At 56.3% G+C, this 57,671-nt stretch carries 52 protein-coding genes and 2 pseudogenes (1 of these 54 running past the window's edge); 29 read left to right on the forward strand and 25 right to left on the reverse strand.

Annotated features, from left to right (window positions below):
• Nucleotides 1-132: pseudogene (locus tag FHC48_RS09915) on the reverse strand (ISL3 family transposase); the annotation flags it as partial.
• 95 nt (nt 133-227) lie between these two features.
• Between FHC48_RS09915 and FHC48_RS09920 the strand changes: the two are divergent.
• Nucleotides 228-545, forward strand: coding sequence for a YebG family protein (locus tag FHC48_RS09920; protein WP_059365166.1), 318 nt, complete (start codon nt 228-230; stop codon nt 543-545).
• Nucleotides 546-831: 286 nt separating this feature from the next.
• Here the strand turns inward: FHC48_RS09920 and FHC48_RS09925 are convergent, their stop codons facing one another.
• Genes FHC48_RS09925 through FHC48_RS09935 form a run of 3 tightly spaced genes read right to left on the reverse strand, consistent with a single transcriptional unit; the run spans nt 832 to nt 5,174 of the window.
• Nucleotides 832-3,186, reverse strand: a complete 2,355-nt coding sequence (locus tag FHC48_RS09925; protein ID WP_059365165.1) for an AAA family ATPase — start codon at nt 3,184-3,186, stop codon at nt 832-834.
• Entirely contained in the window at nt 3,170-3,874 is a 705-nt protein-coding gene (locus tag FHC48_RS09930) for an ABC-three component system middle component 1 (RefSeq protein ID WP_059365164.1), read from the reverse strand. Before FHC48_RS09930 ends, FHC48_RS09925 begins: the two co-directional genes overlap by 17 nt.
• A complete protein-coding gene (locus tag FHC48_RS09935; RefSeq protein WP_059365163.1) occupies nt 3,867-5,174 on the reverse strand; it encodes an ABC-three component system protein in 1,308 nt (435 codons plus the stop codon). The genes FHC48_RS09930 and FHC48_RS09935 overlap by 8 nt, the downstream gene beginning before the upstream one ends.
• Nucleotides 5,175-5,648: 474 nt before the next feature.
• On the opposite strand from FHC48_RS09935, the gene FHC48_RS09940 reads away from it, so the two are divergent.
• A complete protein-coding gene (locus FHC48_RS09940; RefSeq protein WP_025911441.1) occupies nt 5,649-6,059 on the forward strand; it encodes an SgcJ/EcaC family oxidoreductase in 411 nt (136 codons plus the stop codon).
• Between the two features lie 43 nt (nt 6,060-6,102).
• On the opposite strand, the gene FHC48_RS09945 is transcribed toward FHC48_RS09940, so the two are convergent.
• Nucleotides 6,103-6,558: a hypothetical protein gene (locus tag FHC48_RS09945; RefSeq protein WP_059365162.1), complete on the reverse strand. Its 456-nt coding sequence runs from the start codon at nt 6,556-6,558 to the stop codon at nt 6,103-6,105.
• Nucleotides 6,559-6,985: 427 nt separating this feature from the next.
• Here FHC48_RS09945 and FHC48_RS09950 point away from each other — a divergent pair, with 427 nt between their 5' ends.
• From FHC48_RS09950 to clcB, 7 genes are all read left to right on the forward strand, one after another.
• Nucleotides 6,986-7,609 (forward strand): glutathione S-transferase family protein, encoded by a 624-nt coding sequence (locus FHC48_RS09950; protein ID WP_059365161.1) that lies wholly within the window; start codon nt 6,986-6,988, stop codon nt 7,607-7,609.
• A 159-nt stretch (nt 7,610-7,768) separates the two neighbouring features.
• Nucleotides 7,769-8,506, forward strand: coding sequence for a YoaK family protein (locus FHC48_RS09955; protein WP_059365160.1), 738 nt, complete (start codon nt 7,769-7,771; stop codon nt 8,504-8,506).
• A 276-nt stretch (nt 8,507-8,782) separates the two neighbouring features.
• Nucleotides 8,783-9,493, forward strand: coding sequence for an osmoprotectant ABC transporter permease OsmY (gene osmY, locus FHC48_RS09960; RefSeq protein ID WP_025911451.1), 711 nt, complete (start codon nt 8,783-8,785; stop codon nt 9,491-9,493).
• Nucleotides 9,494-9,511: 18 nt separating this feature from the next.
• Nucleotides 9,512-10,411 (forward strand): osmoprotectant ABC transporter substrate-binding protein OsmX, encoded by a 900-nt coding sequence (osmX, locus tag FHC48_RS09965; RefSeq protein ID WP_059365158.1) that lies wholly within the window; start codon nt 9,512-9,514, stop codon nt 10,409-10,411.
• 8 nt (nt 10,412-10,419) lie between these two features.
• Entirely contained in the window at nt 10,420-11,067 is a 648-nt protein-coding gene (gene osmW / locus FHC48_RS09970) for an osmoprotectant ABC transporter permease OsmW (protein WP_014169860.1), read from the forward strand.
• The gene (osmV, locus tag FHC48_RS09975) at nt 11,067-12,215 is read left to right on the forward strand and encodes an osmoprotectant ABC transporter ATP-binding protein OsmV (RefSeq protein WP_059365157.1); all 1,149 of its coding nucleotides are present in this window, start codon (nt 11,067-11,069) and stop codon (nt 12,213-12,215) included. Before osmW ends, osmV begins: the two co-directional genes overlap by 1 nt.
• 102 nt (nt 12,216-12,317) lie before the next feature.
• On the forward strand, nt 12,318-13,628 hold the full coding sequence (clcB, locus tag FHC48_RS09980; protein ID WP_059365156.1) for a voltage-gated ClC-type chloride channel ClcB: 1,311 nt from the start codon (nt 12,318-12,320) through the stop codon (nt 13,626-13,628).
• Here clcB and bioD read toward each other — a convergent pair.
• The 3 genes from bioD to FHC48_RS09995 form a co-directional block, all read right to left on the reverse strand.
• On the reverse strand, nt 13,563-14,258 hold the full coding sequence (gene bioD / locus FHC48_RS09985) for a dethiobiotin synthase (protein WP_008502446.1): 696 nt from the start codon (nt 14,256-14,258) through the stop codon (nt 13,563-13,565). The genes clcB and bioD overlap by 66 nt on opposite strands.
• 130 nt (nt 14,259-14,388) lie before the next feature.
• The gene (mlc, locus tag FHC48_RS09990; protein ID WP_059365155.1) at nt 14,389-15,609 is read right to left on the reverse strand and encodes a sugar metabolism global transcriptional regulator Mlc; all 1,221 of its coding nucleotides are present in this window, start codon (nt 15,607-15,609) and stop codon (nt 14,389-14,391) included.
• A 94-nt stretch (nt 15,610-15,703) separates the two neighbouring features.
• Nucleotides 15,704-16,636, reverse strand: a complete 933-nt coding sequence (locus FHC48_RS09995; protein ID WP_023292581.1) for a LysR family transcriptional regulator — start codon at nt 16,634-16,636, stop codon at nt 15,704-15,706.
• Between the two features lie 121 nt (nt 16,637-16,757).
• On the opposite strand from FHC48_RS09995, the gene FHC48_RS10000 reads away from it, so the two are divergent.
• Complete coding sequence (locus tag FHC48_RS10000; RefSeq protein WP_059365154.1) at nt 16,758-18,011, forward strand: MFS transporter; 1,254 nt, start codon at nt 16,758-16,760, stop codon at nt 18,009-18,011.
• 64 nt (nt 18,012-18,075) lie between these two features.
• Here the strand turns inward: FHC48_RS10000 and FHC48_RS10005 are convergent, their stop codons facing one another.
• Both FHC48_RS10005 and FHC48_RS10010 read right to left on the reverse strand, forming a co-directional pair.
• Nucleotides 18,076-19,467 (reverse strand): APC family permease, encoded by a 1,392-nt coding sequence (locus FHC48_RS10005; protein ID WP_023292582.1) that lies wholly within the window; start codon nt 19,465-19,467, stop codon nt 18,076-18,078.
• A gap of 356 nt (nt 19,468-19,823) precedes the next feature.
• Nucleotides 19,824-21,242: a glutamine synthetase family protein gene (locus tag FHC48_RS10010; protein WP_119312097.1), complete on the reverse strand. Its 1,419-nt coding sequence runs from the start codon at nt 21,240-21,242 to the stop codon at nt 19,824-19,826.
• A 214-nt stretch (nt 21,243-21,456) separates the two neighbouring features.
• Here FHC48_RS10010 and puuD point away from each other — a divergent pair, with 214 nt between their 5' ends.
• From puuD to FHC48_RS10055, 9 genes are all read left to right on the forward strand, one after another.
• Nucleotides 21,457-22,221 carry a gamma-glutamyl-gamma-aminobutyrate hydrolase gene (gene puuD, locus FHC48_RS10015; protein WP_059365129.1) on the forward strand — a complete coding sequence of 255 codons (765 nt, stop codon included), beginning with the start codon at nt 21,457-21,459 and terminating at the stop codon, nt 22,219-22,221.
• 25 nt (nt 22,222-22,246) lie between these two features.
• Nucleotides 22,247-22,804, forward strand: coding sequence for an HTH-type transcriptional regulator PuuR (gene puuR / locus FHC48_RS10020; RefSeq protein ID WP_008502454.1), 558 nt, complete (start codon nt 22,247-22,249; stop codon nt 22,802-22,804).
• Between the two features lie 157 nt (nt 22,805-22,961).
• Nucleotides 22,962-24,455 (forward strand): aldehyde dehydrogenase PuuC, encoded by a 1,494-nt coding sequence (gene puuC, locus FHC48_RS10025; protein ID WP_220420527.1) that lies wholly within the window; start codon nt 22,962-22,964, stop codon nt 24,453-24,455.
• On the forward strand, nt 24,452-25,732 hold the full coding sequence (locus tag FHC48_RS10030; RefSeq protein WP_025911468.1) for an FAD-binding oxidoreductase: 1,281 nt from the start codon (nt 24,452-24,454) through the stop codon (nt 25,730-25,732). The genes puuC and FHC48_RS10030 overlap by 4 nt, the downstream gene beginning before the upstream one ends.
• Nucleotides 25,733-25,757: 25 nt before the next feature.
• Nucleotides 25,758-27,029, forward strand: a complete 1,272-nt coding sequence (gene puuE / locus FHC48_RS10035) for a 4-aminobutyrate transaminase (protein ID WP_039266226.1) — start codon at nt 25,758-25,760, stop codon at nt 27,027-27,029.
• 150 nt (nt 27,030-27,179) lie between these two features.
• Nucleotides 27,180-28,667 carry a carboxypeptidase M32 gene (locus tag FHC48_RS10040; protein WP_023344008.1) on the forward strand — a complete coding sequence of 496 codons (1,488 nt, stop codon included), beginning with the start codon at nt 27,180-27,182 and terminating at the stop codon, nt 28,665-28,667.
• 156 nt (nt 28,668-28,823) lie between these two features.
• Nucleotides 28,824-29,363: a thioredoxin fold domain-containing protein gene (locus FHC48_RS10045; protein ID WP_008502459.1), complete on the forward strand. Its 540-nt coding sequence runs from the start codon at nt 28,824-28,826 to the stop codon at nt 29,361-29,363.
• 174 nt (nt 29,364-29,537) lie between these two features.
• Nucleotides 29,538-29,912: an acid resistance repetitive basic protein Asr gene (gene asr / locus FHC48_RS10050; protein WP_021241183.1), complete on the forward strand. Its 375-nt coding sequence runs from the start codon at nt 29,538-29,540 to the stop codon at nt 29,910-29,912.
• A 280-nt stretch (nt 29,913-30,192) separates the two neighbouring features.
• Nucleotides 30,193-31,014, forward strand: coding sequence for a serine protease (locus FHC48_RS10055; RefSeq protein ID WP_008502460.1), 822 nt, complete (start codon nt 30,193-30,195; stop codon nt 31,012-31,014).
• Nucleotide 31,015: 1 nt separating this feature from the next.
• Here FHC48_RS10055 and FHC48_RS10060 read toward each other — a convergent pair.
• The 3 genes and pseudogenes from FHC48_RS10060 to mdtJ all read right to left on the reverse strand — a co-directional run bounded on the left by FHC48_RS10060 (nt 31,016) and on the right by mdtJ (nt 33,940).
• Nucleotides 31,016-33,177, reverse strand: a pseudogene (locus FHC48_RS10060) (EAL domain-containing protein).
• 84 nt (nt 33,178-33,261) lie between these two features.
• The gene (gene mdtI / locus FHC48_RS10065; RefSeq protein ID WP_008502462.1) at nt 33,262-33,591 is read right to left on the reverse strand and encodes a multidrug/spermidine efflux SMR transporter subunit MdtI; all 330 of its coding nucleotides are present in this window, start codon (nt 33,589-33,591) and stop codon (nt 33,262-33,264) included.
• A complete protein-coding gene (gene mdtJ, locus FHC48_RS10070; RefSeq protein WP_059365130.1) occupies nt 33,578-33,940 on the reverse strand; it encodes a multidrug/spermidine efflux SMR transporter subunit MdtJ in 363 nt (120 codons plus the stop codon). Before mdtJ ends, mdtI begins: the two co-directional genes overlap by 14 nt.
• A 421-nt stretch (nt 33,941-34,361) precedes the next feature.
• On the opposite strand from mdtJ, the gene FHC48_RS10075 reads away from it, so the two are divergent.
• Nucleotides 34,362-35,396, forward strand: coding sequence for an AI-2E family transporter (locus tag FHC48_RS10075; protein ID WP_044596713.1), 1,035 nt, complete (start codon nt 34,362-34,364; stop codon nt 35,394-35,396).
• A 3-nt stretch (nt 35,397-35,399) separates the two neighbouring features.
• On the opposite strand, the gene FHC48_RS10080 is transcribed toward FHC48_RS10075, so the two are convergent.
• Together FHC48_RS10080 and FHC48_RS10085 are read right to left on the reverse strand one after the other, a co-directional pair.
• A complete protein-coding gene (locus FHC48_RS10080) occupies nt 35,400-36,347 on the reverse strand; it encodes a zinc-dependent alcohol dehydrogenase family protein (protein WP_059365128.1) in 948 nt (315 codons plus the stop codon).
• 25 nt (nt 36,348-36,372) lie between these two features.
• Nucleotides 36,373-37,398 carry an LLM class flavin-dependent oxidoreductase gene (locus FHC48_RS10085; protein ID WP_032651088.1) on the reverse strand — a complete coding sequence of 342 codons (1,026 nt, stop codon included), beginning with the start codon at nt 37,396-37,398 and terminating at the stop codon, nt 36,373-36,375.
• Between the two features lie 178 nt (nt 37,399-37,576).
• Between FHC48_RS10085 and yajD the strand changes: the two genes are divergently transcribed.
• A complete protein-coding gene (gene yajD / locus FHC48_RS10090) occupies nt 37,577-37,924 on the forward strand; it encodes an HNH nuclease YajD (RefSeq protein WP_023617218.1) in 348 nt (115 codons plus the stop codon).
• Between the two features lie 37 nt (nt 37,925-37,961).
• On the opposite strand, the gene FHC48_RS10095 is transcribed toward yajD, so the two are convergent.
• On the reverse strand, nt 37,962-38,747 hold the full coding sequence (locus tag FHC48_RS10095; RefSeq protein WP_023292593.1) for a MipA/OmpV family protein: 786 nt from the start codon (nt 38,745-38,747) through the stop codon (nt 37,962-37,964).
• 124 nt (nt 38,748-38,871) lie between these two features.
• Here FHC48_RS10095 and FHC48_RS10100 point away from each other — a divergent pair, with 124 nt between their 5' ends.
• The 4 genes from FHC48_RS10100 (at nt 38,872) to FHC48_RS10115 (ending at nt 45,061) form a co-directional block, all read left to right on the forward strand.
• Nucleotides 38,872-39,567: a response regulator gene (locus FHC48_RS10100; protein ID WP_008500520.1), complete on the forward strand. Its 696-nt coding sequence runs from the start codon at nt 38,872-38,874 to the stop codon at nt 39,565-39,567.
• Nucleotides 39,564-40,760 (forward strand): cell wall metabolism sensor histidine kinase WalK, encoded by a 1,197-nt coding sequence (locus FHC48_RS10105; RefSeq protein WP_032651652.1) that lies wholly within the window; start codon nt 39,564-39,566, stop codon nt 40,758-40,760. Before FHC48_RS10100 ends, FHC48_RS10105 begins: the two co-directional genes overlap by 4 nt.
• Nucleotides 40,761-40,838: 78 nt before the next feature.
• A complete protein-coding gene (locus FHC48_RS10110; RefSeq protein ID WP_119312095.1) occupies nt 40,839-41,987 on the forward strand; it encodes an efflux RND transporter periplasmic adaptor subunit in 1,149 nt (382 codons plus the stop codon).
• Nucleotides 41,984-45,061 carry an efflux RND transporter permease subunit gene (locus FHC48_RS10115; protein WP_220420528.1) on the forward strand — a complete coding sequence of 1,026 codons (3,078 nt, stop codon included), beginning with the start codon at nt 41,984-41,986 and terminating at the stop codon, nt 45,059-45,061. The genes FHC48_RS10110 and FHC48_RS10115 overlap by 4 nt, the downstream gene beginning before the upstream one ends.
• Nucleotides 45,062-45,079: 18 nt before the next feature.
• Here the strand turns inward: FHC48_RS10115 and FHC48_RS10120 are convergent, their stop codons facing one another.
• Entirely contained in the window at nt 45,080-45,847 is a 768-nt protein-coding gene (locus FHC48_RS10120; protein ID WP_045336029.1) for an arylamine N-acetyltransferase, read from the reverse strand.
• 96 nt (nt 45,848-45,943) lie between these two features.
• Here FHC48_RS10120 and FHC48_RS10125 point away from each other — a divergent pair, with 96 nt between their 5' ends.
• Nucleotides 45,944-47,389, forward strand: a complete 1,446-nt coding sequence (locus FHC48_RS10125) for a PLP-dependent aminotransferase family protein (RefSeq protein ID WP_119312094.1) — start codon at nt 45,944-45,946, stop codon at nt 47,387-47,389.
• On the opposite strand, the gene FHC48_RS10130 is transcribed toward FHC48_RS10125, so the two are convergent.
• Nucleotides 47,361-48,245, reverse strand: coding sequence for a LysR family transcriptional regulator (locus FHC48_RS10130; protein WP_059362606.1), 885 nt, complete (start codon nt 48,243-48,245; stop codon nt 47,361-47,363). The genes FHC48_RS10125 and FHC48_RS10130 overlap by 29 nt on opposite strands.
• A 134-nt stretch (nt 48,246-48,379) precedes the next feature.
• On the opposite strand from FHC48_RS10130, the gene FHC48_RS10135 reads away from it, so the two are divergent.
• Nucleotides 48,380-49,360: a nitronate monooxygenase family protein gene (locus FHC48_RS10135; protein ID WP_046091844.1), complete on the forward strand. Its 981-nt coding sequence runs from the start codon at nt 48,380-48,382 to the stop codon at nt 49,358-49,360.
• A gap of 66 nt (nt 49,361-49,426) precedes the next feature.
• Here FHC48_RS10135 and FHC48_RS10140 read toward each other — a convergent pair whose 3' ends face one another.
• Both FHC48_RS10140 and FHC48_RS10145 read right to left on the reverse strand, forming a co-directional pair.
• Entirely contained in the window at nt 49,427-49,873 is a 447-nt protein-coding gene (locus tag FHC48_RS10140; protein WP_059362609.1) for a hypothetical protein, read from the reverse strand.
• A 75-nt stretch (nt 49,874-49,948) separates the two neighbouring features.
• Nucleotides 49,949-51,004, reverse strand: a complete 1,056-nt coding sequence (locus FHC48_RS10145; protein ID WP_046091846.1) for an SDR family oxidoreductase — start codon at nt 51,002-51,004, stop codon at nt 49,949-49,951.
• Nucleotides 51,005-51,101: 97 nt separating this feature from the next.
• Here FHC48_RS10145 and FHC48_RS10150 point away from each other — a divergent pair, with 97 nt between their 5' ends.
• Nucleotides 51,102-51,998: a LysR family transcriptional regulator gene (locus FHC48_RS10150; protein ID WP_059362612.1), complete on the forward strand. Its 897-nt coding sequence runs from the start codon at nt 51,102-51,104 to the stop codon at nt 51,996-51,998.
• Between the two features lie 7 nt (nt 51,999-52,005).
• Here FHC48_RS10150 and umuC read toward each other — a convergent pair whose 3' ends face one another.
• From umuC to FHC48_RS10165, 3 genes are all read right to left on the reverse strand, one after another.
• Nucleotides 52,006-53,268, reverse strand: coding sequence for a translesion error-prone DNA polymerase V subunit UmuC (gene umuC, locus FHC48_RS10155; protein WP_008500531.1), 1,263 nt, complete (start codon nt 53,266-53,268; stop codon nt 52,006-52,008).
• Nucleotides 53,252-53,686: a translesion error-prone DNA polymerase V autoproteolytic subunit gene (gene umuD / locus FHC48_RS10160; RefSeq protein WP_008500532.1), complete on the reverse strand. Its 435-nt coding sequence runs from the start codon at nt 53,684-53,686 to the stop codon at nt 53,252-53,254. Before umuD ends, umuC begins: the two co-directional genes overlap by 17 nt.
• Nucleotides 53,687-53,845: 159 nt before the next feature.
• Nucleotides 53,846-54,712, reverse strand: a complete 867-nt coding sequence (locus tag FHC48_RS10165; RefSeq protein ID WP_025911510.1) for an aldo/keto reductase family oxidoreductase — start codon at nt 54,710-54,712, stop codon at nt 53,846-53,848.
• Between the two features lie 143 nt (nt 54,713-54,855).
• On the opposite strand from FHC48_RS10165, the gene FHC48_RS10170 reads away from it, so the two are divergent.
• A complete protein-coding gene (locus FHC48_RS10170; protein WP_008500534.1) occupies nt 54,856-56,517 on the forward strand; it encodes a methyl-accepting chemotaxis citrate transducer in 1,662 nt (553 codons plus the stop codon).
• Between the two features lie 27 nt (nt 56,518-56,544).
• Here the strand turns inward: FHC48_RS10170 and smrA are convergent, their stop codons facing one another.
• Entirely contained in the window at nt 56,545-57,108 is a 564-nt protein-coding gene (smrA, locus tag FHC48_RS10175) for a DNA endonuclease SmrA (protein ID WP_059362446.1), read from the reverse strand.
• Between the two features lie 356 nt (nt 57,109-57,464).
• A protein-coding gene (locus tag FHC48_RS10180; RefSeq protein ID WP_059362448.1) for a LysR family transcriptional regulator crosses the window boundary here: on the reverse strand, nt 57,465-57,671 show its final stretch. It continues 705 nt past the right edge of the window; 207 of the gene's 912 nt are visible here — the last part of the coding sequence; the start codon falls outside the window, past its right edge; its stop codon occupies nt 57,465-57,467.

The raw sequence follows: 57,671 nt of genomic DNA on the forward strand, positions 1-57,671 counted from the left end.
GGCTAGCCGGGTGTTTTCAGCGATCTCAATAGTGACAGTAACAGAACCGGCATTTTCATCGAGAGAAAGGGACTTTACCTGCCACGGATCGGACAGGTTGAGAATATGAGCGTAGAGGGACTTTTCATCCATGGCGGTGACCTCTGGCGATTAAATACACCATTATCATGCCTTCAGCCACCACAACAAGGGAAGACCCATATAAATACAGTATAGCGAGGTGCACGATGGCTGTTGAAACAAAATTTGTTGTCGTAAGAAAAGGTGAAGAGAAAATGACATTTGCCAGTAAGAAAGAGGCTGACGCTCACGACAAGCTGCTCGATATGGCAGATGCGTTCACCGACTGGCTGTTGCAAAGCGGAATGCAGATGGATGAAACGCAGGCTGAAAATCTTGGCCTGTATCTCGCCGAGCAGAAAGAGACCGTGCAGCATATTCTGCGTACCAGCAAGCTTCCCGATCTCACTGCTCCAGCTGTAGCGGATAAAACAGAATCCGACGCGGCTGACACGAAAAAGATCAGGGCTGTGAAAGCGGCCTGAATGTCAGAAAATCATCACCGATCCGGAAGCCGTAGGCAGATAACTGCTTTCGGCTTTTTTTGGTGGTCTGTAGGGATCCACATATGATCGCTATCATTGCACAGTACGATTGGGTATATCACCTTTGATATCAGCTATTTTGTCAATTCATGCCCAAACAAAATTAATTAACTAAAGCTGAGGAACCAACTTTGCCAAAGAGCTAATGTCGCTCAGAACAATCTTTATTAATCCGTAGGGGTGAGAATAATTTATCGCCACCTTCCATGAAGGTGGCATTTTACAGTCATCTATTAACAATAGCTGAACGTGCCTCCTCCATAAAATTGATTCTTCCAGCCGACATACCAAATTTTTTATATTTATAACGGAAATAAGCTGACATGCGGTCTTCATGCGTTGACATAATAATCTGACGCCCTGCGAATTCTGTTCTCAGTAAGTCGACGAAGCCAGCTATGTTAATTTCATCCAATGTTTGTACAGGATCATCTATGAGCAACAGTGAATGTTTAGCATATCGCTGATTTAATGCTAGAGTAAAGGAAAGTACCAGTGCTGAAAGCTGACCCGAACTCATGGAAAAGACGGCATCATGCTCTTGCCCAGGTTTTTCATTGAAAGCGATTGAATTACCATCATTCTCTATGAAGATACCAAGCCCTTGCTGATAGCTTTGCATAAGGCGACCAGAATAGATATGAAATAATATCTCAATTTCTTTAACTATTGACTCTAGATATACTCTCTTCTCACCCTCATAAATCTTTTTAATTTTATTAAGATGCCCTTTTAGTTTTTCGGCCTTTTTAAAAGACAAAACAGCCTTTTTATAAGCATCTTCACACTCTAAAATATATTTGGACGATGCAATTGATTTTTGTTGTATTAAATATACTTTTTTTTGTTCGATCTTCGGAATGGAAACATATTTAACCGCATTAGAATCGTTATTGAAAACCTCACGGTAAATCTTCTCAAAATCATCATGAATAAGGCTATCATCAACTGTTCTAAATCTATCATAAATACGTTGGACGAAATCATCTTGTGATTGTTGAGTTAAAGGCTCAAATTTTTCGCATAGTAAATCCTGAAAATCAATCCCTTCATCTCGCAATAAATTATGATAGTTTTCTAACCAATGAATTTGCTCCTCTGATAGGTTCGTTAACTGGCGCTTTCGTTCAATGCTTTCTTTATTTTTCTCAATATACTTATGGAGTATAATTTCAATCGGCTCTTGCCAATTACGCCTGAAGTTAGTTAATGCTTGTGAGAATTGATCGTTCTGTTGCTCGGCTAAATTTTCAAGAGTTATACGTTGGTTTTCAATTCCTTGCAGTAAAGCATCCGCCGTTGGCCAAGAATGACCACACGTTGGGCAAATATTAGTTAAATCATAGTGAGCTTGATGCTCTCTGAAAGCACTTACCATTTGCTCACGCGATTGCAGCATAGCCGCATAACACTCCTGAACCTTATCTGAATTGGTTAACTGCGCCTTGAGCACGGCGACCTGTTGGTGAAAATCATCCGGGGAGAGGATTTCTGTTAGGAGTGTGACTAGCGGAGCAGTGAGCACCAAACGATTTTCACTAATAGCCTTGATAATATCTTTAAATGCGTCACTCAGTGTCAAAACAGATTCAAAACAAGCAACATTATCCTGCCATTGTTCCCTTTTATCAAGAACTCGATAATACATCAAAAATCTTTGTTGCAACTCCTTTTTAGGAAGAAGTTTTTTTACCAACGCATTGTTATACAAATAATTTTCATATTGTTCGAAATTTTCAATAAAACGTTGAATGCGGAATAACTCTCCATCTGCAGATAACCACTGTTCGAACTGTTGTACATCAACCTCCACAATATCACGATCCCATGGTTGATCTGTAATGGTAATAATTTTTTCATATGCGACCGAACTACCTGCCGGTAACATTTGTTGTTTAGCTAGTTCCCATTTATCTTTAAGCTGGTTCAGCTCGGCATATTTCTGCGGATTACACAGCTTACCTATCTTGGTTGAAGCCAGATTAATGTTATTAATTTTATCTTGAATATCGCCAATATCGAATAGATGAGCAATCTGGCCCTGCCTATCTTTTTCTTTTTGTTTTAGTAAGCGAGTGTTTTCTTCTTGCTCAACATAATGGAACAATTCAAAATCACGTTGATATTGCTCCCCTAGCAAGATAGAGAGATATGTTTCCTCGTGCGAAATAGCCTCTCCTCGTTCCGAATTAAAATCGGCTAATTCATATAAAGGAAGCTTTAAATCAATAACACCTTTATGTTCATCAAGCACTGATTTACTGACAGCCCTCTCAAGAAAATAACTTACCCCATCAACTAAGATCTCGGCACGGATTGAGAGCCAATCATCATCATTCGCTTCTTTGAATAGCCAAGGACATCCCGCTTTCAAACTGCGTCTATCTACTGTAAGTTCTTCGAGCTCGATATAGCGCCGAATTTTTCCTGTCAGCAAAAGCTCCAAGGCATCAAAAAAAGATGATTTTCCGAAACCATTTGGGCCGTCAAGAACAACAAGATGCTCACTTTCAAGAGTTAAATCTAATTTCTTAAAGACTTTAAAATTACGTACTGCTAGGCGCTTAACAATCAATTTCATAACCTGCCTCAGATAATTTGTCATCCAAGAGAACTAATAGCTCTTCTGGTAATACATCCTGCGACACAATGTAATCAGCTAAAGCGTCAATACCCTTGTCGATTGCTTTTAGAAGAGAAGGATCATCTGTTCGCTGAATCTTTTCAGTTATACTACGTTCAAGGCTCGCTAAATTAGAGTTATCGAAAATATTAACAGCGATAAAAGGGAGTTTTATAGCAATTCTATATAGTAGGCTTTGCCATCCACCTTGTAGGTAATGAGATTTATATTCTACAAATGTGTTAGGAGAAGTGACCAATTCTTGAAATACCGCCGCAATTCTCTGAATATCAATCTGCTGATATAATGCTTCAAGCTCTGCATTAGTATAAGGAAGCACGTGTTTCTTGAAGAAAAAGCTATCTTCTTCCGCATGATGAATTCTTTCACTTGAAAGAACATTTGAGCTGTCAGTGTTCCATACAATTAATAAATTGATATTTTTTTCAAGCGCAGGATCGGATGTCACTGCTTTGCATTCATTCAACCATCTCGCCTGTATTTCAGCTGTTATTATTGGTTCTCCAAAGACTACTAACCAGAAGTTTTTCTTTCCTGAAACACTATATTCATATAACGCTAAATCTGTGGGGAATTTTCGCGTCAGTCCTTGCGATTCAAATAATTGCTCTATCAGATTATACATCTTTCAAACTCTCAGGTACATTATTTAAAGAAACCATTGCTACCCTTTTATAATTTCCGATTCGGTGTTCCCTCATCAACTCGTTTTCATCGGTATCAACTCCCTCGGTAGCGTCAATACTTACGAGCACATCTGATATTGAGGGTCTGTCTATAGCACTGGTAATGAGTACACCGCACTCAAATAAACATTCCACATCTTCGCTAATTGCCTGCTTCATGATGTCATGACATATAGTATCCTGATGCTCTGTAGCATGGTGGATGCCTGTTGGATAGTAGAAACGCCCGTTGTCAAGCCAAGAAAATGCCACGCTAGAACCTTCATGTTGTGAAGCATGAATTAGTTTCCAGAAAATTGTAAACATCCCAAGTCGCATTGCATCACGATCGAGTGACTGGTCCTTAAACTCATTAAGGGTCTTAAACCGCCCGGTTTTATGCGGCATAGTTGCTCGTAGGAATGCCTTCATTCCTTCAATGTCCAAAGCATTGATAGCAGCCAGATAGTCATCCAATTTTTGACATGCATTTTGGGAAAGATCATTCTGGCTCTCACAAAACTCTTGGTAATATGTCCCAATATCGATCTGCAGACGACTAAGGAAGAAAGACTCATTTTCAAACGGAGCATAATCATCTGCTTCGATTACATCATACAATTCAGAAAACTCTATGAATTCGTTTGCTGCAATTGCCCTCTGATTGCGCAAAGAATCGTGTATTAGATTATGAGTTAAAATGACTTTAGCATTAACTATTGCCTCAAGTGTATTTTGGATATTTGCAACAACATTAATTTTCCAAGCAGGGAGAGCGCCGACGTTAGAAATTAGATTGGAAATTTTATTTCGAATCATTGCGTCCACTTCATTCAGTGGGCAAAATGATTGTGTTGCATTCCCTTCTGTAGCCTGCAGAACAGGATAAGTGTAAAATCTGACTGGTCCATATTCGGTCTCAAATGTTGCCGGGATGTTCGTTACTGCTCGAGTCACATGGAAATAGGCCAAGTGTACTCCTCTCTGTCTCGCATTATCCCGTTGAGCACTGATGCCATCTCTATAAGCGGAGAAGTGCGTATCCTTGTACGCTTTGACCTGATGCATTGACATGCATTGCTGTTGACGAAAAATTGCAAAATCATCCTGGCTTTCTAATTGCAGTCTCAAATCCCGGTTAGCTTCATAATCTGCGAACATCATCTTCAAACAATGGTAAAGCGCCAGCTTGCCTTGATAGACAAACCCACTCCATGTAGATATAGCTGTGTGTGGAAAAGGTTGAGGAGCTACTGTCATGAGATCCCTTATATCTTTAGATTCGCATAATTGGGGCATCTACAATTCGGAGACGATTCCCATCCAATTGCGTTTTTAAGTATATAGCCTATTGACATATAAAATACTCTTAGAATCTTCGTGAATTTTGATCTACTCCCTAGATTTATATGCTTTTTGCTTATGATATCCTTACACTGAAATTTGGGTTTTTCGGTCCGCCTGCCAAGGTTCGACCTCATACTGGAACTACTGAACTAAACACGCCCCCTTTGAAGGGAACTGTTAACCTTTGCTCACCGTTGGTTTATAAACTATGCCTCTTTTTGTGCTGCGCGAATAACTGTGAACTTTCGCATTTCACTCACAAATGAAGTTATATTGACCTAATGGTTAGTTTTTCAACTGAAACGCCCCCTCATAAAACCTAGTGGCTATACAAAAATGCCTGGCTGTTACGTTAATACTTGGTTACCCCATAACGAGGAATCGCGCATGACCCCACATCCGCTACGCCAGATCATCGAATCCTGCGATCGCGCCATCACCACCAAAAACTATGACGCGCTGATGAAACACTACGCCGAAGATGCAGCTCTGGTGGTCAAGCCCGGAATGGTAGTTAAAGGCAAAGACAACATCCGCAGCGCGTTTGTTGCCATCTCGGATTATTTCCAGGACCAATTGATTGTGGAACAAGGAGAGATGCAGGTGATCGAAGGCGGTGACACTGCCCTCGTTATCATGGAAACCGTTCTGCGTTTTCCTGATGGTCAGGGTGGAATAACGGAAATGTCGCGCCGCGCGACCTATGTTTTTCGGCAGGAAAGCGACGGTCGCTGGCTTTGTACTATCGACAACTCCTACGGCACGTCGCTTCTGGATACCGGGAACCGATCGCGTTAATCACACTTTCAAAGGGGCGCTGCCGCCCCTCCACGCCAGCCCCTTAATGCGCAGTAATGCGCGGCTCCTTCACAAACTCAGCCAGCAGCCACACCATATCGTGCAGCAGGCCTGTCAGCTCCTTCACTACGTGAGCGGGCAGCGTTCCCCCCATAACGGCTTGCGTCAGCGCCAGAACATAATCCACCTGCGTTAAGGTGTCCAGCCAGCAGTCGGGCACGCAGGAGTTGGTTTTCTCACCCATGATCAACTGTTCAATCAGGTATGGCGGAAGATCGGCATCGCAGAGTGCGCGCAGCCTGCGCAGAGCCTCAAGGAGACGCTCGCACAGCGCTGTACGGCTCGCGATATCATCGGTTTCGACCAGCACGCTCACCAGCGCGGCGCAGTTGTCGGCGACGTCAAAGAGATCGGCATCGGCCGGAAGCGGTCGGGAGATACGTTGCAGAATGACGTTTTCGTCAGATGGAAGGTAAGTCAGGGTTGGGATAGTAGCCATCGTAAGGCATCCTCAGTGTATAAATTGGGTGAACCACCCGATGAGTTCCTACGCTCGAGGGGGTAGCGCTGACAGAGGTAGGAATACCGCCCACAGAGAAAACGGCCAGCCTTGCGGCTGCTCCGTCAGCGCCACCGCAATTTTAACGAGATCGGCGCTGTCGCGACATATAAATATCGCTCTGTAGATGCGGGTTCCTACGCCCGATTGCGGATGTGCCGCAACGCAGGCACTTTACGACCGCGCCTCGTAGAGGAAAAGACATAACGCTGAATTTCATAAGGTTACTTTGCGGTTTGCGAGGCGCCTTCCAGAAACGTTCAACGGGGTCAGACAGAGCACGCCCCACCAAATTTTGCCCCAACCTCTCTGGCACATCTGGTGTATTGTTTTTAAACAATAACATCCATTAAAGGACACCTGCGCAATGATCACCATCCTCGGCAAAACCACCTCCATCAACGTTCGTAAAGTGCTCTGGACCTGCGAAGAAGCGGGCATAGCCTATCAGCAGGAAGATTACGGCAGCGGTTTTGCCTCGACGGAAACGGATGCCTTCCGCGCCCTGAACCCCAACGCCATGGTGCCGGTGCTGATTGACGGTGATTTCGTGCTGTGGGAGTCCAATTCCATCTGCCGTTATCTGGCGCGCAAGGCCGAACGTCACGATCTGCTGCCCGCAGAACCGCATGCCTGCGCCAACGTTGAGCGCTGGATGGACTGGCAGGCCACTGAATTTAACAACGCCTGGCGCTATGTCTTCCCGGCGCTGGGGCGTAAAAACCCGGCCTTTAACGACCCCGAGCGCATTGCGGCAGGAATCAAGGAGTGGAACCACTGCATCTCTATTCTGGAGAATCAGTTGAAGCGCACCGGGGCCTTTGCGGCGGGCGAGACGTTTACCCTTGCGGACGTGGTGCTTGGGCTGTCGGTGAATCGCTGGAAAATGACGCCGTTTGATAAGCCAGACGTGCCCGCCATTGAGGCCTGGTTCGAGCGCCTTAACCAGCGTCCGGCATTTTTGCGTCACGGCAATAACGGCATGATATAAAACTTAATGCCTGAATGAATACCGCAACGAGGCTGTTTTATTTAATTACGAAACCCTGATTGTCGTCAGAGGGAATAATAATTAAGCCATATCCTGGACAGCCCATTGCACCGCTTTGCTAGCCTGAATAGTCAGGCAAAGCTCAACCCGGAGGTATTCTTGCTGATTAAACTCAAGAAAGAACGAACGCACCAGGAGGATCGCCGGCTTGCTCTCTGGCTGGCGACCTCAGCAGGTTTGCTGAACGCCATCGCCCTCGGGGCATTTGGCTTTTTCCCCTCACACATGACCGGCAACACCTCACAGTTATCCAGCGAAGTTTCTTCTACCGATCTGAGCGATATGATTTTCTTCGGCTCGATAATTCTCTCTTTTGTGGCTGGCGCCATTATTGCGCGCACGATTGTGATATGGGGAATTATCCATAACGTCAGGCTGGTTTTTTGCCAGATCCTTTTTGTCGAGGGGATATTACTGACAGGCGTTTCCTTCTACGAAATGTATTTCCATGCGCTCACCAGCAATCGCGAGATTATTCTTTTTCTCTGCTTTCTGATGGGCATTCATAATTCCACCTCCACGCAGCTTTCCGGCGGACGGGTAAGATCGACGCACATTACCGGCACGCTAACGGACGCGGGGATTTCCCTGGCCTCCGTCATGGTGGCGATGCTGCGCAGGGATTACTCCAAAGATACGGCGGCGCAAAAAAGTCAGCTAAAAACCCACTTAACCACCCTGTTTTCGTTCATTACGGGCGGTATTGCGGGGCTGCTGCTGTTCAGATGGATTGGCTTCAACGCCATGCTGGCGCTGGGGTTGATGCTCGCAGTTGTCGCCACCGTCTCAATTATCACCGTCTCGTCGCGGGTTCGACGGGTTCGCGCCCCTCTATGAAGGTAATGACCTGTAATCGGCATAAAAGCCCTTTATATGTGACACTGTCACATCTAAAGATTCGCTTTAGGACTATTCTGCCCGCCCCACAATCAGGCCTTATGCCATAAGGCCTGACCTCAGGTTGCCACTAGTTTCATAGGGTTACTGATTTTCCCCCTTCGCTGGAACCCTTCCCAAACGCTTGCTATAGGTCAATTACCCCTGCCGAAACATGGCATAACAACAGGCAACCGGTGGTTGCTATAACGCATGCGCACAGGGAGACACACCGCAATGCACCCATTACTCAAACGTTCGCTGCTGTTTGTCGGCGCCATTATCGTGGTTCTCGCCCTCCTCGTCTGGGGGATCGGGCTGGAGACCCTCAGAGCGCGTCAGGTTGACCTGATCTATCTCGGGCAACAGCATATGATTCTGGTTTTCTCATCAATGTTCTTTGCCCTGCTGGTGGGTATTCCGGCCGGTATTCTGCTGAGCCGCCCGGCCGCGCGGGGTATCGCCGAATATGTGATGCAAATCTTCAACGTCGGCAACACGCTGCCGCCGCTGGCCGTGCTGGCGCTGGCGATGGTGGTGATTGGTATTGGCGATACGCCGGCCATCATCGCCCTGTTCCTCGCCTCGCTGCTGCCGATCGTGCGCAACACCTATGCCGGGCTGTGCTCGGTCCCGCCGTCGCTGCTGGAAGCGGCAAACGGCATCGGGATGACCAAATGGCAGCGTCTGCGCCAGGTTGAGCTGCCTGCCGCCTGGCCGGTCATGCTCTCGGGGATCCGCATCGCCACCGCCATTAACGTCGGTACCGCACCGCTGGCGTTCCTGATCGGTGCCAGCAGCTACGGCGAGCTGATTTTCCCGGGCATTTACCTGAACGATTTCCCGACCCTGATCCTCGGCGCGGCGGCCACCGCCCTGTTCGCCCTGATCCTCGATACCCTGCTGGCGGCGCTGGGTCGCGTGATGAGTCCCCATCTCGCTCGATAACAATAACAAGGAGCTTTTATGAGACTGATATCCAGCCTGGCGGCGCTGTGTGCCGCGGCGCTGTTCACCGGCCAGACCATTGCGGCCCCGCTGATTCTGGCGACCAAGAGCTTTACCGAGCAGCACATTCTCTCGGCGATGACCGTGCAGTACCTGCAAAAGAAAGGCTTTCAGGTGCAGCCGCAAACCAATATCGCCACGGTGATCTCCCGCAACGCGATGATCAACAAGCAGATTGACATGACCTGGGAGTACACCGGCACGTCATTAATCATCTTTAACCACATCAACAAGCGCATGTCGCCAGAGGAGTCTTACGAGACGGTGAAACGTCTGGACGCGAAGCACGGTCTGGTCTGGCTCAAGCCCGCCGACATGAACAACACCTATGCGTTCGCCATGCAGCGCAAGCGCGCCGAGGCAGAGCATATCAACACCATGTCGGACATGGTGGCGAAGATTGAGCAGATCCGAAAAACCACCCCGGACAAAAACTGGCTGCTGGGCTTAGACCTGGAATTTGCCGGGCGCAGCGACGGCATGAAGCCGCTTCAGGCCGCCTATAAGATGGACCTGGACCGCCCGCAGATCCGTCAGATGGACCCCGGTCTGGTCTATAACGCGGTGCGCGACGGCTTCGTCGACGCCGGGCTGATTTATACCACCGACGGGCGCGTGAAGGGCTTCGACCTCAAGGTGCTGGAGGATGATAAAGGCTTCTTCCCGAGCTATGCGGTCACCCCGGTGGTGCGTAAGGACACGCTGGAGGCCAACCCCGGCCTGGAAGAGGCGCTCAACACCCTCTCTGCCCAGCTCAACAACGACGTTATCACCGAACTGAACAAGAAGGTGGATATCGACCATCAGTCACCGCAGCAGGTCGCCCGTGATTTCCTGCGTAGCAAACAGCTGCTGTAGGAGGCGCTATGGAGACGATTCACTACATTCTGGACAACTGGGACTACCTCTTAACCCTGACGCTGCAGCATCTGTGGCTGGTGGCGCTGGCCGTGGGCTTAGCCATTCTCATCGGCGTCCCGCTCGGCATTCTGATTGTTCGCCACAAGTGGCTGGCGACGCCGGTGCTGGGGATTGCCACCATCGTGCTGACCATTCCGTCCATTGCGCTGTTTGGCCTGATGATCCCGCTCTTTTCGCTGATCGGTCAGGGGATTGGCGCCCTGCCCGCGATCACAGCGGTGTTTCTCTACTCGCTGCTGCCGATTGTGCGTAACACCCATACGGCGCTCGACAGCCTGCCGCCGGGCCTGCGTGAAGCCGGACGCGGCATCGGCATGACCTTCTGGCAGCGCCTGCGCTGGGTCGAAATTCCGATGGCGCTGCCGGTGATTTTCGGCGGGATCCGCACCGCCGTGGTGATGAACATCGGCGTGATGGCGATTGCCGCCGTGATCGGCGCGGGCGGTCTGGGCCTGCTGCTGCTCAACGGCATCGGCGGAAGCGATATTCGCATGCTGATTGCGGGTGCGCTGATGATTTGTCTTTTAGCGATTGTGCTCGACTGGCTGCTGCACCGTTTGCAGGTGGTACTGACTCCGAAGGGGATTCGATAATGATAAAACTGGAAAACCTCACCAAACACTTTTCACAGAAGCACGGCCAGACCTTTAAGGCCGTCGACAACGTCAACCTGAACGTGCCCGAAGGGGAAATGTGCGTCCTGCTCGGCCCGTCCGGCTGCGGGAAGACCACCACCCTGAAGATGATTAACCGCCTCATTACGCCGAGCAGCGGGACGATCCTGATCAACGGCGAAGACACCAGCGGGATGGACACCGTCACCCTGCGCCGCAACATTGGCTACGTGATCCAGCAGATTGGCCTGTTCCCGAACATGACCATCGAAGAGAACATTACCGTCGTACCGCGCATGCTGGGCTGGAATAAAGCACGCTGTAAAACCCGCGCCGAAGAGCTAATGGATATGGTGGCGCTGGATCCGCATAAGTTCCTGAATCGCTACCCGCGCGAGATGTCCGGCGGCCAGCAGCAGCGCATCGGCGTGATCCGCGCCCTGGCGGCGGATCCTCCGGTGCTGCTGATGGATGAGCCCTTCGGCGCGGTGGACCCGATCAACCGCGAGGTGATCCAGAACCAGTTCCTCGAGATGCAGCGCAAGCTGAAAAAAACCGTCATGCTGGTGAGCCACGATATCGATGAGGCCCTGAAGCTTGGCGACCGTATTGCGGTGTTCCGTCAGGGGAAAATCGTGCAGTGCGCCAGCCCGGACGAACTGTTGGCGAAACCGGCGAACGAGTTTGTCGGCTCGTTTGTCGGTCAGGACCGCACGCTGAAGCGTCTGCTGCTGGTATCGGCGGGCGACGTCACCGACCAGCAGCCCACTATCACGGTACGTGGCTCTACCCCGCTTCCAGAGGCCTTTGCCACCATGGATGATAACGATATCCGCGCCATCACCGTGGTGGACGAGCACGGTAAACCGCTGGGCTTTGTGAAGCGTCGCGAAGCGCGTAACGCCAGCGGGACCTGCGCCGACATCCTGCATCCGTTCCGCATGACCGGCAAAGCCGAAGACAACCTGCGCGTGGTGCTGTCACGCCTGTATGAGAGCAACACCAGCTGGATGCCGATCGTAGATGAGGACGGGCGCTACAACGGCGAGATTTCTCAGGACTATATTGCCGAGTATCTGAGTTCAGGTCGTACGCGCCGGGCGCTGAATATTCACACCGACAGCTAACCTTTCTGGCCGGGCATCGCCCGGCTTTTCCGCACGCATACCTTTTGCTAACCCCGCGATTTCCCGCCACAATATTGTATCTTTCCCGTTTACTCGCGACCCATGCAACGTCTTCATACGTACCCCGACATCCGCGCGATGTTTCGTCGACTGCTGATTGCTACCGTCACCGGCGTGCTGGCCGCGCTGGCCGTGGCGGTGTTCCGCCACAGCATGTATCTGCTGGAGTGGCTGCTTCTCAGCAACGACAGCGGCAGCCTGGTGAATGCCGCCGCGTCGCTCTCACCCTGGCGGCGCGCGCTGACGCCCGCGCTGGGCGGGCTGGCTGCCGGGTTGCTGCTCTGGGGATGGCAACGGCTGACCGCCCAGCGGCCTCATGCCCCTACCGATTATATGGAAGCGCTGGAGACGGGCGACGGTCAGTTTGATTACGGCGCCAGCCTGGTGAAATCCCTTGCCTCGCTGCTGGTCGTGGCCAGCGGAAGCGCCATCGGGCGTGAAGGGGCGATGATCCTGCTTGCCGCCCTCGCCGCCTCCTTTTTTGCCCGGCGCTTTACGCCCAAATCCGAATGGAAGTTATGGATCGCCTGCGGCGCCGCGGCCGGGATGGCCAGCGCCTACCATGCTCCGTTAGCCGGAAGCCTGTTCATTGCGGAGATTCTGTTTGGCACCCTGATGCTGGCCTCGCTCGGGCCCGTGGTTATCGCGGCGGTAGTGGCGCTTCTCACCACGCAGCTCCTGGCGCCGGGAACCGGCACGCTCTACGCGGTCCATCTGAGCGGCACACTCACCGCAACTGATTATGCCCTGCTGGCCGCCATGGGGCTGGTGGCGGGTCTCTGCGGACCGCTGCTGATGTGGCTGATGGCGTTCAGCCACGGGCTATTCCTGCGCCTTAAGCTTTCGCCCCCGTGGCAGCTGGCGCTCGGCGGTGCGATCGTCGGGCTGCTGTCTCTTCTGACGCCGAAGGTGTGGGGGAACGGCTACAGCGTGGTGCAGGCTTTTCTGCTCGCCCCACCGCTGCTGTCGATCGTTGCAGGCGTCTTTATCTGTAAACTGATGGCGGTGCTGGCGAGCAGCGGATCGGGCGCGCCGGGCGGAGTATTCACGCCCACGCTGTTTGTCGGTATGGCGACGGGCATGCTGTTTGCACAGCTTTTCGCGCTGTGGCTGCCGGGCGCTGAGACGGCGATTCTGCTTGGGCTGGCGGGGATGGCGACGCTACTCGCCGCGACCACGCATGCGCCCATTATGTCGGCGCTGATGGTCTGTGAAATGACCGGGCAATATTTTTTACTGCCCGGTTTGCTGGTCGCCTGCGTGCTGGCGTCCGTGCTGTCGCGGACGTTACGCCACGACTCGATCTACGGTCAACACGCCACTGAGGGCAGAGAGATCGATATATTGCGCTAGCTCGCGCTGCTCGGCGCGAGGCAGATAAGGCAGTTCACCCACCAGCGGTCCGGGTAGTTTGGTGCTCAGCACGTCGATGATCTCCGCATAGTGCGCCAGACCAGGGTTGATGCGGTTGGCCACCCAGCCAACCAGCGGCAGGCCGTCATTGGCAATCGCCTGCGCCGTCAGCAGCGCATGGTTGATGCACCCTTCCTGGATCCCCACCACCATCACCACCGGAAGCTGTTCCTGCACCACCCATTCCGACAGCGGGCGCAGATCGTTCATCAGGCTGCGCCAGCCGCCCGTGCCTTCAACCACCACGTGATCGACCTTCTCGCACAGGCTCGCCAGACCGTTGGACAGCAGAGGGTAATTAATCAGGCCGCTGTGCGCCACGCTGCTCTCCTCTTCGCTTAACGCAATAGGATTGATCGCGTGATAAGGCAGTTCCAGTGACGAGACGCTTTGCAGTACCAGGGCGTCTTTATTACGCAATCCCTCTGGCGTCTCTTTACTTCCTTTTGCGACCGGTTTGTACCCTGCCACGCGTTTACCGCTTGCTGCCAGCGCCTGCAGCAATGCGCGGGATACAACGGTCTTGCCGACAGAGGTATCTGTACCAGTAACAAAGAAACGCTTAAGCATGACTCACTCCACCTCTTGGGTATGCTTCGAAAATATAAACCAGGTAAATAATTCAGTGGAGGAAGTCTACGGGATGCGTGCGCTACCCGGCTTGAGATAGCGCAATTTTTCTTACATCTGCAAAAAAGAGTTAACCCTGTAACAGGCGGATCAACAGCGAGCCGTTATACATGGCATCTTTGACCAGCGCGGCGCCGGCCATCGTGCCCTGATTGGAAAACTGGGTACTTTCTACCGCAATGTTCCGGCTGTAGGCGGGAAGCGACTGCTGCTGAATGCAGGCCGTAATCGCCGGGAAGAGGATCTCCGCCGCCTGGCTCAGCGGTGAGCCAATAAGGATTTTTTGCGGGTTGAAGAGGTTCACCATAATCGCCAGAATGCGGCCAACGTTATTCCCCACCCCGGTAATGATGTCCTTCGCCAGCAGATCGCCCTGACGCGCCGCGGCGCAGAGAGAATCCACCGTGAGGGGTTGTCCGTGCAGCGAGGAGCTCATGGACTGACTGAGCCTGACCTGCGCCAGCTCCAGCACGCTTTCCACGCTGGCAATGGTCTCCAGACAGCCGTGGTTCCCGCAGTAGCAGCGCTTACCGTATGGGTCGACCTGGGTATGGCCAATTTCCACCAGACTGCTGCTTCCGGCGTGGAGAAGACGTCCGTCGGTAATGACGCCTGCCCCGACGTTATGATCGATAACCACCTGAATCACATCCCTCGCCCCGCGTGACGCGCCGAACAGCGCCTCCGCCATGGTCCAGGCGCTGATGTCATGCTGAATATAGACCGGCACGCCGGTATGGTTTTTCAGCACTTCGCCCAGCGGCATCTCTTTAACATCGTCGTAAAACGGCATGCGGTGAACAATGCCATTTTCGGTATCAATAATACCCGGCATGGTGATGGCAATGGCCGTTAAGCGTTCAAGCTTCTGCTGGTGACGAATAAAGAAGCGATCGATATGCGAAACAATCGCGTCGAGGAGCGGTTCCCCGGCGTTGAGCGGCAGATCAAGACGGTCTTCCACCACCAGCTTGCTGCTGAGATCGCGCAGCGCAAGGAAGATCTCCCCCCGGCTGATGCGCAGCGACAGGTAGTGCCAGGCCTCCGTCTCCACCACCAGCCCGACTGCCGGACGGCCACGGCTGCCCGGCTCCTGAATTTCCGTCTCCTGAACCAGGTGCGCTTCCAGCATCTCGCGGACAATCTTGGTAATACTGGCGGGTGCCAGCTGTGCCAGGCGCGAAAGATCGATACGCGAAACCGGACCAAGCTGATCAATCAGGCGATACACCGCGCCAGCGTTGGTCTGCTTAATCTGATCAATATGCCCTGGCTGACTATCAGCGACCACCTCGTACTCCCTTATTTTCGAGCTTCGAAATAAACTGTTGGCTATGGTGAAGCACTTGCAGGGCTGCCGTCAAATATTTACTTAGCCATGTGATTTACTGCACATTTTTGCCCACTTTTCCCTGAAAATGCCGCCCGGCGGAGGCGTTCATCAACTGCTGTTTGAAACGCTGTGCGGCATGGCTCTGTTCGCGATGTTTTGCCCAGACCAGCCACATCTCTGAAACGGCATCCTCTTCGGCGATGGTCACCCAGCGCATTTCGCGCAGTTGTACCCGTTTAAAGGAGGCCGGAAGAATAGACACCCCCAGCCCTGCGGCGACCAGGCCGATAATGGTCATCGCTTCCCCGACTTCCTGGGTGATAACCGGGGCAAGATCGTAGCGGCGCATCAGCCCCAGGATATCGTCATACAGACCCGTTCCGACCTGCGGGTCAAAAAAGACAAACGGCTCGTTTGCCAGCTCTGCCAGCGAAACCGCGGGACGCGACGCCAGCGGGTGATCGTGCGGGATCATGGCCATCAGCGGCTCGCGCAGGATCACCTCCCACGCCAGCGAGTCCGGCAGCTGGGTATTACGCATCAGCCCCAGATCCAGCGAACCTTCATTGAGCGGCGCGATCTGCTCGCGGGTGTTGATCTCGCGCGTTTGAATATGCACATCCGGGAAATGGCGACGGAATGACGACAGGGTTTCCGAGACGGCGCTGATAAACGGTGCGGACGAGGTAAACCCGATGCGCAACTCTCCGGCCTCCCCGAGATAGAGCCGTTCTGCCCGGGCGGCGGCGTCCTCGACCATGCTCAGAATCTGTCGGCTATCGATGAGAAACTGCTTACCCGCCGCCGTCAGGCTCACGCTGCGGTTGGTGCGGGCCAGAAGGCGCGCCCCGACCTGCTGCTCCAGGATCTGAATCTGCTGGCTTAAGGGCGGCTGAGAGATGTTCAGCCGTGCCGCCGCGCGGCCAAAATGCAGCTCTTCGGCGACGGCGACAAAGTAGCGGAGATGACGCAGCTCGATATTCATATTTCTAAAGTATCATTTGAGATTATTAATATATTAGACAGAATATTTACATTTTCCTACCCTTATCAGGTGGTCATACCCGTCACCAGAAATCACGGGGATGTTTAAGCAAGGAAACTGTGTGAGTCGTACAACTGCCATTGATATCGATCCGGCGAGCGATATCGATGATTTACCTGCAACATCGCAGCCGGTTCAGTTCATTAAACGTGGTACCCCCCAATTTATGCGCGTCACGCTGGCGCTCTTCTCCGCCGGTCTGGCGACCTTCGCCCTGCTCTATTGCGTTCAGCCGATCCTGCCCGTGCTCTCCCATGAGTTTGGCGTTTCACCCGCCAGCAGCAGCGTATCCCTCTCTATTTCAACCGGTATGCTGGCGATTGGCCTGCTCTTTACCGGGCCGCTGTCCGACGCCATCGGCCGTAAACAGGTGATGGTAACCGCGCTGATGCTGGCCTCGGTTTGTACGCTACTCTCGACCATGATGACCAGCTGGCACGGCATTCTGGTGATGCGCGCGCTGATTGGGCTCTCGCTCAGCGGCGTGGCGGCGGTCGGGATGACCTACCTCAGCGAGGAGATCCACCCGAGCTTTGTTGCCTTCTCTATGGGGCTATACATCAGCGGGAACTCGATTGGCGGGATGAGCGGGCGTCTGCTGAGCGGGGTATTCACGGACTTCTTTAGCTGGCGTATTGCGCTGGCGGTCATCGGCTGTTTCGCGCTGGCATCCGCCCTGATGTTCTGGAAAATTCTGCCGGAATCGCGTCATTTCCGCCCGACATCGCTGCGCCCGAAAACGCTGTTTATCAACTTCCGCCTGCACTGGCGCGACAAGGGGCTGCCGCGCCTGTTCCTGACCGGCTTCCTGCTGATGGGCTCGTTCGTCACGCTGTTTAACTATATTGGCTATCGCCTGATGCTCTCGCCGTGGCATCTGAGCCAGGCTCTTGTCGGTTTACTCTCGGTTGCGTATTTGACCGGAACGTGGAGTTCGCCGAAGGCCGGGGCAATGACCGCCCGCTATGGCCGCGGCCCGGTCATGCTGTTCTTCACATCGGTGATGCTGATCGGCCTGCTGCTGACGCTCTTCTCCTCCCTGTGGCTGATTTTTGCTGGCATGCTGCTCTTCTCCGCGGGTTTCTTCGCTGCCCACTCGGTTGCCAGCAGCTGGATTGGCCCGCGCGCGCGTCGCGCCAAAGGTCAGGCATCGTCTCTTTATCTGTTTAGCTATTACCTGGGGTCCAGCATCGCCGGGACGCTCGGCGGCGTGTTCTGGCATAGCTACGGCTGGAACGGCGTGGGCGGGTTTATTGCGCTGATGCTGTGCGCGGCGTTGCTGGTGGGGGGAAGCCTGCATAAACGTCTGAGATAATATGCTCGCGGGCGGACGTCCGTTTCCCGAAAAACGGCACCAGCGTACTGGTGCCGTTTTTCGTTCAGGAATCCCAGGCCTGTTCTATCTTACCGGCTTCAAACTGCGGAGGCGGTTTTCGGAAACGGCGCGTGAGCCATGTCAGGTAAAGGATCCCCAGCGCCGCCCAGATGAGGCCAAGCGTCAGGGACGTCGCTTCGAGGTTTATCCACAGCACGCCGACCGTGACGGCACCAATGAGCGGCAGCAGGAGATAGTGGAACCGATCTTTCCACGTTTTGTTCATCCCCTTGCGCCGCCAGAAATGGTTGTACACCGAGAGATTAACAAACGTAAACGCCACCAGCGCGCCAAAGTTGATCAGCGCCGTCGCGGTCACGAGATCAAAGTACAGGGCCGACAGCGCCACTATCCCAACCATAATGACGTTCAGGGCCGGAGTACGCCATTTCGGATGCACGTAGCCAAACACCCGCTCCGGAAACACGTTGTCACGCCCCATCACATACAGTAAGCGAGAGACGCTGGCGTGCGAGGCCAGGCCTGAAGCGAGCGTATTCACAAACGTGGTACACAGAAACACCGACTGGAAGAGCTTGCCGCCCACGTACAGCGCGATTTCCGGCAGCGCGGCGTCCGGGTTTTTGAAGCGCGCGATCGTCGGGAAAAAGAGCTGCATGAAAAACGAGGCAACAATAAATATCAGCCCGCCATACAAAGCGGTGAGGAAGATGGCTTTGGGGATCACCCGCGCCGCGTTTGGCGTCTCTTCCGACAGCGTGGTGACCGCGTCAAAGCCGAGGAAAGAGAAGCAGACGATAGTCGCGCCGGTAATAATCGGGATCAGGTGTGCGTTCTCGCTGATAAACGGCTGGAGCGACCAGACGGTGCCGACGCCCTCTCCCTTATGCAGACCGTGCACCACGAGTATGACAAACACCACCATGATGGCGATCTGCACCAGCACAAACAGGGTGTTAAAGTTGGCGACCAGATTCACACTCTTCAGGTTCGCCAGCGTCAGGATCGTCACAAACCCCACCACCCAGACCCACGGCGGGACTTCAGGGAACAGCGCGGAAAGGTAGATCTTCGCCAGCAGCACGTTGATCATCGGCAGGAAGAGATAATCCAGCAGCGATGACCAGCCGACCATAAAGCCTAAATGGGGGCCGATCGATTTCTGCGTGTAGGTGTACGCAGAGCCCGCTTCCGGGAACTGTCGTACCAGTTTGCCGTAGCTGATGGCGGTAAACATGACGCCAGCCAGCGCCAGGAGATACGAGGCGGGCACGTGGCCGTTGCTGATACCGGACACAATGCCGAAGGTATCAAACACGGTCATGGGGGTGAGATAAGCCAACCCCATCATGACCACCTGCCAGAGCTTGAGGGAACTGCGCAGCCGGGTTCTGCCGGCCATGCGCGGCGAGTCAAGAGAGGTGTTAGTCGCCATAAACCGTCCCCCCCATGCTTACCGTGGTTTGCAATCGCGCTGTCCTTAACGCAAACCTGCTTAGCAAAGGGGGAAGTTGTAAAGAACACACGCGATCGTACCAGCGCACCGTCTCTGGCTCGCACTCACAGCAGGCGCCTGACTGGCCCCCTTCGCCCTGCGGATAGTTGAACATCTGCATCATTTCCTACCTCGTCACACAGTGTCGTTAAGAAAATCCCTGTGCCGCCTGCGCTCCATAACGCGACTCCCGGGAGAAAGCTGGCGTGCCAGCGAACAGTTAGGCCAGGCTCCGCGCAGGCCGTTTGGTGATACGTGTCAGATGAAACAAAGCGGCCCCTTACCGGGGCACGTCATCAGGCGTTTTTCAGCATCCACTCAATTTCCGTTTCGGTAATCAGGCGTTCAAACTGCAGTAATTCATCGTTTTTGCAGGCGTGATAGACGTGGCAGAAACGTTCGCCCAGCCGCTCGCGAAGGCTATCGTTTTGCATAAATTCCCACAGCGCATCGCTCTGACGAATCGGGAACGGCAGCCCGTCCTGCTCCAGACCGTTGCCTTCCACTTCTTCCTGCAGGGGTAAATCGTTATCCAGCCCATGTAAAATGCCGGCAAAAATCGCCGCCATCACCAGATACGGATTCGCGTCAGCGCCCGCCACCCGGTACTCGACCCGATGGTTATGGCGATCGCCGCAGGGGATACGCAGGGCAACGGTGCGATTATTGTGCCCCCATGACGCCTGCGTCGGCACGTACATCCCCGGCTGGAAACGGCGGTAGGAGTTGACGTTCGGTGCCAGCAGCGCCATGGACGCAGGCATCAGGTCGATCATCCCGGCCAGCACGCGTTTCAGCAGCGCGGAATCCTCGCCGTTGGCGTCTGCGAGCACGTTTTCGCCTCGGTTGTTTTGCATGCTGATGTGGATATGCATCCCGCTGCCCGCATGTTCTTCATACGGCTTTGCCATAAACGTGGCGTGCATCTTATGTTTTTCCGCCATCTGCCTGACGAGACGTTTAAGCGCCAGCGCATCATCGCAGGCGTCGAGCACGTTTTCCGTATGGTGCAGGTTTATCTCAAACTGGCCCGGGGAGGCCTCAGCCACTGCCCCGTCGGCCGGGATCAGCTGCAGCTGCGCCAGTTCGTCAATATCGTTCAGCACGTCAGCAAAATGGTTAAGATTATCAACCGAGTAGACCTGACTCTGCGTGTTACGCACGTCGGTCCCCGGCGCGCAGGGTGGCTGCAGATAGCCGTCGGCATCGCGTTTACGGTCAAGTAAATAGAACTCCAGCTCTACCGCTACCACGGGGAACAGGCCGCGCTGGCGCAGCTGCTGCCAGAGTCGGTTGAGTACGTTCCGCGGCTCAACGTCAAAGGGAGCGCCATCTTCATCGACCATGGTGAGCTGCACCTGACCAATGTATTCCGGGTCGGCGGCGGACGGCGTCAGGGTGCCCGGCACCGGCACGCAGATACAGTCCGGCTCGCCGAGCTCCTGCCCCAGACCCGCCTCTTCCACGACGTTACCTAAAATGTCCATGGCGAAAACCGATGCCGGGAAATAGCAGCCTTTTTCAAGCTTGCTCAGTCCGGCAACCGGGATGCGCTTGCCGCGAAAACAGCCGTTCAGGTCGGTCAGGAGGACATCAATAAACTGGGTGTCAGGATACTTTTCTAAATAGCGCTTCACTTCCTGCGTAAAGGCGCTGCCCCGCCTCTCATCCGTGTGCTGCACAAAGTTCTCAACTTCTACGATATTGGTTTCCATGATTTACCACCGTTTTTGGGATTTGCGTTCGCTGCTCTGGACTGTCAAATATAATGTCCACCCTATCGAATCTGTATGCAAATAAATTGTTTGTCAAATGTTAAATTAAGTTTGCAAAAGGCAGATCCCGTTGCTAGATTGAGAAAATATTGAACGAAAAGGCCGTTTATAAGGCGAAAATGGCCTAAATTTAGTCCACTTTGTGAGGGCGATCATGGAAAATATAATGAACAAGCCAGTTATTGGCGTGGTGATGTGTAGAAACAGGCTTAAGGGTCATGAGACCCAGACCCTGCAAGAAAAGTACCTGAATGCCATTATTAACGCGGGGGGTTTACCAATTGCCTTACCGCATGCGCTGGCAGAGCCAGAGCTGCTCACCGCTCTGCTGCCCACCCTGGACGGGATTTACCTGCCGGGCAGCCCAAGTAACGTGCAGCCGCACCTTTATGGTGAAAACGGCGATGAGCCTGACGCCGATCCCGGGCGAGATCTTCTGAGTATGGCGCTGATTGCCGCCGCGCTCGAAAGGCGCATCCCCATTTTCGCCATCTGCCGGGGGCTGCAGGAACTCGTTGTTGCGACGGGGGGGACGCTGTATCGCCGCCTGTTCGAGCAGAACGACCTGCTCGAGCACCGGGAAGATCCTGAACTGCCGGTTGAGCTACAATACGCCCCGTCTCATGAAGTTCAGGTTCAGGAGGGAGGACTGCTGTCTCAATTAATACCAGGCTGTAACACATTTTGGGTAAACTCGTTACACGGGCAAGGTGCACGGACGTTAGGACCACGGCTTCGCGTGGAGGCCCGCTCGACGGATGGGCTGGTCGAGGCGGTCAGCGTTTATGACCACCCTTTTGCCCTCGGCGTGCAATGGCACCCCGAATGGAACAGCAGCGAGTACGCCCTGTCCCGTATGTTGTTTGAAGGTTTTATCACCGCCTGTCAAAGCCACATTGCCGAGAAGCAGCGGCTTTGACCACTACCGTAAAGGAAATGCAACTATGAGCGATGACGGACTGGCGCCAGGGAAACGTCTGTCTGAGATCCGCCAGCAGCTGGGTCTCTCACAGCGGCGTGCCGCCGAACTGTCTGGGTTAACACACAGTGCCATCAGCACCATTGAGCAGGACAAAGTCAGTCCTGCTATCAGTACGCTGCAAAAGCTGCTGAAAGTTTATGGGCTGTCGCTCTCGGAATTCTTTTCGGAACCGGAAAAACCTGATGAACCGCAGGTGGTTATTAATCAGGAAGACCTTATCGAAATAGGCAGTCAGGGGGTTTCGATGAAGCTGGTTCATAACGGAAATCCGAACCGTACGCTGGCGATGATTTTTGAAACTTACCAGCCTGGAACCACGACCGGAGAGAGGATCAAACACCAGGGTGAGGAGATCGGTACGATACTGGAAGGTGAAATATTGCTGACCATTAATGGCCAGCAATATCACCTGGTTGCGGGGCAAAGCTATGCCATCAATACCGGCATACCGCACAGCTTCAGCAACACCTCGGCAGGCATCTGCCGCATTATCAGTGCCCACACTCCCACCACGTTCTAATTACCACTCAGTCCCGGCGTAAGCGCGCTTACGCCGGGAAATATAAAAACGATCGCTGTCGGCATTTAACGGGTTAATTCCCGGGATGCCCCACGGCTTCGTATTGCCTGAAACGGCCATGCCTTTATTTATCTGATTGCGAAAGAAAGGAGTGAATATGCATTTTCAGCACCTGACTTACTGGCAGGATAAAGCAAAAAACAGCGCCATTGAGAACCGGTTATTTATTAACGGTGCCTATTGTGACGCCGCCGATAATGCCACGTTTGACACCGTCAATCCCGCGACCCAGCAGACGCTGGCGAACGTCGCACGGGGCAAGCAGGCGGACGTGGACCGCGCGGTTCAGGCCGCGCGTGCGGTATTTGAGCGCGGTGACTGGTCGCAGGCGTCTCCGGCGCAGCGCAAGGCCGTGCTAAATACGCTCGCCGATTTAATGGAACGCCATAGCGAAGAGCTGGCCTTACTGGAAACGCTGGACACCGGTAAACCCATCCGCCACAGCCTGCGCGACGATATTCCCGGCGCGGCGCGCGCCATTCGCTGGTACGCCGAAGCGGCGGATAAAGTCTACGGCGAAGTGGCGCCTACGGGTCCGGGCGAGCTGGCGATGATCGTGCGCGAGCCCATCGGAGTTGTCGCGGCCATCGTCCCCTGGAACTTCCCGCTGCTGCTGGCCTGCTGGAAGCTGGGCCCGGCGCTGATCGCGGGCAACAGCGTGGTATTGAAACCATCGGAGAAATCACCGCTCACCGCCCTGCGGCTGGCCGGACTGGCGAAAGAGGCGGGCCTGCCGGACGGCGTGCTGAACGTGATAAGCGGTTACGGCCACGAAGCGGGCCAGGCGCTGGCACTGCATCCGGAGGTCGAGGTGCTGACGTTTACCGGCTCTACCCGTACCGGCAAGCAGCTGCTGAAGGACGCGGGAGAAAGCAACATGAAGCGCGTCTGGCTGGAGGCGGGCGGCAAAAGCGCCAACATTATCTTTGCCGACTGTCCGGACCTGGACAAGGCCGTGAGCGCGACCGCCGCCGGGATTTTTTATAACCAGGGGCAAGTCTGTATCGCCGGCACCCGCCTGCTGCTTGAAGAGAGCATCGCTGATGACTTCCTGGCAAGGCTGAAGGCGCAGGCCCGCCACTGGCAGCCGGGCGATCCGCTCGACCCCGACAGCACGATGGGGATGCTCATCGACGCCGCGCACGCCGATACCGTCCACACGTTTATTCGCGAGGGAACCCGGAAAGGTACGCTGCTGCTGGACGGGCGGGAACAATCATGGCCTTCCGCAGTCGGTCCAACCATTTTCGTCGACATCGACCCTGCCTCCCCGCTGTGCCGGGAAGAGATTTTCGGGCCGGTGCTGGTCGTCACCCGTTTTAAAACCGAAGAGGAAGCCTTAACGCTGGCCAACGACAGTGAATATGGGCTTGGCGCGGCGGTATGGACCCGCGATCTCTCCCGCGCGCACCGCATGAGCCGCCGCCTGAAGGCAGGCTCGGTCTTCGTCAATAACTATAACGACGGTGATATGACCGTTCCCTTTGGCGGCTTTAAGCAGAGCGGCAACGGTCGCGATAAGTCCCTGCACGCGCTGGAAAAATTTACCGAACTGAAAACCATCTGGATTGCCATGGAGCCTCAATCATGACCGAACATACCACCAGCTACTACGCGGCCAGCGCGAACGCTTACGAACCTTTCCCGACGCTTAACGAGTCGATCAGCTGTGACGTGTGCGTGGTGGGCGGCGGCTATACCGGCCTCTCCTCCGCGCTGCATCTCGCCGAAATGGGCTATGACGTGGTGCTCCTTGAAGGGGCGCGCATCGGCTTTGGCGCCAGCGGACGCAACGGCGGCCAGCTGGTTAACTCCTACAGCCGCGACATCGACGTGATCGAGAAAAACTACGGCCCCGATGCTGCCAGAGCCCTCGGAAGCATGATGTTTGAAGGCGGGGAGATCATCCGGGAGCGTATCCAGCGCTATCAGATCCAGTGCGACTATCGTCCCGGCGGGCTCTTTGTGGCGCTAAACCATAAGCAGCTGGAGACGCTGGAGGAGCAAAAGGCGAACTGGGAACGCTACGGCAACACGCAGCTGGAGCTGCTGGACGCCAGCGCCATCCGCCGGGAAGTCGACAGCGAACGCTATACCGGCGCGCTGCTGGACCGCAGCGGGGGGCACATTCATCCGCTGAACCTGGCGATCGGCGAAGCGGACGCCATTCGCCTGAACGGCGGGCGGGTGTATGAACAGTCCCCGGTGACTGCCATTCAGCACACCAGCCCGGCCGTGGTGAGCACGCAGCATGGTCAGGTGACGGCCCGCTACGTGATCGTCGCCGGGAATGCCTATCTGGGCGATAAGATTGAACCGGAGCTGGCAAAACGCAGCATGCCCTGCGGCACCCAGGTGGTGACCACCGCCCCGCTGCCGGAAGAGCTCGCCCGCACGCTGATCCCCAATAACTACTGCGTGGAAGATTGCAACTACCTGCTGGATTACTACCGTCTCACCGCCGACAACCGCCTGCTGTACGGCGGTGGCGTCGTGTATGGCGCGCGCGATCCGGACGATGTCGAGCGCCTGGTGATGCCAAAGCTGCTCAAAACCTTCCCTCAGCTGGCAGGCGTCAAAATCGACTACCGCTGGACGGGCAACTTCCTGCTGACCCTGTCGCGTATGCCACAGTTTGGTCGTCTGGACAAAAACATCTATTACATGCAGGGCTACAGCGGCCATGGCGTGACCTGCACCCACCTGGCCGGACGGCTGATCTCGGAACTGTTGCGCGGTGACGCCGAGCGTTTTGATGCGTTTGCTAACCTCCCGCACTACCCCTTCCCGGGCGGCCGCAGCCTGCGGATTCCATTTACGGCGATGGGCGCGGCGTACTACAGCCTGCGCGATCGTCTTGGCGTATGATCGTTTCGACAAAAGGGTATCTGACATGAGTAACCAGGAATTTCATCAGCGCAGACTTTCTGCCACCCCGCGCGGCGTTGGCGTAATGTGTAATTTCTTTGCCCGCTCGGCGGAGAATGCCACGCTCACCGACGTGGAAGGCAACGACTATATTGATTTCGCCGCCGGGATCGCGGTACTGAATACCGGCCATCGTCATCCTGAACTGGTGGCCGCAGTGGAAAAACAGCTTCACCAGTTCACCCACACGGCCTACCAGATTGTGCCGTATGAAAGCTACGTTTCATTGGCCGAAAAACTTAACGAGCTGGCCCCGGTGCAAAGCCCGGCCAAAACGGCGTTCTTCACAACGGGCGCGGAAGCGGTGGAAAATGCCATTAAAATCGCCCGGGCTCACACCGGCAGACCGGGTGTGATTGCCTTCGGGGGAGGCTTTCACGGCCGAACCTATATGACCATGGCCTTAACCGGCAAGGTCGCGCCTTATAAGCTGGGATTTGGCCCCTTCCCGGGGTCGGTTTACCACGTGCCGTATCCCTCCGAGCTGCACGGCATCACGACGCAGGATGCCATCACGGCGATAGAACGCCTGTTCAAAGCAGATATTGAGGCGAAACAGGTGGCGGCGATTATTTTTGAACCCATTCAGGGTGAAGGCGGATTCAACGTCGCCCCGCCAGAACTGGTGGCCGCCATCCGCCGTATCTGTGATGAACACGGGATCGTGATGATTGCCGACGAAGTGCAGAGCGGCTTCGCCCGAACGGGTAAGCTGTTTGCGATGGAACACTACGCGGACAAACCCGACCTGATGACGATGGCTAAAAGCCTGGCAGGCGGAATGCCGCTGTCCGGCGTGGTGGGCCGCGCCGAAATCATGGACGCGCCAGCTCCCGGCGGCCTGGGGGGCACCTATGCAGGCAACCCGCTTGCGGTGGCCGCCGCGCACGCGGTGCTGAAGATTATCGACAACGAGTCGCTGTGCGCGCGCGCCCGTGAGCTGGGCGATCGGCTGAAAGCCACGCTGGAGGAGATTCAGGGCACCTTCCCTGCGCTCGTGGCGATAAGGGGAAGAGGATCGATGATTGCGGCGGAGTTTTTTGACCCCGAGAGCCGTGAACCGTCGGCCGCCATCGCGCAGGCGATCCAGCAAAAGGCGCTCGCCCAGGGCCTGCTGTTATTGATCTGCGGCCAGTACGGCAACGTGATCCGCTTCCTTTATCCGCTGACCATTCCGGATGCCCAGTTCAACCAGGCGCTGGCGATCCTGCAACAGGTTATGCGCGATAAGTCCTGAGTGCCTACCGAAAACCGTCTTCCGGAATGCCGGGGACGGTTTCAACAGAGGAGATCGGCACAGATTTCCTCCATGTGGGAAATGTTGGGGAATTGGGTCTGTTTCATTGTATGCTCCCTGAAACACATCCCCGGCATGAGGAAATAAGAATTGCAAAAAACATCAGCCTATCAGTCACTTGTGAAAACCTTCCAGCGTCTCTCCCGCTTCTCGCACCTTACCTCCATCGCCAGCTGGGACATGTTCACCATGATGCCGCCCGGCGGCAGCGCCGCGCGCGGCGAGGCGCTGGCGGAGATGAGCGTCCTGCAGCACCAGATCCTGACCGATAAAAAAGTCGGCGACCTGTTAGCGGCGGCAGCAGGAGAAGATCTGAATGACGTCGAACAGGCCAACCTGCGCGAAATGACGCGCCACTACCAGCAGGCAACCCTGCTGCCGGAATCGCTGGTGGAAGCCAAATCCCTGGCGGGCAGCAGGTGCGAGCACGCCTGGCGCACGCAGCGTCCCGCCAACGACTGGCAGGGCTTTTCCGCCAACCTGAAAGAGGTGGTCAAACTCAGCCGTGAAGAGGCACGCCTGCGGGCGGAAGCCAAAGGCTGCACACCGTACGACGCGCTGCTGGATATTTTTGAGCCCGACATGACCAGCGCCCGTCTGGACGTTCTGTTCGGCGATATGAAATCCTGGCTGCCGGACCTGCTGGCAAACGTCGTGGAAAAGCAGGCGCAACGTTCGTTTGTTCCTCCTCAGGGCCCATTCCCGACCGCAACACAGCGCGAACTGGGCCTGGAAGCCATGAAAATGCTCGGCTTCGATTTTAACGGCGGTCGCCTCGACGTGAGTGCGCACCCGTTCTGCGGCGGCGTGCCGGAAGACGTACGCATCACCACGCGCTACGACGAGGATGAACTGCTCAGCGCGCTGTTTGGCGTGATCCACGAAACCGGACACGCGCGCTACGAACAAAACCTGCCGCGCGCATGGGCAGGACAGCCGATTGCCCTCGCCCGCTCAACCGCGATCCACGAATCCCAGAGCCTGTTCTTTGAGATGCAGCTGGGACGCAGTGAAGCCTTCCTCAAGCATCTTCTCCCTGCGGTGCACGCCCGCTTTGGCAGCCAGGCGGCGTTCAGCGAAGAGAATTTTATTGCCTGGAACCAGCGCGTGAAGCCGGGCTATATCCGCGTCGATGCGGACGAAGTGAGCTACCCGGCACACGTGGTGCTGCGCTATGAGATTGAGCGCGCGCTGATCAACGGCGAGATCGAAGTGGACGATATCCCTGCCCTGTGGGACGAGAAAATGCAGGCCTGGCTCGGGTTATCCACCAAAGACAACTACCGCAACGGCTGTATGCAGGATATCCACTGGACCGACGGCGGTTTTGGCTACTTCCCGTCGTATACGCTGGGGGCCATGTATGCCGCACAGCTGTTCCACGCCGCGAAAACGGCGCTTCCGGGTCTGCAGGCCTCCATCGCTGAGGGCGATTTTTCCGCACTCTTTGAGTGGCTGCGTCAGAACATCTGGCAGCACGGCAGTCGCTTCAGCACGTCGCAGTTAATCACCCAGGCGACGGGTGAAGATCTGAATATCCGTTACTTCCGCGAGCATCTGACCTCCCGTTATCTTTAATCCCTCTGCCGGAGCCTGCTCCGGCACTCTTCTCACCCTTTTCAATAAGAATATGATTTAGCACATATTGCCATGATTGCGCCGGGTGTATGAATGCGTGTCCTTCCGACACAATTAGACTGCTATCAGGCCAGGATTAAAAAAATAAAGGGATCAATGATGAAAGGCATAATGAAAACGGTGTTAGCGATTCTGTGTGCGACCAGTTTAAGTACTTTCGCAGCCACGGATAATACCCCGCAAGACGCGTTCAACGATATTACCCGCTCTCTTGCAGACCTCCAGCCCATCACGTTTCAGGCTCCCGCTGAAAAATATAAGCTGCTGGTGTTTATTGATAATCAGTGCATTTACTGCAGCAATGTAGTGAAAAACGTTAAGCAATATACGGATGCCGGTTTGACGATGTCGTTTCTGACCGTTGCGCCCAGCGCCATTCGCGACTCGGTAATTGAAGATATGGGGCGCGTCTGGTGTTCAGCCGATAAGGTCAAAAGCCTGCAACAAGCGATGGCGGGATTTTTACCGAATAACGACACCACGACAGCGTGCTCCGATCTGATCGCGCGGCAATCTGCACTGGCAGAACGTTTGGGCATTAGCGTCACCCCGGTAATGGTGGTTATTGAGCCTGAATCACGGTCGATTATAGGCAGTCAGTCTCCGGCGGCTATTCTGGCCACACTGAAAAGATAACAGAGACCTGTACGAGCAGCGGCGTTTGGTCTGTTCGTACACTTTTCTCCCCTCTGTACATTCCGTTACACGCCGATACCAATCACTCACGGAAACCCCGAATTTACAGGGATATAGTTATTTCAACGGCCCCGCAGTGGGGTTAAATGAAAAACCAAATTCGAGGGTATGAACATGAAAAAAGTATTAGCTCTGGTTGTTGCCGCTGCTATGGGTCTGTCTTCTGCTGCGTTCGCTGCTGAAACCACTGCTGCACCGGCTGCTGCGGCACCTGCTGCAACGACCACCGCGGCGCCAGCAAAAACTGTCCATCACAAGAAACATCATAAAGCCGCTAAACCGGCTGCAGAGCAAAAAGCCCAGGCCGCTAAAAAGCACCACAAAAAAGCGACCAAACCAGCTGCAGAGCAGAAAGCCCAGGCTGCTAAAAAGCACCACAAAAAAGCGACCAAACCGGCTGTAGAGCAGAAAGCCCAGGCTGCTAAAAAGCATCACAAAAAAGCAGTAAAACACGAAGCTGCTAAACCAGCTGCACAGCCAGCTGCGTAAGAGTACAAGCTAAACCGTGCCCTTCGGGGCACGTTGGTAAACCGGCGCTGAACCGGAACAGGTTCCGCGCCGTTTTTTTTTATCCGGAGGGCGTATGCTGCGGCGCTATCGGTTTGAGCTGATTCTGATCCTGCTTATTTTATGCGCGCTCATCGCCAGCCATTTTTATCTTTCCTGAATGTAGCACGCTGATTTTACTCCCACTTTAGCGCTGTCCCGTCTATAGTATTTTCATAGGGTTCACTTTTAATAATCATAATTACCCCCACCAGAGTGAGATATGCGTAAATCTGTTGTGTTGTTACTGGGAACGTTTGGTCTTTTTTCTGGATTCTCACATGCGGATGATGGCGGTGATGACACCATTAGCGCGAAAGAGCTAAAGACGCTTTTTTTCAATCATGACGACCGTACGCGCGTCGCCGATCCCACCCAGGCGCCCTGGGATGCTATAGGTCAACTGGAAACCGCCAGCGGTAACTTATGTACTGCGACGCTGATTACCCCTCAGCTTGCCCTGACGGCAGGTCACTGTCTGTTAACGCCGCCAAACGGCAAGCCGGATAAAGCGGTGGCCTTGCGGTTTGTGTCGCAAAAAGGCACCTGGCGCTATGAAATCCACGGCATTGAAGGCCGGGTCGATCCGTCTCTCGGCAAACGGCTGAAACCGGATGGTGACGGCTGGATCGTGCCACCGGCGGCCGCCTCATGGGACTTTGGCCTGATCGTTTTACGCTATCCCCCTTCCGGCATTACGCCGCTGCCGTTATTTGACGGCGATAAAGACGCACTCACCGCCGCGCTGAAAGCCGCCGACCGGAAGGTGACGCAGTCCGGCTATCCTGTCGACCATCTGGATACCCTTTACACCCACACCGACTGTATTGTCACGGGCTGGGCGCAAACCAGCGTACTCTCGCACCAGTGTGATACGTTGCCGGGCGACAGTGGTTCACCGCTGATGCTGAAAACAGATAACGGCTGGCAGTTGATTGGCGTGCAGAGCTCTGCACCGGCGGCGAAAGATCGCTGGCGGGCCGATAACCGGGCCTTGTCCGTGACCGGCTTTCGCGACAAGCTGGAAGCGCTGGCGCAGCAGTAAATCAGCATCGTCTGACCTGATGTAATGCCCTGATTGACTCAATCGGCATCGGCTGGCTGAACCAGAAACCCTGCAGTTGATCGCAGCCAGCCAGCCGCAGCAGTTTCATTTGTCTTTCGGTTTCGACCCCTTCGGCGACCACCGCCATCCCCAGCGCGTTGGCGATCCGCACCGTGCCGCTCACCAGCGCGGCCGCCTGTTCATCGTGGTCCACCAGCCCGGCCAGCGATTTATCAATCTTGATGGTGTCGAAGTTAAAACGCCGCAAATAGCCAATGCTGGAATAGCCGGTGCCAAAGTCGTCCAGCGCCACCGCGGTGCCCAGCGCTTTAAGATTGGCTATCGCCATGCGGGCACGCTCCGGGTTTTCCAGCACATAGGACTCCGTGACCTCCAGCTGCAGTCGGTTGGCAGGGAAATGGGTGGTCTCCAGCACGCTGGCCACTTTGTCTTCGAAGGCGGGATCGCGGAATTGTGCGGGAGAAATATTAACGGAAAGCGTTAAGTCACCGTACGGCTGGAGATCCTGACAGGCGCGCTGCAACACAAACTGGCCCAGTTTGTAAATCAGACCGCTGGTCTCCGCGATGGCGATGAAGGTATCCGGGCCCAGCGGCCCTTCCGGGCGACGCGGCCAGCGGACTAACGCTTCGACGCTGCTCATTTTCTGGCTGCGGGCGTCAATAATCGGCTGATACCAGACCTCAAACTCATCGCGCTCCAGACCGTTACGGATCTGATTTTCAATCGCCAGCTTGCGCTCACGGGCGCTGTTCAGCTCGGCGTCGTAGTGGGTGATACGCCCTTTCCCGCTCATTTTGGCATGGTACATGGCAATATCGGCGCGACGAAACAGCTCGGAGCTGGTGCATTCAATCAGGGTTCCGCTGGCGATCCCGATACTGGCCCCGATATGGATGGTGCGTTCCCCCAGCTGAATCGGGGTGGAGAGAGAATCCAGCACCGACACGGCAAAAGCGGTGGCCTGTGTCTCTGCCTTATCACCGCCGATTGTCATGGCAAACTCATCCCCGCCCATACGCGCCAGCATTCCCCCCGGCGGCACGCGTTCACTCAGCGTTTTCGCAATCGCCACGATGAGATCGTCACCCACGCTGTGGCCGTAGATGTCATTCACGTCTTTAAAGCCATCCAGATCGATAAACACCACGCTTTTGACGTCGATATCTCCGCGTAAGCTCACCCGATCCAGCGCCTCGATGAGCGCTCGCCGGTTCGGCAGATGGCTTAGCCAGTCCGTTCTGGCCACCAGACGTGCCTGGCTTTCTCCTCGCGCAAGCTTGTACAGCCCCACGCTGCTCACCAGAATAAAGAGCAGGATCAGGGCCGATGCCAGCACGACAATCTGGGTGATATCAGAGGATGCCGCCCGGGCGGCCTGCGCTCCCGGAAGCCGTGCCTGCCAGTAAGATAGCCCAGCAGCTCCCCTGCCGAACTGCGCAGCGGCATACTCAGCTCGTTAATTTTATCCGGCGTAAAGTGCAGGTTATCGATCTGAAAGGTCGACCCCAGGTCGGATAAAATTCTGGCGTTCAGATGACGGGTGATTACCAGATAGCGGCGCGTTCCGTCGGTAACCTGTAATCTTCCGACCATCGGGCGAATCAGCCCAATGCCCACAAAGGCGACGCCGCTTCGCGTTTTGCTGATCCCGGCATAGATATTTTTATCGCCTGATAAGGCGCGCGCGTGCTGAGCAATAAGCGCCTTCAGCCCCTTACCGAAAAAATCGAGATTCGTCTCCTGAAATGGCTGACTTTGAAACGATCCCCAGATGACGTTGAAATGCTCATCAAGCACGAAGGTGCCATCATAGAGGTTGTTGATTTTAAAGCCGGCGCCCCAGGTGTTATACAACCAGTTGGTATCGAGCGTGGGACGGTAGGCCTCCCGCACCGCATCGTCCCAGACGGCGTTATCCAGCACCAGCGAGGAGACGCGGTTGACCGATGTCTGAATGGCCCCCTGCACGGAAAGCGCCGCGCGGTGTTCATCAATTTCATTGGTTTTGGTGCTGATAAGATGCAGGGAAAGATAGAGGAGTGCGACGACGGAGATGATTAAGCCGATGCCCGCCATAAAGACCATGGCAAACAACGTTCTCGCGGTGGGAATATTGCGCCAGCTTAATGTGCGATACATCCGCCATCCTCTTCAGGGTTTTGCTTTTCTAAGCGTAATACAGGCAGCGAATTTCGCTGCCTGTAAAGGATGGCTTTATGAGCGTCAGGCGAGTTTTATCATAATCATACCGGCAAGCAGCAAGATGAGTCCCATCCAGCCCTTGTTATTTAAACGCTGACCGAAGAGCACCCAGCCTGCGGCCAGCGTGGCGGCGATACCAAAACCGCCCCACAGCGCATAGGCCACCGACAGGTCAATCCCTTTTACCGCCTGGGACAGCGCGCTGAACGCGCCCAGAACCGCGGCAATCGACATCAGGCCGTAGAGCTTACGGCGAAAACCATCGGAGAATTTCAGCAGAACGTTCGCCAGAATTTCCAGCACGATGGCAAACCCCAGCCAGGCCGCATGAACCCACTCAAACTGTTGCATGGTTCTGCTCCTTCTGCACTTTAGACGGCTTACGGGTACCTGATTTAATCAGCACAATACCCGCGACCAGCGTCGTTAATCCGGCGATCTTCATTGTTGTTAATGTTTCGTCAAATATCAGCACGCTGAACAGCGTAATCAACAAAATACCGATCCCTTCCCACAGGGCATACGCGATGCCCAGCGCAATTTTTTTCACCGCAAATGAGAGGAAAATATAAGAAAGCGAAATCATCACCAGCATCAAAATAAAACCAGTATTGCCATCGCTGACGCTTGCCCACTTCATCGACAGCGTGCCGGTAATTTCAGCAATAATAGCCAGTGCTAATAAAATCCAGTAAAACATGTTTTTCTCCTGCTTGAGAATATAATCCATCGTGGCCCGCTGCGTGCAGCAAACCCAAAAATACGAATTGAAATCAGTCAGCTAAGCGCTTAGCGCCAGCTCAGGCAGAAGAAATGACTAGAGTGCGGTGCGCCAGTGTTGCTCACCAGAAAGCAGGCAGAAAGAGGTGGAGTATACAGCAGTATTGTTTGAAGAGTACGTCCTGAACATATTGTCCATAAAATTACAATTATCCGCGTTGTTGCTTCTCGTCTTTGCGGATGAAAATTGTCCTCGGTAGTTAAACACACCGAATTTGTACCATAAGCCAGGATTTTACTCAAAGTCTTTGCAATTCTTTACCCACCCCGTTTGATTTTGGTTAGTTTATTGCAAGGCCTTTCGCCTTTATTATAAAAATAACGAAAATTGCGGAGTCACCATGGCTAAACCCATCATTACCCTGAACGGGTTAAAAATTGTCATCATGCTGGGCATGCTGGTGATCATATTGACAGGCGTGCGCTTTGCCGCCGACATTATTGTGCCCTTTATTCTGGCCCTGTTTATTGCGGTGATCCTCAACCCGCTGGTGCAGCGCATGACGCGGCTGCGCGTCCCGCGCGTGCTGGCCATCACGCTGCTTATCAGCATCATAATTGTGGCGATGGTGCTGCTGGTCGCTTATCTGGGCACCTCGCTCAATGAACTGGCGCGAACGCTGCCGAAATATCGCTCTTCGCTGGCGATCCCCCTGCTGCAGCTGGAGCCCTGGCTGCAGCGCGCGGGGATCGAAATCTCGGTTGAGGAACTCCTGAAATATATCGACCCCAATGCGGCGATGACGATCGTCACCAGCCTGCTGACGCAGCTTTCCAACGCCATGACCTCCATTTTCCTGCTGTTTTTAACGGTGGTGTTTATGCTGCTGGAGGTGCCCCAGCTGCCGGCAAAGCTGCAGCAGATCATGGTCCGTCCGGTTGAAGGAATGGGGGCGATCCAACGCGCGCTGGACAGCGTCTCCCGCTATCTGGTGCTGAAAACCGCCATTAGCCTGGTGACGGGCGTTGTCGTCTGGGTGATGCTTCTGGCGCTGGACGTCCGCTTCGCGTTCGTCTGGGGGTTACTGGCGTTTGCGCTTAACTACATTCCCAACATCGGCTCCGTGCTGGCGGCGATCCCCCCTATCCTTCAGGTGCTGGTTTTCAGCGGGCTTTATGACGCGCTGATCCTGCTGGCCGGATACCTGGTCATCAATCTGGTGTTCGGTAACATACTGGAACCGCGCATGATGGGCCGGGGCCTGGGGCTCTCCACGCTGGTGGTCTTTTTGTCCCTGATATTCTGGGGCTGGCTGCTCGGGCCCGTTGGGATGCTGCTCTCCGTTCCGCTCACCATCATCGTCAAGATTGGTCTGGAGCAGACGGCGGGCGGGCAAAGTATCGCCGTGCTGCTGAGCGATATGAGTCATAAATAGCCGTCATTCCGCCATCGACAGGAGGGGCTTGCGGGTCCTTCCACCTGTACGATAAGTACTGAGCGCCCTCTGCCACTCCGCCAGCGGGTACACCATAACGTCGCTGTACTCACTGCCGGGCAACCTCAGCCAGATGCGCTCGAACTCCGCGCGCCACGCCTCAACGCTGAGCGCATCCAGACCGTTTCGGATATGGAACCACGCCACGCGCGGCGCAGGCCGCCGCTGTGTGAAGGCTTGCCCGGACAGCAGCCCGTAGCAAACAAACATGCCCGGCTCGGGCATCACGCTGAGGATCGCTTCCGCAAGCGGCCCGACGGTGGCATCGTAGACGATATCGCTGCGTGCGGCGACGGTGCCGATTCTGTTTGCGTCATGCTGTGCGACAGGCGTGATGCCCATCGCCTCCAGCCGTTCAGCATGCACGGCAGAACGGTGAATGCCGTACACCGCTTCCGCCCCCGCCTGACGCGCCCACTGCCCCAGCAGGATGGCGCAATCGGATCCCGCAGCCGTGAGCAAGACCCGCTTTCCGCGCGGCGGGTAGCGGGTCAGCATCATCTGCGCCGCCAGCGGGTTGATGTAGGCCCGCGCGGCCAGGCGCGAGTCGACAGCGTCCGGAACGGGTATCGCATACTCTGCCGGGCAGTCCACATAGCGCTGCCAGGTGCCCTGACCGCGCAGCGGCAGGACGCGCTTACCCACCAGATGCTTAAACGAGGCGGGCGCCCCGGTGACAACCCCAACACCTTCATACCCCGCGACCGCCGGTAAGGGTGTTCTGTGGCGATAGGCACCGGTGATGGGGATAAGATCGGACGCGTTGACCGGAGAAAACAGCATCCGCACGCGGAGCTGTCCGGGCGCAAGCGCGCCCAGCGGCGCGTTTTCAGGTTGCAGAACAGAGTCTGGCTCGCCAAACCGGCGATACCAGAGGGCCAGGTTTTCCATTACGATCTCAAGGCTGATAGCGGAACTACTCGCGCCAGCCCATTGCCGGTGCGACATGTTTGAGAATAGACTCAATCACGTGCGCATTATAATCCACCCCCAGCTGGTTCGGTACGGTCAGTAAGAGCGTATCCGCCTCGGCAATCGCCTCGTCTTTTTTCAGCTGTTCAACCAGCTTGTCCGGCTCCGCGGCATAGCTGCGCCCGAAGATGGCGCGCGTTTTCTCATCAAGATAACCCACGCTATCGCTGTCGTTGCGGCTGGCACCGAAATACATCCGGTCACGGTCGTCCATCAGCGCAAAAATACTGCGGCTGACCGACACCCGCGGCTCACGCGTATGCCCTGCCTCTTTCCAGGCCTGACGGTACGCGCGGATCTGTTTTGCCTGCTGAATATGGAACGGCTCGCCGGTTTCATCGTCCTTCAGCGTTGAGCTTTGCAGGTTCATGCCCAGTTTTGCCGCCCATACCGCCGTCGCATTAGAACCCGCGCCCCACCAGATACGCTCGCGCAGCCCTTCTGAATAAGGCTCCAGACGCAGCAGCCCCGGCGGATTGGGGAACATTGGCTGCGGGTTCGGTTTGGCAAACCCTTCCCCACGCAGCACCTCAAGCAGCACCTCGGTATGACGACGCGCCATATCCGACTCGTTTTCCCCTTCCTGCGGGACATAGCCGAAATGCCGCCAGCCATCAATAACCTGCTCCGGTGAGCCCCGGCTGATGCCCAGCTGCAGGCGACCGCCGGAAATCAGGTCCGCCGCGCCCGCATCTTCGGCCATGTACATCGGATTTTCATAGCGCATGTCGATTACGCCGGTGCCAATTTCGATGGTTTTTGTTTTTGCCCCTATAGCGGCCAGCAGAGGGAACGGCGAGCTAAGCTGTCGGGCGAAGTGGTGCACGCGGAAATAGGCGCCGTCTGCCCCCAGCTCTTCAGCCGCCACGGCTAAATCGATGGACTGCAGCAGCGTATCGGCCGCCGAACGCGTGCCGGACTGCGGTGAAGGCGTCCAGTGACCAAAGGATAAAAATCCGATCTTTTTCATAACCCTGTGTCCTGATAATGCGTTGCGTTCTGTCCACTTTACGCATTACCCGGTAAGAATAAATGCCGTTTATTTAACGGAATGGTTCAAATAAATTGACATAACTGACGGGTTCGTCACGACGCAACGTTATGGGATATACTCTTCCCCACTCTTTTCATGGCAGGTAAAACCGGCAATGGCTTTGATCCCCAAAAACTACGCGCGGCTGGAAAGCGGCTATCGCGAAAAAGCATTAAAAATTTATCCATGGGTGTGTGGACGCTGCTCGCGCGAGTTTGTCTATTCCAATCTGCGTGAACTCACGGTTCACCATATCGATCACGACCATACCAACAACCCGGAAGATGGCAGCAACTGGGAGCTGTTGTGCCTGTTTTGCCACGATCATGAGCATTCGAAATACACCGAAGCAGATCGGTACGGCACCACCGTGGTGGCCGGGGAAGACGCGCAAAAAGACGTGGGCGTCGCCACGTTTAACCCGTTTGCCGATTTGAAAGCGATGATGGATAAAAAGAAATAAACCTCTCGCCCCCTCGCTCACATCATGATCCGCGAATTTAGAATGTCCAGGTGATAGCGGCGGTTGCAGACCCCTCATTACGCCGCATCACGATCGGGCTTTGATTGGCATGGTCGCCAAGCCAGGTATAGTCCGCGCTGAGGACAGTTCCCCAGTGAGCATCGAACTGATGGCTCCAGGTCAGGCTGGTGTCGACGCCGTAAAATCCACCCGGCGCAGCATAGCGGCGATAGCCGGTGCGGCGGCTCTGCTGCTCGCTGACCCCATACCAGGTATTCAGGTAACGGCTGTCGCCAAACAGGGCCGCAGACTGAAAGGCTATCGTGTCCTGGTTATTTTGTACCGGGATCAGCGTAACGGAGGCCTGATAGCTTGCCCCCTGACTGTCGGTTAACGGCAGCGTCGCTTTGCCTTCCATGCTCAGCCATGGCGCAGCCTGCCAGCCCACGGCAAGGCCGGTATTCAGGGTGGCATCAATATCCCCCATCCCTTTCAGGTTGTTTGCCCCCTCGCGCCAGCCAGAATTTTTATCAGCCCTTCCGGGGTCGTCGCCCAGCGTGTGTTCGAAATACCAGCCGCTGTCGTTTTGCAGGTCATATCCCACCCCTTTTTGTGCATCAACAAAGAAAGCGCCTTTGCGTCCCTGCAGCACAGGAACCACCTGCCACACCTGCTTGTCTGAGCCTGAGTAACGCGGGGCATATTGCCCTCCCAGCCCGACGGTTAAGGAATCGGACGCGGTGTCATCATCCGCCTGCGCGGCGGATGCCACGACCATCAGAAGCGGGACGGACATATACAGGACTTTTTTTATCGCTATCATACTGCTCTCCTTACAGACGCTGGCGTCTCCTGAGACAGGAACAGCCACACAATGTTGGCGCAGTATGATTTGGCTGAATCAATGAATCGTCGGGATAGTGTTAAGAAATGGTCAAGGTGAACGGATGTTATCCAGAAGAGTGCTGATTATTGAAGATGACGCCGACGCGGCTGGCGTGCTCGAAGCCTATTTACGGCGTGAAAATTACGACGTGACCATTACCGGGGACGGTCTTTCCGGCCTGGATATGGCGCAGCGGTGGAAGCCCGACCTCATCCTGCTGGATGTAATGCTGCCGGGACTTAACGGCACCGAGGTGCTGGCGGGCCTGCGTCGTAAAAGCGATGTGCCGGTGATCATGGTCACGGCCATGGGGGATACTCCCGATCGCATTGGCGCCCTGCGTTACGGTGCCGATGATTACGTTGTGAAGCCTTATCATCCGGGCGAAGTGGTGGCGCGGGTGCAGGCGGTGCTGCGGCGCAGCAGTAAAAAAGAGACAGAGGAAAAGATCCTTCGCTGGCAAACGCTGGCGGTGGATGTCGCCGCCATTGTGGCGTGCGTGGACAACGGCGACGACGCGCCTGTGATGCTCGATCTTACGCCAACGGAATTCTCGCTTCTGGCAACGCTGCTGCGCTCGCCTGCGCACCCGTTTTCCCGCCAGTATTTACTGGAACACTGTTTGCCGGAAAGCGAGGCGCTGGAGCGCGTTGTCGACACCCATATTTATAACCTGCGTAAAAAACTCGAAGCTGTGGGTATTTCCGGCGTGCTGATCAACGTGCGCGGCGTGGGTTACAGGTTCAGACAGCCATGATAAAAAACCGGCACGCCTCTCTGTGGCGCTGGATTTGCGCGCGCATCCTGGCGCTGGCCATCGGCAGCGTGATCGTCATTGCCACCTGCATGTGGCTGCGCTATGCGGTACAGAACTACTGGATCATGGGCAGGATGCCGCCGGCAGTCCGGCAGGAGTTTCTTACGCTCAGCCAGAACCCGCAGGCCAATCCGGCCCGCTTCCACACGATTGTGGATACCTGGTGGGGCCTGAGCTATTCCACGCCGTCCATCGCCTCAGCGGACTGGGTCACGGTGGCCCTGCTGGTGCTGGTGATGATCCCGTTTATTGTGGTGATGGGGCTCAAACACGCCCGCCCGCTGGCGCTGCAGTTCAGCCGCCTTCGCGATGCGGCAAAGGATGTCGCCGAAGGGCAGTTTGGCCGTCAGGCAGAGCTCATCAAGGATGCACCGGCAGAAATGGTCAGCTTTGCGGCGGACTTTAACTCCATGACGGGGCAACTGGCCCGCTATGAGAAAGAGCTCCGCGCCTCGCACGTCGCGATGGCGCACGAGCTGCGCTCGCCCCTGACGGCCGCCATCGGGCGTCTGCAGGGCATGCTAGACGGCGTGTTTGATGCCAGCCCGGCGCAGCTGGGCATGGTGATGAAACAGCTCCAGCACCTCAACCGCCTCACCGACGAGCTCCACCTTCTCTCTTTGGCAGACGCGGGTAACCTTGTGCTGGAGGACCAGCCGTTCTGTCTGGATGAGCTGATTCAGGAGCGGGCTGCCTGGATCATGCCCCAGGCGGATGCGCATCATTTCAGGATAACGCTGCGTAACCCGCACACCAGCCCCTTCCGGGGCGATGCGTTCCGTATGGGACAGGTCGTTACCATCCTCATGGAAAATGCACTACGCTACGGACGCGAAGGCGGCCACCTTGAGGTGGCGCTGCATTACGCCAGCGGGCATTACATCCTCGAATTCACCGATGACGGGCCGGGCGTGTCGCCCCAGTTCTTGCCGGAAATGTTTAAACGCTTTAGCCGCGAGGAGCAGTCCCGCGCGCGGCATTCCGGCGGCAGCGGCCTCGGTTTGTCCATCGCCCGGGCGATTTGCGAGGCGCATGGGGGTGAGATTAGCGCGTCATTACCGGAAACCGGCGGCCTTGCGGTGCGCATTTTGTTGCCCTGGCATCCGTCTGATAATGAAAATCTCCCCTCTTGATAAAGCCTTGACAGAACATCGAATCTTTCTCGACGTAGCGCGCATTTAATAACGCCATTCCCTTTATGGAGCGGCGTTATGTCAGACGAATTTTTTCTCTCCCTCCGCCACTGCCTGCATCATTTGTACGGCGTGGCGCGCACCTTTTCCTGGCTGCATTTTCTTCCCCTGGCCCTGCTTGCGCTGGCGATTTTTCCGCTGGCCGGCTGCGGTGATAAACACGAAAACAAACCTGATCCAGTGCGTAAGGTACGCTACGTCGTCGTTGGCTCCGCCCAATCCCTTCCCGCGCTGGAAAGAACCGGTGAGATCCATGCCCACGATGAAACGACCCTGAGCTTTCGCACCGGAGGCCGGATACTGACGCGTAGCGTTGATATTGGCGACCGGGTCACTGCCGGGCAGCTGCTGGCCACGCTTGATAATACGACCGGGCAAAACCAGCTCGACAGCGCCACGGCCGACTATGAAGGCGCCAAAGCCTCAGCCCAGGTCGCCGCGCTTAACGTCAGTCGCATGCAAAAGCTTATGCCAACGGGCGCGATAGCCCGCACGCAGCTCGACAGCGCCCGGGCTGACTGGCTTGTCGCCCGCGCGCGCTTAAAAAGCAGCGAGGCCGCATGGCGAAATGCCCGCGAAAGCCTCGGCTGGACGCGCCTGATCGCGCCGCAAGCGGGCGTCATCACGGCCGTGAGCGCCTCTGCGGGACAGGTTGTCAGCGACGGCCAGTCCGTGCTGACGCTGGCGACCGGGGAAGCCCGCGACGTGGCGTTTGATATTGCCGCGCCCGATGCGATCCTGCCTCTGGATAAGGCGGTTTTGCAGGTTTCCCTGCTCGGCGACCCGTCGGTGCAGGCGTCTGCCCTGCTGCGGGATATCACCCCGCAGGCCGATCCTCAGACCCGCACGTGGCGCGTCAGAGCCACCCTGCAAAACCCGCCGGAGGCCATGGCGCTGGGCGCCAGCGTCACCGTGACGTTGCCCTCCGCCGCCCCGCACGGGTACGCGCTTCCCGCGTCGGCGCTGACCCGAGCCGGCGACAAATCGGCGGTTTTTGTGATTACCCCGCAGTCGCGGGCGCAGCTGCGCGTGGTGGTGCCCGTCGGCTATACGGCCACCTCCGTCATGATTGCCTCCGGCCTTGAGCCCGGCGACAGGGTGATTACGGCGGGCGTGAGCACATTACGATCCGGCGAGCCGGTGATGGCCGGAGAGGTTCAGCCATGAACACAGGATCGGAAGCCCAATTTAACCTCTCCGCCTGGGCGCTGAAGAACCAGCAGATGGTCAGCTTTTTCATGCTGCTGGTGATTGCGATGGGCGTGTTCTGCTATGAAAAGCTGCCGCGTAACGAAGATCCGGCATTCACCATTAAAACGGCCGTCGTCTCCGCACAGTGGCCGGGAGCCTCCGTGACGGATACCACCCGCCTGCTGACCGATACGCTTGAAAAAAAGCTGCAGGAAACGCCCTGGCTGGACTATCTCGAAAGTGAAACCCGTGCCGGACGCACCGTTATCCACGTCAACCTCCGTGACGATACGCCCCCGCAACGCGTGCCCGATATCTGGTATCAGGTTCGCAAAAAAATGCAGGACATCGCGCCGTCCCTGCCCGAAGGGGTGCAGGGTCCTGCCGTGGATGACGAGTTTGACGACACGTTCGGCACAATTTACGCCTTTATTCCCGAAGGGTTCAGCCTGCGGGAGGTGCGGGATCGCGCAGAGACAATACGGCGCGAACTCATGTCCCTGCCGGATATGGGCAAAACCACCCTGCTGGGCGAACAGCAGGAGCAGTGGGTTCTCGCCTTTTCTCCGGCGCGCCTGGCCGGGATGGGGCTGGATATTCAGGACGTTGCCGACGCCCTCCGGGCGCAAAACGCCGTTGTCCCGGCAGGAACGATGCGTACCGGGCAGGAGAACATGGCGATAAAGGTCAGCGGGGCGCTCACCACCGAAGAGAGTTTGCGCGCCGTCACGCTGCACGTTAACAATCGCTATATTCCGCTGACCGACATTGCCACCGTCACCCGGGAAATCGCCGAGCCACCGGCCCCGGCCTACCGGGTGAACGGCAAACCGGCTATCGGGCTGGCGGTGTCGATGGCGCCGACAGGCAACATGCTGCGTTTCGGTGCTGCGCTGAACGCAAAAATGGCGGCCCTCAGCGCCGGGCTGCCGCACGGTATTGAGATGGTGAAAGTCGCCGATCAGTCAGCGGTGGTGAGTGAAGCGGTAAGCGGGTTTATCCGGGTACTTATCGAAGCCGTTGTTATCGTGCTGGCGGTTTCATTTGTCTCGCTGGGTTTGCGGGCCGGACTGGTGGTGGCGACGGCCATTCCGCTGGTGCTTGCCATGACGTTTGTCGGCATGATGCTCGCCGGTATTGGCCTTCAGCGTATCTCGCTCGGGGCGCTGATCATTGCCCTGGGCCTGCTGGTGGATGACGCCATGATCGCCGTCGAAACGATGGTCTCCCGACTGGAAGCGGGGGATTCCCGCCGACTCGCGGCCACCTATGCATTCAAAACGACGGCCTTCCCGATGCTCACCGGTACTCTGGTCATGATTGCCGGTTTTATTCCCGTTGGTTTTGCGGCCTCCAGCGCCGGTGAATACTGCTTCTCCCTGTTTGCGGTGGTGCTCATCGCCCTGCTCTGCTCCTGGGCCGTCGCGATCCTGTTTTCGCCGCTAACGGGCACGTGGCTCCTGCCGGAAAAAGTCAGACATCACGCGGCAGGACCGGGACGGATCGCGCGCGGGTATGGACGGCTTTTACGCCTGGCGCTCCGCCACCGTCTCGCTACCGTACTGATTGCGCTTGCCGCGCTGGGGCTGTCAGCGTACGGCACGACGTTTATGCAGGGCGAGTTTTTCCCCGCCTCGGACCGGCCCGAGTTGCTGGTCAGCCTGACGCTTCCGGCCAACGCGTCGCAGCCGGAAACGCTCAGAGAGGTGGAAAAGCTGGAAAAAGCGCTGGCCGACAACAGCAATATCGATCGCTTTTCGACGTACGTTGGCTCAGGCGCCGTCCGTTTTTACCTGCCGATGGACGTGCTGCTGGAAAATGAAAATATCGCCCAGATGGTTGTGGTCGCGAAGGATCTTGCGGCGCGGGATCGTCTGCACGCACAGCTCAACACGATCCTGGCGACGCAATTTAGCGACATCATCACCCGCGTGTCGCCCCTTGAGCTGGGGCCTCCCGTCGGCTGGCCCATCAAATACCGGGTGAGCGGGCCGGATTATCTGCAGGTCCGGGCGCTTGCGAACCGTCTCACGGACGCGATTGGCCGCTCCCCGTTCTCACGCGACGTTAACCAGACGGCCGGAGAGCCGGAGAGGGTCATCACCCTTAAGGTGAATCAGACGGCGGCCAGAGCGGCGGGAATATCGTCAGAAAGCCTTGCCCGCACGCTGAATACCGTCTGGTCCGGCAGCGTTGTCACGTCCATCAGAGATAATGACCGCCTTGTCGACGTGGTGCTCAGGGCCGAGGACAGCGCGCGCCAGAGCACCGCCACTTTCGCCTCACTCACGATTCAGGGGAATGACGGTAAAAAAATTCCGCTCAGCGCCGTCGCAACGCCGGTCTGGGGCGTGGACGATCCGGTCATCTGGCGCCGCCAGCGCGTGCCCTTTATCACGGTGCAAACCGACCTCGCCCCGGGGCTGAGGGCTGAAGCGGTATCCGCCGCGCTGCGTCCGGCGGTCGATAAACTGCGCGCGAGCCTGCCCGCAGGTTACAGCATTGAAGAAGGCGGCGCGGTTGCCGAATCGGATAAGGGGAACAGCTCCGTCTTTACCGTTCTTCCGGTGACGCTGGTCATCATGCTGATACTGCTGATGCTTCAGCTGCGGCGATATTCCCGGATGCTGCTGGCGCTCCTGATGGCCCCGTTTGGTTTACCGGGGATCGTGCTGGCTATGCTGCCTGGCGGCACGCCGATGGGGTTTGTCGCGCTGCTGGGCGTCATCGCCCTGGCGGGGATGATCGTGCGTAACGCGGTGATATTGATTAGCGAGATTGACAGCAATCTAGCTCAGGGGATGGCAAATAATGCCGCGATTATGGCGGCCGCGGAGCACCGGGCCAGACCCATCTGTCTGACCGCCTGCGCCGCCATTCTGGGCATGATCCCGATCTCTCACCAGGTTTTCTGGGGCCCAATGGCCTATGCCATCATCGGCGGGCTGCTGGCTGCGACGCTGGTGACGCTGACCGTGTTACCCGCGTCGTTTAGCCTGCTGTTACAGTGGGGGGCTCAGCGCAAAGCCGCAGCCGACGGGCCGGGCTGAGTCCCCATCTTTCTCCGATTACGCGGCGGTCAGCGCAAAACGGTCTTTCAGGACATGGCGGATGTCCTCCTCCGCCAGCTGCCGCGTTTCAGTGCCGTTCGCCGTGATGGTTTTCAGCATATCGCCCAGCAAAATCTGGCGCCCTTCCGGGCTGTGCTGCACCACCACCCGCTTCTGCACAAAAATAGCCTCAGGATGCGTCGAGTTAAGGTAGTTGGCCGGAACGAAATCAATCCACTCCTGAGGCGTGAGATCGAAGCCGTATTGTCGGGCCCATTCGCCTTCCACCTTCGCCTCGAGCAGATACTCGCCCTCCGCGCTGCGGCTCAGGCGAAACGTGTCGAAGTCCTGGGTGATTTCCACGTCAAGCGTGTCCAGCGCCATTGGCGCGCGGATGCCGTAGCTGCCGAACCCGAGATCGCAAAGCCACTGGCGGCTCTCCACCTCGGCGATGAGCGCCATATGGGTTTTCGGCCGCCGCGCGGGGTAGAACATCGGGCGCGCCGCCACAAAACGGTAAGGAATGCCAAGTGCTTCCAGCGCCATGGCAAAAAGCCCGTTAACCTCATAGCAGTACCCGCCGCGCCCTTTCTTTAACACCTTCTCGGCAATGTCGTCTGGTGCCAGCGAGACAATTTTCCCCGCCTGCACGTCCAGATTTTCAAAGGGAACGGAAAAGAGCTGATGACGCATCAGCGCATGAAGGGTGGACGTATCGGCCGCCGCCGGTCCGGTGTAGTTTATGCGTTTGAAATACGAGGAAATGTCGAAATTATCGCTGTGCATAATGCCTCCTTGTCCTGAACATGCCGGACACTATAGATGGCGCACATCATTGGCTGTATAGTCAGTTTTATCGAAAATTAGCCTGAACAGATACCCATGTCTGCCCCCTCCCCACACTATCGCCGGATTGCTGAGCGTCTGCGCCTCACGCTCTCTTCAGGAGCATTGCGAGTCGGTGACCGGATGATCTCCGCGCGTAAACTGGCCGAACGCGAGCACGTGAGCCTTCCGACGGCGCTGGAGGCCCTTCGCTGCCTTGAGGCTGAAGGGCTGATCGTTGCGCGACCGCGTTCAGGTTATTACATCCGCCAGATCAGCCTCCCTCCGCGCGCGGAGCCTGCGCGTTCCACGCCGGGCCCGGTGCCCGTGACTATGTCCGCCGTGGCCCGCTCGCTGTTCAGCAGCGCAGAAGCCCGGCTGATCCCGCTGGGCGCCGCCCTGCCCGATCCCGCGTGGCTGCCCGGGGAGGCGCTACAGCGGGCGTTACACTCCGTGGGCCGTCGTCTGGACGCGCATGGGCAGAGCTACAGCCTGCCGCCGGGAAGGCGTGATTTACGAAGCAAGATTGCGGCGCGTGCTGCGCAGTGGGGAGCCCGCTTCGGCGCGGACGATCTCATTATCACCGCGGGCGCGACGCAGGCGCTGCGCCTGGCCCTGCGGGCCGTGTGTCAGCCAGGTGATGTGGTGGCGGTGGAGCAGCCCGCCTACTTTGGCACGCTCCTGCTGCTGGAGGATTTAGGCCTGAAGGCGTTAGAAATCCCCACCGATCCTGCTGAAGGTCTGTTACTGGAACCGCTGGCTGACGCCATCCGCTGCCACCGTCCCGCGGCCGTTCTGGCCTCGCCCACCGTGCAAAACCCATTGGGTGCCAGCATGCCCGTCGCGCGCAAGCAGGAACTGGTTGCTCTGCTTGAAGAAGCCGGTATTCCTCTGATTGAGGACGACGTTTACGGTGACCTGGTCGGTGACGGGCAACGTCCTCCGGCCTGCAAAGCCTTCGACCAGAGCGGGAATGTGATTTACTGCAGCTCCCTGTCAAAAACGCTTGCACCGGGGTGGCGAATCGGCTGGATTGCCGCCGGACGCTATTACCCGCAGGTCTTGCAGGCCCGCATGGCCGGAGAGTGGGCCGGCGCGCCGCTGCTGGAAGCCGCGACGAGCGAGATGCTGGCAAGCGGCGACTACGACCGTCACCTGCGGCGGCTAAAGCGGCGGATCGCAGAGGGAATCGCCGCCGTCGTGGTGCGGGTCAAGGCCAGTTTCCCCCCCGGTACCCGCGTAAACGTCCCCGAAGCTGGCTTTCTGCTGTGGGTAGAACTTCCTCCGCAGGTCAACGCGCTGGAGGTGCATCGCCGCGCGCTGGCGCGGGGTATTGGCGTCAGCCCCGGCCCCCTGTTTTCCCCTGGCGCAGAACTCACGCACTTTCTGCGGCTAAACTGTGCAAACGAACCGACGCCCCGCCTGCTCAATGCCGTGGAGCAGATTGGTGCGCTATGCCATGAGCTGGCCGCTTTCACACCAGACTCTCCAGCCATTTGGTAAATACCCGTACCTTGCGGGAGAGATGACGGTGTGGGTAGAGCAGTGACAGTTTGCGGTCCGGCGAACGATATTCAGGCAGGACCTCAACCAGCAGGCCGCGGTCAATGTAAGGCTGGAGAAAGAGATTCATTCCCTGCATTACCCCCAGCCCGGCCAGGCCTGCCGCGATGTAGGCCTCGGAGTTATCCACCACGAGCTTACCGGATAGCGCGATCTCCGCAACGCCCTCTGGCGTGGTAAACGTCCACGGCTGAACGTGCCTGCTGCTGTTGTTAATCCAGTTAATCGCCTGATGCTTGCGTAAATCCTCCAGCGTTTCTGGCGTACCGTGTTCAGCCAGCCAGGCCGGGCTGGCGCAGGTCGTGATTTTAATGTTCCCGATTTTACGCGCGATATAGTCGCCGTCGTCCAGCTCGCCCACCCGCAGCACGCAGTCCAAGCCGTCCCGCAGCATATCCCGACGGCGGTCAGAGCTGCTCAGGATGATGTCGATATCAGGATGCTGACGATAAAAATCAGGCAGGTTGGGTATCACCCGCAGCGCCGCAAAAGAGATGGGCATATCCACACGCAGCTGGCCGTGTATCGGTCGATCGGCGCCAAACGACTCCAGTAATTCGTCCGCCTGCGCCAGCAGGGGTTTACTGCGGCGATAAAAGGCTTCCCCATCCGGCGTCAGGCTAATCCGACGCGTGGTGCGCTGCAGGAGCCGCGTGCCGCTGTGTTGTTCCAGAAGCTGCAGCGCTTTGGTCACTGCCGGTCGATGGACCCGCAGATTTTCCGCCGCCTGGGTAAGGCTCCCCGAGTCGACAATTTCAATAAAAATCCGAATAGATTCAAAGAGGTTTATTTGCATAAGAGATGTCTTGCCGCGAGCGGGAGAAAATGATTGTTATTAATTTTATAACAGTGATGAATGTTTTTGGCTATTTTTCCTAACAATCTTCCTCTCTACACTCTCCCTCATTCAAACGTAAGGGAGAGTCTGCTATGAAAAATAACCGTATCTGTCAGATCCTGGGTATCGAAAAGCCCGTTATTCAGGGACCGTTATCCTGGCTTACTGATGCCCGTTTAGTGGCCGCGGTCAGCAATGCCGGAGGACTCGGCGTGCTGGGCCCCAACGCCGGTTTAACCGCCGATACCGCGGTCTCCACGCCGGAAGCAACCGCCGAAAAAATGCGGGAAGAAATTCGGAAAACCAAACGGCTGACCGAAAAACCCTTCGGCGTGAACCTGATCCCCACCGCCGTTAATGACGTCTGGACCGGGCCAATTCTTAAGGTGGTAAAAGAGGAAGGCGTCAGGGCCGTGGTGTATACGGGCTATGGGGAAGGCAGCATTATTCCCGCGCTGTTCAATGAGTTAAAAGAGGCGGGCATTGCCATTATCTACCGCGACATCAATCCCACGCCGGAAAACACCCTTCTGGCTGAAGAAATGGGGGCAGACATCATCGTCGCCACCGGTTTTGACGAAGGCGGGACGCTACCCGCGACGGCGCTGGGTACCTTTTCCATCGTGCCGCTGATTGCCGATGCCGTGAAGCACGTCCCGGTGATGGCCGCGGGCGGTATTACCGATAATCGCACCGCCAGAGCGGCGCATGCATTGGGTGCGGAAGGCGTGTTTGCCGGCTCGGTGTTTATCAGTACCGAAGAAAGCCGCGTGCCGCAGGGGGTCAAAGAGAAAATTGTTGCCGCCAACGGCCTGGACCTGCTGCTTTTCCGCACTGTCCCCCACTACTATCGTTCTCTCCCCGGCAAGCTGGCGGAAAAACTGGCGGCGATGGATAAAGCGGGCGCAAGCAACGAAGCGCTGGGCAAGGCGATGGGCGGATTACGGGGCCTGCGCCTGGGCATGCTGGAAGGTAACACCGATGAAGGCTATATCGCGCTCGGCACGGGGATCGGGAATATCCGAAGCGTGAAAAGCGTGGCCGAGGTTGTCGATGCGTTAACGGTTGAGTAAGCCCTTAACCCTGATGCTATGGGCGCTGCACAGGAGCAGCGTCCGCAAACCGTCTGCGGTTCTTTTTCACACATTGAGGATTGCGCGTTCTTTAACCACAGCGTCAGGATTGGCACGTTTTACCGCTGCCAGAAAAGCCGTGAAGTTATGATTCCAGAGGGTAAGATTGTTATAAAACTGCACCTGCTTTTCATTAACACCGTCGCGGTAAATAACAATCCAGACCCGTCTGCTGTTTATCTCTGTATTCCCCGGTCTGATTTTAATGATGTTAGCCAGCGCAATTTTACGGGTGGCGTTGTTTTTAACTTCATATAAAAACTGGTCATCATAAAACCAGGTTTTACCTCCATTCCCGCCAAATATGGAGGGACTGGCAGAGATCTTTTTCATCCCGTTACGGTCTGAAATGATACGTTTTGCCTGGCGAATGCGTCTGACCAAAAAGCTTAACAGAATGAGAAGCGCAATGAGGGGCAGAGCGACTGATATCATTTTTAGACTTTCGTGCATATCCCTGCCCCACAATACATTCATTTTAACGCGTGAGTATAACGCGCCGATCGTTGATGACAACAACCCTTACGGTCAGGGAATAATCCGCGCGGCTCTCAACTGCGCAAACAGGTGGAAAAACATCTCATCCGTCGCCTGCATTTGCGTAAAGCCCGCCCTGCGCAGCTTGCTCCCGTCACCAAACATGTCGTAATTCCAGCTAAAGACAAAATCGGCAAACCGCCCGTCGCTCAGCTGCAGAATATCCGCTTCCACCAGCCGCTCTCCGGCAAGCTCGCGCCATACGCCGCGATAGTCCGTAAACAGCTGATGAAATGACAGCCTCACCGGCGGTGCAGAGTCCAGGTCAAACCAGCGTGCGATGCGCGGCCAGAGCTCGCTCCAGCGCCAGATATCGCCATTATTCACGTTGAACGCCTGATTCTGTGCCGCAGGTGACGCGGCGGCCCACAGAGTGGCGTCGGCCAGCAGACCGGCGTCTGTATGGTCAACGATACTGTGCCAGGTCTGTTCCGAACCGGGAAAACGCAACGGTAAACCCAGCGCCTTGCACAGGGAGGCGTACAGGGCAATGCTCAGCGCAAGGTTCATGGCATTGCCCGGTACCGCACTCCCTACCACGCCCGGCCTGATGGCATTCCAGTGCCAGCGCTTTCCCCGCTGAAACTGGCTGAGCCACGCAAGCTGCGCGGCGTTAAATTCGGCACCCGGTACGCCGGGATCGCTTTCGCGCGCCGGGGTTTTAAACGGTCCCAGATGCGCGCCGTAGACCTTGTACCCCTGCATCAGGCTTACCGTCTGCAAAGGTGCCGTTTTTTCGAGGATGCTGACCAGATTACGCAGCATGGTGACGTTCGGCTCAACCATGTCTTCCCAGTTCGCCGCGTTCGCCCAGGCGCTGTAAAAGAGATGGGTGGCACCGTCCAGGGAGCGCAGCGCCCGGGCGCTGTCCTTTTCATCCAGTAAATCGATCTTGACCATCGGAATGCCGTCAGGATGCGACCCGGCATGGCGGCTAAGGCCGATCACCTGCCACTGATGGTGCAGGAGCGTGTTGACCATCTGTCTGCCGACAATGCCGCTGGCGCCCGCGACCAGGGCGACGTTGTGTTGCTGCCTATTATTCATGGTATTTCTCCGGAAAGGGTGACAGACGCAGTGTGATATATTATTTTTACTGGAGATATCCCATGAAACCGATGGCACTTATAAGCAAAATCATTAAATGAATAATAAGCTCAATGCCATTTCTACCTTTCTGCGCGTCGCTGAAGCGGGCTCGTTTTCAGCGGCTGCCCGTCAGACCGGTATTAAGCAGTCCGCCGTCAGTCAACAGATCGCGGCGCTTGAGGAAGAGCTTGGCGTGGTACTGCTGCACCGTACGACGCGTACGATGAAGCTGACCGAACAAGGGGAACGCTACCGGCGTGATATGCAGCTCGTGCTGGACGCCATGGGGGAAGCGGAGAGGCGTTTACATCCTGTCGATCATAGCGTTCAGGGACGCGTCCATGTCCAGTTGCCGAGCGGCCTGGGGCAGATCATTTTGCCGCATCTGCTGGCGCTACAGCGCCTGCATCCCGAACTGCAGCTGATGCTTTCCCTGGATGACCGCCTTGCCGATCTGGTGGCGGAGGGCGTGGATGTCGCGATACGGCTGAGCAGCGAGCCTCCGCAGGCGCACGCGGCTCGCGTGCTGGGACGGATTGAAGCTGCACTGTTTGCCGCCCCCGGCTTTCAGGCGGTACGCGCGGTCAGCGAACTGGCGACGCTGCCACACGTGCGGTTCAGCGGCATTCCGCTGGATGCCCCCCTGCGCCTGATGTCTGACGAGGAAACGGTCGAGGTCAACGTGAATACCGTTTTCCGTGCCAACACCAGCGACGCGCTGCTGCAGGCGCTGGAATCCGGCATGGGTATCGGCGGCATGCAGCGACCGCTCGTGGCCAGGGCTCTGCAGGCGGGCACGCTGGTACCGGTGCTGCCCGACTGGCGGTTACCCGATCGCTTCCTCTATGCCGTTTATCCTGATGCCCGCTTTATTCCGCAGCGCGTCAGAAAGGTCGTCAGCGTGATTGAGCAATTACTGCCTGAGATCGCGACCCACAACGCCACAAAATAACCGCCTTTTACCTCGCCACCGGTAAATCCGCGTACCGCGTCGTATAGGCCGGTGACAACATCTCTCGCTTCATGGCCCACGGTTTCTCAATCCCCTGCCCGGCAAACCATATCTTCCCTTTGCCGGAGTGATTGACGCTGTCGATCATCTCCATCAGCGCCGCGCTGTTGGCGCGCAGGCGATTGTCGTCAAACAGATTAAGCTGAGCGACGCCGCTGCTGAAAAAGTCCGCCAGCATGACCCCGGCCTTCATATAGCGATACCCGTCGAGCCATATCCGCCCCAGCGCCTCCGTGGCGGCACGGATGATATCCCGCGAGTCATTGGTGGGCGTCATCAGGGTGACCGAAGCCTGATTACCGTAATAAATTTCGTTGTCCGCATGCGGGCTGGTGCGCACAAACACGCTGATAAAACGACAGTATTGATGCTCGCCGCGCAGTTTCTCTGCGGCGCGTTCCGCGTAGGCGCAAATCGCCTGGTGCATCTCTTCATATTGCGTAATGCGATGACCAAACGAACGGCTACAGATGATTTGCTGCTTCGTGGGGGTGTACTCTTCAAGGTCAAGACAGGGCTCGCCGCGAAGCTCGCGCGCCGTACGCTCCAGCACCACGTTAAAATGTTTGCGAATGACCCACGAGGAGGCCTCCGCCAGCTCCAGCGCCGTGGTAATCCCCATCGCGTTCAGTTTTTTCGTGATGCGCCGCCCTACGCCCCATACCTCCTCTACCGGAACCTTTGCCAGCAGTTTACGCTGCCGCTCGCGGCCCGACAGATCGACCACGCCGCCGGTACTGGCCCAGCGTTTCGCCGCATAGTTGGCCAGCTTCGCCAGCGTTTTTGTCGGGGCAATGCCGACGCCAACGGTTAAACCCGTGTTTTTAAAGACCTGCGTGCGCATCTGGTGTCCGAACGCGTCCAGCGACATGCAGTTACCGATCCCTGAAACGTTCACGAACGCCTCGTCAATCGAGTAAATTTCTATGGCCGGAGCCAGATCCGTCAGCGTCTGCATCACCCGACTGCTGAGGTCGGCATACAGCGCATAGTTCGAACTGAAGACGTAAACCCTCGCCGGAAAAAGCTTCTCTTTGAATTTAAAATAGGGCTCACCCATTTTTATGCCGAACTGCTTTGCCTCCCGCGAGAGTGAAATTATGCAGCCGTCGTTGTTGGACACCACCACGATGGGCTTCCCCTCCAGATCGGGGCGGAATACCTTCTCGCAGGAGGCATAGAAGCTGTTCACATCAACCAGCGCGAACATGTTTATGCGTTTTAAGCGTGTGGGTGACGACGCCGAAGATCTGCAGCTCCTCTTCGGACTGAAAGGTAATCGGCTGATAGCGGGCGTTATGTGGCAACAGCCTCAGAACCGGGCGCGTCTGTAGCTCTTTCACCGTAAACTCACCGGCGACCGACGCCACGACGATATCCCCATGTTCGGCATTTAACGAGCGGTCAACCACCAGCAGATCGCCGTCGCCAATCCCCGCGCCAATCATGGAGTCTCCACTCACCTTGATAAAATAGGTCGCACTGGGGTGCCTCACTGCCAGCCGGTTAAGATCGAGACGATCCTCCACATAATCCTGCGCCGGGCTGGGAAACCCACAGGCAACACGTTCTAAAAACAAAGGTAGTTCAATGATTTGTTTTGGTTGATAAGAAAAGAGAGTGTCCATGATGCCTTTCTCGCCATATACTGTATATAAATACAGTATTACGGATTATGGTCAGGGATCAAGGTCATTTCCGGAAGCGAACCCAAACGCGTTGAAGTGTCAGAAGATTTAAAACGCGCAAAGCCCGGAAGCACATGTCGGGCTTTGCGCCTGTGACGATCAGTCCATCAGCGTATTCAATGTTTCCAGCGCGTCAGGCGGCAGCTGCAGTTCCCCCGCCGCGAGGTTTTGCCGCAGATGCGCCACGGAAGAGGTGCCCGGGATCAGCAGGATATTCGGAGAACGCTGCAGCAACCATGCCAGCGCAACCTGCATTGCCGTGACGCCCAGTGAATCCGCGACAGCCTTCAGCCCGGACGATTGCAGCGGCGTAAAGCCGCCCAGAGGGAAGAACGGCACATACGCAATCCCCTGCTGCGCGAGCAGATCCACCAGCGCATCGTCACCCCGGTTCACAATGTTGTACATGTTCTGCACGCACACCACCGGCACCATCTTCTGCGCTTCCGCGACCTGGGTGGCCGTGACGTTGCTCAAACCAATATGCCGCACCAGCCCCTGCTGCTGTAATTCTGCCAGGATGGAGAGCGGTTCAGCAATCGACCCTTCCGCTGGCCCGTGTGCGCTAAACATGATCCGCAGGTTCACCACGTCCAGCACGTCCAGCTGCAGATTACGCAGGTTGTCATGCACCGCCTGCGTCAGCTCCTGCGCAGAAAAGGCCGGTAGCCAGGCGCCTTTGTCGTTGCGACGGGCGCCAATCTTGGTGACGATCGTCAGATCGTCCCGATAAGGATGAAGCGCCTCGCGGATCAGCTGGTTCGTGATATGAGGACCATAAAAATCACTGGTATCAATGTGGTTCACTCCCGCCGCCACGGCCTCGCGTAACACGTCCAGCGCGGCCTGCTTATCCTTCGGCGGCCCAAAGACGCCCGGCCCGGCCAGCTGCATCGCGCCGTAGCCCAGCCGTTTCACCGTCCGCGTCCCGAGCGCGTATGTCCCGCTTTTATCAATGCTGCTCATGTTGACCTTCCTCATAAAAATGATCCGGATTTACAACAGGTTCCCAAAAGGGCCCCTTAGTTAAGCGCGAGTTAATTAAAGTTTACATTCTCTACGACGATAGTAATGAAGTAACCCTGCATCTTCTCTAACGGACGACCGCTATGCTGAAAAATCTGCACGTGATTACCGGTATTATCTTTGCCCTCACCATATTCTGCCTGCTGCAAGTTGTCACGGGAGGGTTGTTCTACTCTGCCGTCAGTAACGATCGCCATAACTTCCAGAACTCCGGCGTGCTCAATGCCCAGCAGGAAAGCCTGAGCGACAGCGTGAACACGCTGGTGAAAACGCGCGTCACCGTCACCCGCGTGGCGATCCGCTACCTGAAAAACCAGCGTGACCCGGCTTCCCTGGCGGCGATCAATAAACTGCTGGGCACCGCAGGCGACTCGCTGGCAAAAGCCGAAGCCTATAACAAAGAGTGGCAGAAACTGCCGCAGGTTAAGGGCCAGGAGGCGGCATTGACCGACGAGATGCAGAAATCCTGGAACCAGATGCACGAAGTCATGCGTTTATCGATTGAGTATCTGCGCGCCGACAACTATCAGGCCTATGGCGATCTGGATGCGCAGCAGGCGCAGGACGATATGGAAGCGGTCTATAACCGCTGGCGCGCCGAAAACAACACCCTGCTGAAGGCCGCAACCGAAGAGAATCAGAGCAGCTTCACGCAGATGCAGTGGACGCTGGCGGCAATTCTGCTGGCCGTTATCGCGGTTCTGGTGGTCATCTGGCAGGGTTTACAGCACCTGCTGTTAAAACCACTCCACTCCATTATGGACCATATTCGCGCCATTGCAGGGGGCGACCTGACGCAGGAGATCGCTATCTCGGGCCGCAATGAGATGGGTCAGCTGGCCGCAGGCCTGCATGAGATGCAGCAGTCGCTGGTGACCACCGTCAGCGCCGTACGCGGAAGTACCGATTCCATCTACACCGGCGCAGGCGAAATTGCCGCAGGAAGCAACGATCTTTCCGCCCGCACCGAGCAGCAGGCCGCCTCGCTCGAAGAGACCGCCGCCAGCATGGAAGAGCTGACCGCGACGGTTAAACAGAACTCCGATAACGCCCGTCAGGCCACGCTGCTGGCGAAAAACGCCTCTGAAACGGCCGCGCGCGGCGGTCACGTCGTGGATAACGTGGTTCGCACCATGAACGAGATCGCCGACAGTTCGCAGCAAATTGCGCATATTACCGGCGTAATTGACAGCATCGCGTTCCAGACGAACATTCTGGCGCTTAACGCCGCGGTGGAAGCGGCACGCGCCGGGGAACAGGGACGTGGTTTTGCGGTTGTTGCAGGTGAAGTCCGGACCCTGGCGAGCCGCAGCGCGCAGGCGGCGAAAGAGATCAAAGGGCTTATCGAGAACTCCGTCAGCCGCGTGAATACCGGTTCTGAGCAGGTTAGCGAGGCAGGCACTACCATGAAGGAAATCGTCGCCGCCGTGACCCGCGTGACCGATATCATGGGCGAGATTTCCTCTGCCTCTGACGAGCAGAGCCGCGGCATTGAACAGGTGAGCCTGGCCGTTTCGCAGATGGACAGCGTGACGCAGCAAAACGCCGCGCTGGTGCAGGAGTCCGCCACGGCGGCAGCGGCGCTGGAAGATCAGTCCGAACAGCTGCGCCAGGCGGTGGCCGCGTTTCGTCTGAATGGCAAAGAAAAAGCGGTAGCTCCACGTCCGGCCAGCGTGAAAACGCCTCAGCTGTTGCGCCCGGCAACCGCAAACGCCGCCACCGACAGCAACTGGGAAACCTTCTGAATCACCGGCGGGCGAGGAAATCGCCCGCTAGCGGCTGCGCTTGGCGTGCCGCTCCCAGTTCTCCTGTTTGGCTTCATCGGATTTACGCAGTGAAACGTAGCATGCCCCGCTGCCGCCGTGATGCGGCAGCGCCACGCAGAAGGCCTGTACATCCTCGAACTCGGTTAACCAGCGCGCCAGATAGCTGCGCACCACATTAGGATGTGAGTTCTGCTCCCGCCCTTTCCCGTGAATGATAATCAGGTTACGTAACCCGTCACGTCTGGCCTGGCAGATAAAAGAATAGAGCATCTGACGGCAGCGTTCGGCGGGCTGGCGCAGGAGGTTTAAGCTGGCCTGGCGGGCATATTTACCCGAGCGCAGCTTCTCGATAACGCCCTGCTGCACCCCTTCGCGCTGGAACGCCAGCGGTTCTTCCAGGGGAAGAAGGTCAAGAAAATCCAGCGTCAGGAAGTTATCCAGCTGTTCACTATCCACCTCCTGGCGCGCCCGCGTATTGCGGCTGGGCTGCCAGTGAATATCCGGGCCACGCTTCAGCGGCTGGACATCTTCCATGGCGTCAAGAAAAAAGGATTTGTCGTCAGGGTTCATGGATATCCTCCGGCTACAACTGAGGACGGTACTATACCTGTGCCCGAGACAGGCCTCAATCACCGTTACAGGCCCTCATGAGCCGCAAATATTAACCTGATGAATATATATAGTATTTATAAAATGGATTTAAATACGACTTAACTAAAATTTCAGTAAAGATGAAATAAGTGATTTGTGTTAAATTTTCGTAAAATCAAACACTCGACATCCTTTCTTTTTGCGAAAAAGGTGTTATACCTAAATATACCTGCTTCATGGATATAATATTCAGGATTGGCGAAAGGACGCACTGCTGTGTGTACTGGAGGATCTGTCTGATGTCGGGCAGATCCTGTTTTTTTATTATCTCCCTTTCACGCCGAGATTATTTTTCTCGCTTCCCGTCTGAACTGCGTAATTAATGATTCAGCCAGGGGCGTCTGACGTGAATCACGGCGCTGAATTAAATAATATGCTGCTTTTGGAAGCGATTCGACAACCGGCAGCATGACCAGACGGTGCGCCAGAAGCGGGTCACAGCCTAACTCCTGCGGCAATATGCTTAGAAAATCACTTTGCGC

Origin of the sequence: Enterobacter sp. EC_50, from assembly GCF_019584525.1 — a bacterium.
GTDB lineage: Bacteria > Pseudomonadota > Gammaproteobacteria > Enterobacterales > Enterobacteriaceae > Enterobacter > Enterobacter roggenkampii.

Coding starts and splice junctions, on each gene's coding strand:
- FHC48_RS09920 (WP_059365166.1), top strand. CDS start 228: ATGGCTGTTGAAACAAAATTTGTTGTCGTAAGAAAAGGTGAAGAGAAA.
- FHC48_RS09925 (WP_059365165.1), bottom strand. CDS start 3,186: ATGAAATTGATTGTTAAGCGCCTAGCAGTACGTAATTTTAAAGTCTTT.
- FHC48_RS09930 (WP_059365164.1), bottom strand. CDS start 3,874: ATGTATAATCTGATAGAGCAATTATTTGAATCGCAAGGACTGACGCGA.
- FHC48_RS09935 (WP_059365163.1), bottom strand. CDS start 5,174: ATGACAGTAGCTCCTCAACCTTTTCCACACACAGCTATATCTACATGG.
- FHC48_RS09940 (WP_025911441.1), top strand. CDS start 5,649: ATGACCCCACATCCGCTACGCCAGATCATCGAATCCTGCGATCGCGCC.
- FHC48_RS09945 (WP_059365162.1), bottom strand. CDS start 6,558: ATGGCTACTATCCCAACCCTGACTTACCTTCCATCTGACGAAAACGTC.
- FHC48_RS09950 (WP_059365161.1), top strand. CDS start 6,986: ATGATCACCATCCTCGGCAAAACCACCTCCATCAACGTTCGTAAAGTG.
- osmY (WP_025911451.1), top strand. CDS start 8,783: ATGCACCCATTACTCAAACGTTCGCTGCTGTTTGTCGGCGCCATTATC.
- osmX (WP_059365158.1), top strand. CDS start 9,512: ATGAGACTGATATCCAGCCTGGCGGCGCTGTGTGCCGCGGCGCTGTTC.
- osmW (WP_014169860.1), top strand. CDS start 10,420: ATGGAGACGATTCACTACATTCTGGACAACTGGGACTACCTCTTAACC.
- osmV (WP_059365157.1), top strand. CDS start 11,067: ATGATAAAACTGGAAAACCTCACCAAACACTTTTCACAGAAGCACGGC.
- clcB (WP_059365156.1), top strand. CDS start 12,318: ATGCAACGTCTTCATACGTACCCCGACATCCGCGCGATGTTTCGTCGA.
- bioD (WP_008502446.1), bottom strand. CDS start 14,258: ATGCTTAAGCGTTTCTTTGTTACTGGTACAGATACCTCTGTCGGCAAG.
- FHC48_RS09995 (WP_023292581.1), bottom strand. CDS start 16,636: ATGAATATCGAGCTGCGTCATCTCCGCTACTTTGTCGCCGTCGCCGAA.
- FHC48_RS10005 (WP_023292582.1), bottom strand. CDS start 19,467: ATGGCGACTAACACCTCTCTTGACTCGCCGCGCATGGCCGGCAGAACC.
- FHC48_RS10010 (WP_119312097.1), bottom strand. CDS start 21,242: ATGGAAACCAATATCGTAGAAGTTGAGAACTTTGTGCAGCACACGGAT.
- puuD (WP_059365129.1), top strand. CDS start 21,457: ATGGAAAATATAATGAACAAGCCAGTTATTGGCGTGGTGATGTGTAGA.
- puuR (WP_008502454.1), top strand. CDS start 22,247: ATGAGCGATGACGGACTGGCGCCAGGGAAACGTCTGTCTGAGATCCGC.
- puuC (WP_220420527.1), top strand. CDS start 22,962: ATGCATTTTCAGCACCTGACTTACTGGCAGGATAAAGCAAAAAACAGC.
- FHC48_RS10030 (WP_025911468.1), top strand. CDS start 24,452: ATGACCGAACATACCACCAGCTACTACGCGGCCAGCGCGAACGCTTAC.
- puuE (WP_039266226.1), top strand. CDS start 25,758: ATGAGTAACCAGGAATTTCATCAGCGCAGACTTTCTGCCACCCCGCGC.
- FHC48_RS10045 (WP_008502459.1), top strand. CDS start 28,824: ATGATGAAAGGCATAATGAAAACGGTGTTAGCGATTCTGTGTGCGACC.
- asr (WP_021241183.1), top strand. CDS start 29,538: ATGAAAAAAGTATTAGCTCTGGTTGTTGCCGCTGCTATGGGTCTGTCT.
- FHC48_RS10055 (WP_008502460.1), top strand. CDS start 30,193: ATGCGTAAATCTGTTGTGTTGTTACTGGGAACGTTTGGTCTTTTTTCT.
- mdtI (WP_008502462.1), bottom strand. CDS start 33,591: ATGCAACAGTTTGAGTGGGTTCATGCGGCCTGGCTGGGGTTTGCCATC.
- mdtJ (WP_059365130.1), bottom strand. CDS start 33,940: ATGTTTTACTGGATTTTATTAGCACTGGCTATTATTGCTGAAATTACC.
- FHC48_RS10075 (WP_044596713.1), top strand. CDS start 34,362: ATGGCTAAACCCATCATTACCCTGAACGGGTTAAAAATTGTCATCATG.
- FHC48_RS10080 (WP_059365128.1), bottom strand. CDS start 36,347: ATGGAAAACCTGGCCCTCTGGTATCGCCGGTTTGGCGAGCCAGACTCT.
- FHC48_RS10085 (WP_032651088.1), bottom strand. CDS start 37,398: ATGAAAAAGATCGGATTTTTATCCTTTGGTCACTGGACGCCTTCACCG.
- yajD (WP_023617218.1), top strand. CDS start 37,577: ATGGCTTTGATCCCCAAAAACTACGCGCGGCTGGAAAGCGGCTATCGC.
- FHC48_RS10095 (WP_023292593.1), bottom strand. CDS start 38,747: ATGATAGCGATAAAAAAAGTCCTGTATATGTCCGTCCCGCTTCTGATG.
- FHC48_RS10100 (WP_008500520.1), top strand. CDS start 38,872: ATGTTATCCAGAAGAGTGCTGATTATTGAAGATGACGCCGACGCGGCT.
- FHC48_RS10105 (WP_032651652.1), top strand. CDS start 39,564: ATGATAAAAAACCGGCACGCCTCTCTGTGGCGCTGGATTTGCGCGCGC.
- FHC48_RS10110 (WP_119312095.1), top strand. CDS start 40,839: ATGTCAGACGAATTTTTTCTCTCCCTCCGCCACTGCCTGCATCATTTG.
- FHC48_RS10115 (WP_220420528.1), top strand. CDS start 41,984: ATGAACACAGGATCGGAAGCCCAATTTAACCTCTCCGCCTGGGCGCTG.
- FHC48_RS10120 (WP_045336029.1), bottom strand. CDS start 45,847: ATGCACAGCGATAATTTCGACATTTCCTCGTATTTCAAACGCATAAAC.
- FHC48_RS10125 (WP_119312094.1), top strand. CDS start 45,944: ATGTCTGCCCCCTCCCCACACTATCGCCGGATTGCTGAGCGTCTGCGC.
- FHC48_RS10130 (WP_059362606.1), bottom strand. CDS start 48,245: ATGCAAATAAACCTCTTTGAATCTATTCGGATTTTTATTGAAATTGTC.
- FHC48_RS10135 (WP_046091844.1), top strand. CDS start 48,380: ATGAAAAATAACCGTATCTGTCAGATCCTGGGTATCGAAAAGCCCGTT.
- FHC48_RS10140 (WP_059362609.1), bottom strand. CDS start 49,873: ATGCACGAAAGTCTAAAAATGATATCAGTCGCTCTGCCCCTCATTGCG.
- FHC48_RS10145 (WP_046091846.1), bottom strand. CDS start 51,004: ATGAATAATAGGCAGCAACACAACGTCGCCCTGGTCGCGGGCGCCAGC.
- FHC48_RS10150 (WP_059362612.1), top strand. CDS start 51,102: ATGAATAATAAGCTCAATGCCATTTCTACCTTTCTGCGCGTCGCTGAA.
- umuC (WP_008500531.1), bottom strand. CDS start 53,268: ATGTTCGCGCTGGTTGATGTGAACAGCTTCTATGCCTCCTGCGAGAAG.
- umuD (WP_008500532.1), bottom strand. CDS start 53,686: ATGGACACTCTCTTTTCTTATCAACCAAAACAAATCATTGAACTACCT.
- FHC48_RS10165 (WP_025911510.1), bottom strand. CDS start 54,712: ATGAGCAGCATTGATAAAAGCGGGACATACGCGCTCGGGACGCGGACG.
- FHC48_RS10170 (WP_008500534.1), top strand. CDS start 54,856: ATGCTGAAAAATCTGCACGTGATTACCGGTATTATCTTTGCCCTCACC.
- smrA (WP_059362446.1), bottom strand. CDS start 57,108: ATGAACCCTGACGACAAATCCTTTTTTCTTGACGCCATGGAAGATGTC.